48 protein-coding genes and 1 tRNA gene (2 of these 49 cut by a window edge) are annotated in these 57,671 nt (G+C 54.6%); 19 read left to right on the top strand and 30 right to left on the bottom strand.

All coding sequences use genetic code 11. The features are described from left to right. Together V1603_RS23085 and V1603_RS23080 are read right to left on the bottom strand one after the other, a co-directional pair. Positions 1-2,161, bottom strand: partial view of an autotransporter domain-containing protein gene (locus tag V1603_RS23085; protein WP_395313315.1) — the 5' portion only. Its footprint begins 857 nt before the window's first position; the window shows 2,161 of its 3,018 coding nt (coding positions 1-2,161); the start codon lies at positions 2,159-2,161; its stop codon lies beyond the left edge, outside the window. Positions 2,162-2,277: 116 nt separating this feature from the next. Next, complete coding sequence (locus tag V1603_RS23080; protein WP_028014394.1) at positions 2,278-2,592, bottom strand: lipoprotein; 315 nt, start codon at positions 2,590-2,592, stop codon at positions 2,278-2,280. A 175-nt stretch (positions 2,593-2,767) separates the two neighbouring features. Here V1603_RS23080 and V1603_RS23075 point away from each other — a divergent pair, with 175 nt between their 5' ends. Continuing rightward, positions 2,768-3,400, top strand: a complete 633-nt coding sequence (locus tag V1603_RS23075) for a response regulator transcription factor (protein ID WP_163329667.1) — start codon at positions 2,768-2,770, stop codon at positions 3,398-3,400. Further along, on the top strand, positions 3,397-5,181 hold the full coding sequence (locus tag V1603_RS23070) for an ATP-binding protein (protein WP_395313314.1): 1,785 nt from the start codon (positions 3,397-3,399) through the stop codon (positions 5,179-5,181). Before V1603_RS23075 ends, V1603_RS23070 begins: the two co-directional genes overlap by 4 nt. A gap of 153 nt (positions 5,182-5,334) precedes the next feature. Here V1603_RS23070 and V1603_RS23065 read toward each other — a convergent pair whose 3' ends face one another. The 4 genes from V1603_RS23065 to V1603_RS23050 form a co-directional block, all read right to left on the bottom strand. Further along, entirely contained in the window at positions 5,335-8,607 is a 3,273-nt protein-coding gene (locus V1603_RS23065) for a DEAD/DEAH box helicase (RefSeq protein WP_395313313.1), read from the bottom strand. Then, on the bottom strand, positions 8,600-9,388 hold the full coding sequence (locus V1603_RS23060; RefSeq protein ID WP_395313312.1) for a hypothetical protein: 789 nt from the start codon (positions 9,386-9,388) through the stop codon (positions 8,600-8,602). The genes V1603_RS23065 and V1603_RS23060 overlap by 8 nt, the downstream gene beginning before the upstream one ends. A 179-nt stretch (positions 9,389-9,567) precedes the next feature. Further along, complete coding sequence (locus V1603_RS23055) at positions 9,568-11,964, bottom strand: AAA family ATPase (protein ID WP_239508632.1); 2,397 nt, start codon at positions 11,962-11,964, stop codon at positions 9,568-9,570. 237 nt (positions 11,965-12,201) lie between these two features. Then, positions 12,202-12,522 (bottom strand): hypothetical protein, encoded by a 321-nt coding sequence (locus tag V1603_RS23050; RefSeq protein ID WP_163329663.1) that lies wholly within the window; start codon positions 12,520-12,522, stop codon positions 12,202-12,204. Positions 12,523-13,170: 648 nt separating this feature from the next. Between V1603_RS23050 and V1603_RS23045 the strand changes: the two genes are divergently transcribed. Then, positions 13,171-13,563, top strand: coding sequence for a hypothetical protein (locus V1603_RS23045; protein ID WP_163329662.1), 393 nt, complete (start codon positions 13,171-13,173; stop codon positions 13,561-13,563). 308 nt (positions 13,564-13,871) lie between these two features. Here the strand turns inward: V1603_RS23045 and V1603_RS23040 are convergent. Both V1603_RS23040 and V1603_RS23035 read right to left on the bottom strand, forming a co-directional pair. Beyond that, positions 13,872-13,947 (bottom strand) — tRNA-Phe (locus tag V1603_RS23040). A 95-nt stretch (positions 13,948-14,042) separates the two neighbouring features. After that, positions 14,043-14,756: a DUF554 domain-containing protein gene (locus V1603_RS23035; protein WP_116341998.1), complete on the bottom strand. Its 714-nt coding sequence runs from the start codon at positions 14,754-14,756 to the stop codon at positions 14,043-14,045. Positions 14,757-14,937: 181 nt separating this feature from the next. Between V1603_RS23035 and V1603_RS23030 the strand changes: the two genes are divergently transcribed. Continuing rightward, on the top strand, positions 14,938-17,073 hold the full coding sequence (locus V1603_RS23030) for an ornithine decarboxylase (protein WP_192982661.1): 2,136 nt from the start codon (positions 14,938-14,940) through the stop codon (positions 17,071-17,073). A gap of 102 nt (positions 17,074-17,175) precedes the next feature. On the opposite strand, the gene V1603_RS23025 is transcribed toward V1603_RS23030, so the two are convergent. Together V1603_RS23025 and V1603_RS23020 are read right to left on the bottom strand one after the other, a co-directional pair. Continuing rightward, positions 17,176-17,868 carry a response regulator gene (locus V1603_RS23025; RefSeq protein ID WP_163329660.1) on the bottom strand — a complete coding sequence of 231 codons (693 nt, stop codon included), beginning with the start codon at positions 17,866-17,868 and terminating at the stop codon, positions 17,176-17,178. Continuing rightward, a complete protein-coding gene (locus tag V1603_RS23020) occupies positions 17,858-19,483 on the bottom strand; it encodes a sensor histidine kinase (RefSeq protein WP_166712333.1) in 1,626 nt (541 codons plus the stop codon). The genes V1603_RS23025 and V1603_RS23020 overlap by 11 nt, the downstream gene beginning before the upstream one ends. Positions 19,484-19,828: 345 nt before the next feature. On the opposite strand from V1603_RS23020, the gene V1603_RS23015 reads away from it, so the two are divergent. Genes V1603_RS23015 through citG form a run of 8 tightly spaced genes read left to right on the top strand, consistent with a single transcriptional unit; the run spans position 19,829 to position 27,140 of the window. Next, entirely contained in the window at positions 19,829-21,190 is a 1,362-nt protein-coding gene (locus tag V1603_RS23015; RefSeq protein WP_395313311.1) for a 2-hydroxycarboxylate transporter family protein, read from the top strand. 17 nt (positions 21,191-21,207) lie between these two features. Beyond that, complete coding sequence (locus V1603_RS23010) at positions 21,208-22,071, top strand: fumarylacetoacetate hydrolase family protein (protein WP_116341988.1); 864 nt, start codon at positions 21,208-21,210, stop codon at positions 22,069-22,071. A 13-nt stretch (positions 22,072-22,084) separates the two neighbouring features. Beyond that, on the top strand, positions 22,085-23,107 hold the full coding sequence (gene citC, locus V1603_RS23005; protein ID WP_395313310.1) for a [citrate (pro-3S)-lyase] ligase: 1,023 nt from the start codon (positions 22,085-22,087) through the stop codon (positions 23,105-23,107). Between the two features lie 16 nt (positions 23,108-23,123). Continuing rightward, positions 23,124-23,417 (top strand): citrate lyase acyl carrier protein, encoded by a 294-nt coding sequence (citD, locus tag V1603_RS23000; protein ID WP_116341984.1) that lies wholly within the window; start codon positions 23,124-23,126, stop codon positions 23,415-23,417. Next, the gene (citE, locus tag V1603_RS22995) at positions 23,414-24,289 is read left to right on the top strand and encodes a citrate (pro-3S)-lyase subunit beta (RefSeq protein WP_316379955.1); all 876 of its coding nucleotides are present in this window, start codon (positions 23,414-23,416) and stop codon (positions 24,287-24,289) included. The genes citD and citE overlap by 4 nt, the downstream gene beginning before the upstream one ends. 10 nt (positions 24,290-24,299) lie before the next feature. Further along, positions 24,300-25,817, top strand: coding sequence for a citrate lyase subunit alpha (gene citF / locus V1603_RS22990; protein WP_233002880.1), 1,518 nt, complete (start codon positions 24,300-24,302; stop codon positions 25,815-25,817). A gap of 2 nt (positions 25,818-25,819) precedes the next feature. Next, positions 25,820-26,359 carry a citrate lyase holo-[acyl-carrier protein] synthase gene (gene citX / locus V1603_RS22985; protein WP_116341978.1) on the top strand — a complete coding sequence of 180 codons (540 nt, stop codon included), beginning with the start codon at positions 25,820-25,822 and terminating at the stop codon, positions 26,357-26,359. Further along, on the top strand, positions 26,337-27,140 hold the full coding sequence (citG, locus tag V1603_RS22980) for a triphosphoribosyl-dephospho-CoA synthase CitG (protein WP_395313309.1): 804 nt from the start codon (positions 26,337-26,339) through the stop codon (positions 27,138-27,140). Before citX ends, citG begins: the two co-directional genes overlap by 23 nt. 80 nt (positions 27,141-27,220) lie before the next feature. Here the strand turns inward: citG and V1603_RS22975 are convergent, their stop codons facing one another. The 4 genes from V1603_RS22975 to mutY form a co-directional block, all read right to left on the bottom strand. Next, positions 27,221-28,477, bottom strand: coding sequence for a nucleoside permease (locus tag V1603_RS22975; protein ID WP_116341974.1), 1,257 nt, complete (start codon positions 28,475-28,477; stop codon positions 27,221-27,223). Between the two features lie 266 nt (positions 28,478-28,743). After that, positions 28,744-29,820 carry a membrane-bound lytic murein transglycosylase MltC gene (gene mltC, locus V1603_RS22970; protein ID WP_045260773.1) on the bottom strand — a complete coding sequence of 359 codons (1,077 nt, stop codon included), beginning with the start codon at positions 29,818-29,820 and terminating at the stop codon, positions 28,744-28,746. A 55-nt stretch (positions 29,821-29,875) separates the two neighbouring features. Next, complete coding sequence (locus V1603_RS22965; protein ID WP_023309138.1) at positions 29,876-30,148, bottom strand: oxidative damage protection protein; 273 nt, start codon at positions 30,146-30,148, stop codon at positions 29,876-29,878. A 25-nt stretch (positions 30,149-30,173) separates the two neighbouring features. Further along, positions 30,174-31,226, bottom strand: coding sequence for an A/G-specific adenine glycosylase (gene mutY, locus V1603_RS22960; RefSeq protein WP_395313308.1), 1,053 nt, complete (start codon positions 31,224-31,226; stop codon positions 30,174-30,176). A gap of 144 nt (positions 31,227-31,370) precedes the next feature. Between mutY and trmB the strand changes: the two genes are divergently transcribed. The 3 genes from trmB to V1603_RS22945 are packed head-to-tail and all read left to right on the top strand — an operon-like array spanning position 31,371 to position 33,189. Continuing rightward, positions 31,371-32,090, top strand: a complete 720-nt coding sequence (trmB, locus tag V1603_RS22955; RefSeq protein ID WP_233002828.1) for a tRNA (guanosine(46)-N7)-methyltransferase TrmB — start codon at positions 31,371-31,373, stop codon at positions 32,088-32,090. Next, positions 32,090-32,416, top strand: coding sequence for a YggL family protein (locus tag V1603_RS22950; protein ID WP_003862421.1), 327 nt, complete (start codon positions 32,090-32,092; stop codon positions 32,414-32,416). The genes trmB and V1603_RS22950 overlap by 1 nt, the downstream gene beginning before the upstream one ends. Positions 32,417-32,472: 56 nt before the next feature. After that, positions 32,473-33,189: a DUF2884 domain-containing protein gene (locus tag V1603_RS22945; protein ID WP_166712316.1), complete on the top strand. Its 717-nt coding sequence runs from the start codon at positions 32,473-32,475 to the stop codon at positions 33,187-33,189. Positions 33,190-33,271: 82 nt separating this feature from the next. Here the strand turns inward: V1603_RS22945 and V1603_RS22940 are convergent, their stop codons facing one another. The 6 genes from V1603_RS22940 to V1603_RS22915 all read right to left on the bottom strand — a co-directional run bounded on the left by V1603_RS22940 (position 33,272) and on the right by V1603_RS22915 (position 36,988). After that, on the bottom strand, positions 33,272-33,610 hold the full coding sequence (locus tag V1603_RS22940) for an endonuclease domain-containing protein (protein ID WP_166712314.1): 339 nt from the start codon (positions 33,608-33,610) through the stop codon (positions 33,272-33,274). 63 nt (positions 33,611-33,673) lie between these two features. Beyond that, positions 33,674-34,816 (bottom strand): radical SAM family heme chaperone HemW, encoded by a 1,143-nt coding sequence (gene hemW, locus V1603_RS22935; protein ID WP_395313307.1) that lies wholly within the window; start codon positions 34,814-34,816, stop codon positions 33,674-33,676. Further along, a complete protein-coding gene (locus V1603_RS22930; protein WP_010435473.1) occupies positions 34,809-35,402 on the bottom strand; it encodes an XTP/dITP diphosphatase in 594 nt (197 codons plus the stop codon). Before V1603_RS22930 ends, hemW begins: the two co-directional genes overlap by 8 nt. A 3-nt stretch (positions 35,403-35,405) precedes the next feature. Further along, complete coding sequence (yggU, locus tag V1603_RS22925; protein ID WP_014885193.1) at positions 35,406-35,702, bottom strand: DUF167 family protein YggU; 297 nt, start codon at positions 35,700-35,702, stop codon at positions 35,406-35,408. Then, on the bottom strand, positions 35,699-36,265 hold the full coding sequence (locus tag V1603_RS22920; protein ID WP_116341962.1) for a YggT family protein: 567 nt from the start codon (positions 36,263-36,265) through the stop codon (positions 35,699-35,701). Before V1603_RS22920 ends, yggU begins: the two co-directional genes overlap by 4 nt. 21 nt (positions 36,266-36,286) lie before the next feature. After that, positions 36,287-36,988, bottom strand: coding sequence for a YggS family pyridoxal phosphate-dependent enzyme (locus tag V1603_RS22915; RefSeq protein WP_116341960.1), 702 nt, complete (start codon positions 36,986-36,988; stop codon positions 36,287-36,289). A 17-nt stretch (positions 36,989-37,005) separates the two neighbouring features. On the opposite strand from V1603_RS22915, the gene V1603_RS22910 reads away from it, so the two are divergent. Continuing rightward, positions 37,006-37,986: a type IV pilus twitching motility protein PilT gene (locus V1603_RS22910; RefSeq protein ID WP_116341958.1), complete on the top strand. Its 981-nt coding sequence runs from the start codon at positions 37,006-37,008 to the stop codon at positions 37,984-37,986. Between the two features lie 10 nt (positions 37,987-37,996). On the opposite strand, the gene ruvX is transcribed toward V1603_RS22910, so the two are convergent. The 8 genes from ruvX to metK form a co-directional block, all read right to left on the bottom strand. Then, positions 37,997-38,413, bottom strand: coding sequence for a Holliday junction resolvase RuvX (gene ruvX, locus V1603_RS22905; protein ID WP_021242076.1), 417 nt, complete (start codon positions 38,411-38,413; stop codon positions 37,997-37,999). Further along, a complete protein-coding gene (locus V1603_RS22900) occupies positions 38,413-38,973 on the bottom strand; it encodes a YqgE/AlgH family protein (RefSeq protein ID WP_020883695.1) in 561 nt (186 codons plus the stop codon). The genes ruvX and V1603_RS22900 overlap by 1 nt, the downstream gene beginning before the upstream one ends. Before the next feature lie 74 nt (positions 38,974-39,047). Continuing rightward, entirely contained in the window at positions 39,048-39,995 is a 948-nt protein-coding gene (gene gshB, locus V1603_RS22895) for a glutathione synthase (RefSeq protein ID WP_023331278.1), read from the bottom strand. A gap of 19 nt (positions 39,996-40,014) precedes the next feature. Further along, positions 40,015-40,746: a 16S rRNA (uracil(1498)-N(3))-methyltransferase gene (gene rsmE / locus V1603_RS22890; RefSeq protein ID WP_014833222.1), complete on the bottom strand. Its 732-nt coding sequence runs from the start codon at positions 40,744-40,746 to the stop codon at positions 40,015-40,017. A 51-nt stretch (positions 40,747-40,797) separates the two neighbouring features. Next, positions 40,798-41,505: a deoxyribonuclease I gene (gene endA, locus V1603_RS22885; protein ID WP_166712308.1), complete on the bottom strand. Its 708-nt coding sequence runs from the start codon at positions 41,503-41,505 to the stop codon at positions 40,798-40,800. Positions 41,506-41,599: 94 nt separating this feature from the next. Continuing rightward, positions 41,600-42,097 (bottom strand): SprT family zinc-dependent metalloprotease, encoded by a 498-nt coding sequence (locus V1603_RS22880; RefSeq protein ID WP_003860035.1) that lies wholly within the window; start codon positions 42,095-42,097, stop codon positions 41,600-41,602. Positions 42,098-42,156: 59 nt separating this feature from the next. Beyond that, on the bottom strand, positions 42,157-43,554 hold the full coding sequence (gene galP / locus V1603_RS22875) for a galactose/proton symporter (RefSeq protein ID WP_045134809.1): 1,398 nt from the start codon (positions 43,552-43,554) through the stop codon (positions 42,157-42,159). Positions 43,555-43,914: 360 nt separating this feature from the next. Beyond that, positions 43,915-45,069, bottom strand: coding sequence for a methionine adenosyltransferase (metK, locus tag V1603_RS22870; RefSeq protein WP_061097111.1), 1,155 nt, complete (start codon positions 45,067-45,069; stop codon positions 43,915-43,917). Positions 45,070-45,207: 138 nt separating this feature from the next. Here metK and V1603_RS22865 point away from each other — a divergent pair, with 138 nt between their 5' ends. The 3 genes from V1603_RS22865 (at position 45,208) to speA (ending at position 47,849) form a co-directional block, all read left to right on the top strand. Then, positions 45,208-45,426, top strand: coding sequence for a hypothetical protein (locus V1603_RS22865; protein WP_162874982.1), 219 nt, complete (start codon positions 45,208-45,210; stop codon positions 45,424-45,426). A gap of 306 nt (positions 45,427-45,732) precedes the next feature. Continuing rightward, the gene (gene yqgB / locus V1603_RS22860) at positions 45,733-45,864 is read left to right on the top strand and encodes an acid stress response protein YqgB (RefSeq protein WP_127312443.1); all 132 of its coding nucleotides are present in this window, start codon (positions 45,733-45,735) and stop codon (positions 45,862-45,864) included. Between the two features lie 8 nt (positions 45,865-45,872). Next, on the top strand, positions 45,873-47,849 hold the full coding sequence (gene speA, locus V1603_RS22855) for a biosynthetic arginine decarboxylase (RefSeq protein ID WP_116341952.1): 1,977 nt from the start codon (positions 45,873-45,875) through the stop codon (positions 47,847-47,849). Between the two features lie 98 nt (positions 47,850-47,947). Here speA and V1603_RS22850 read toward each other — a convergent pair whose 3' ends face one another. Together V1603_RS22850 and V1603_RS22845 are read right to left on the bottom strand one after the other, a co-directional pair. Next, positions 47,948-56,482 carry a hemagglutinin repeat-containing protein gene (locus tag V1603_RS22850; RefSeq protein ID WP_395313306.1) on the bottom strand — a complete coding sequence of 2,845 codons (8,535 nt, stop codon included), beginning with the start codon at positions 56,480-56,482 and terminating at the stop codon, positions 47,948-47,950. 14 nt (positions 56,483-56,496) lie between these two features. Further along, a protein-coding gene (locus tag V1603_RS22845) for a ShlB/FhaC/HecB family hemolysin secretion/activation protein (protein WP_395313305.1) crosses the window boundary here: on the bottom strand, positions 56,497-57,671 show its 3' portion. Its footprint extends 559 nt past the window's final position; 1,175 of the gene's 1,734 nt are visible here — the last part of the coding sequence; its start codon lies off the right edge, out of view — the gene reads right to left on this strand; it ends in the stop codon at positions 56,497-56,499.

The raw sequence follows: 57,671 nt of genomic DNA, 5'->3' as shown, positions 1-57,671 counted from the left end.
GTATCGGCAGACTGTCGTTATCAAACGCGCGCTGCATACGCTGGTTTAACACGTTAAACACCTGCGTGCTCCCGGCGATCAGGTTGGACTGTACTGAAGGATAAACTTCACCGGACAGCTGGTTGAACGCCTCGCGCGCTTCCGACGCGCTCAGTACCAGCAGCGAGTTGTACAGCGCCAGCGACGGGCCGCTTTGCGTCAGCGTGGAGAGCGCACCGGCGGTATTCCACTGGTTGCTGCTATTGGCGACGGTCTGGAAAATCCCCGGCTTGCCGCTGCCCGGATTCTCACCGCCAGGGTTTTCTCCCCCCGGGTTCTCACCGCCAGGATTCTCACCGCCTGGGTTTCCTCCTCCTGGATTTTCACCTCCAGGGTTTTCGCCTCCAGGATTCTCGCCGCCGGTCTCTTTCTGCGCGATGGTCAGATCGACGGCGTTAGTGCTCTGGTTGAGCGCCACGTCCAGGAAGGCGGATTTGGAAATCGCCCCCGCGAACTGACCGTCAATTCCCCCGTCGGAGGTTAAAATGCGGTAGCTTTGGCCCGTTTTGTAGCTGGTTTGCGGATCCAGCGCGGTGACCTGGACCTGAGCCCGATCGCTGATGGTCGTTTTGCCCGCTACCAGCAACTGGTCGCTGCGGCCATCACCGGCGATATCGACGTCATAGAAAGACTCACCCACAAAATTCAGATAACGCTTCAGCGTCAGCGTGCCGATATCGCCATCCCCTGGTGAAATATGCCCGCCGGAAAGGATCTCGGTCTGGCCCAGCGTGCCGTTCCCCCCCAGCGTACCGCCGGCCTTGATTGACGCGGCGCTGCTGTAGCCCAGCCCGTTGCTGACGTCGGTTCCCGCCGTCGCGTTGAGGATCAGCGTCCCGCCGTTCTCGGCGCTAAGGGTCTGAATATCAAAAATATCGTCTTCTGGCTGGGTGTTGATGTTGCTGGCAATAATGACTTTGCCACCGCGTGCGGTCACGTTCGCCTGAAGGGCTGAAAGATCGCCGTTCAGCGTTGTCTGCCCGGAGGTATTGATTACCTCACCTTCGCCGCTCATCTTGTTGCTGAAGACGTAATTTCCGTCGGTATGGTTGAAGTAGACATAGCTGCCGAACAGCCCGCCGCGCAGGCTGATTGCCGTATTCGCATCGAGAGTACCTGCGCCGCCCGCTGTGCCAAGCGTTGGCTCAGTTAAACCGGTGCCGGTGTCCATGTTGCCGCGGCTGCCGATGATGAGTGCACCCCGATTCGAACCGGAACCCGAAGTCCCCACGATCAGCGCATTGCTGCCAGCGGAAAATGAACCGCCGTCAATCACAGACAGCACGCCATTGCCGTAATCGCCCACGCTCACGCTGCTGCCGCTGGTAAAGCGCGAGTCTTTGCCCGCAATAACCAGCTCGGCGGTTTTACCTGCCCCGGAGACGCCCGCCACCTGCACGCCGCCAACGTTAACCGCACCGCCGTTCAGCACGTCCAGGTCGCCATAAAGCGTTAACGTACGGCCAACATTCCACTGTGAGCCGCTCCCCGTGACGGTGGCTTTCGGGCTCAGCGTGTCGGTTTCGCCCGGCCCGGTACCGTTGCCGATGCGCGCATCGTAGGCGGTACTGAGCGCCGCGCCGTCCTCAATCGCCAGCGTGGAACGTGCGCCCAGATCGGTGCCTACGCTAAGAAAATTACTTGTCACGCGAGAGCCGGCACCCGTGGCGATAAGGTGGCTGTCGTAGCCGCGGGTAGTGCCGACAACGATCTCTTTTGCGCTGGCCAACGCACCCTCTTCGACTCGCAGGGTGCCGAGGCCAAGATTCAGGTCGCCGCGCAGGACATACTGATCGTTCACCGCGTTAAGCTCGGCGTTTGGCCCACGGACCGTGACCACGCTTTCATAAATTTGGCCGTCGAACAGCCGGCCGATGTTGATGTTATAGGCGGTGATTTTGCCATTATCGATCAGCAGGTTTCCGGGTTGATTACGTCCAACGTAAACATCGCCGGTGTAACCCAGCGTTTCGGTAATACGCGAGTCGCCGTCAAAAAAAGCATCGGCTGCGCGCGCGAAATCGGCAGGTGAAAGCAATAGCAGCGGCGCGGAAAATAGAGCGAGGTAAAGTCTGGAAAGCGGCGTCTTAACCGCTAAAGAATGCGATGTAGAGTTATTCACGGGCTATCTCCGTACTCATTAGCGTGATGTCTGGAAAATCGTTTTTATATGAAAACTCAGATATGTCAGAGAATGTAAAAGGCGTTATTTATGTACGCCTTTTGATTTGCCGTTAATTATTTATGTGTGACAACAGGTGTACAGGTTGGCGCGCTCAGCGTCGGTGCTGATCCTAAAATCCCCGGCATCATCATCGATGAGCAATCGAAAATACGCCCTTTCTCCGTCGTCGCGCGATAAGACAGTTTCTGTCCTCCCAGTGCATCCGGCTGGGCGCCATTAACATTGGTCACGGTTATTTCATCCGATGAGCCCAGCCCCAGCATTTTAGCGGTCTCCGCCTGCAGGAGTGGAATAGCCTGATCGGTTTTAAGCGTGGAACAACCGGCTAGCATCAACGTAACGCTTAAAAAGATTAGTGGTTTTTTCATAAATTATCCTTTATATCCAATCAGTTAATTTCACTGATTGTATTTATGTTTTGAATTACCCAAATCAGCGAATAATATATTTCCCTTTCCTAATCGATAAAACCCTCCTAAAGTAGGGTGGGTAGATAATAAATCAACCGTACACTCAGATATGCGAAGGTAAAAGGAGGATCCTTTGGGGCACAATTATGCGTTGGTCGTTGATGACCATCCATTGGTAGCAAGCGGCATCGCCAATTTTCTGATTACACATTGCCAATTTAAGCAGGCGTACGTGGTGACGAATGAGGAGGATTGCTACCGTCAAATTAGGGATAATGGCCCGCCACGTTTGCTGGTAATCGATTTTTGGCTCTCGTCCGGAACAGCGTTGAAATTACTCAAAGAAGTTAAACAACTTTACCCACAGGTACGGCTTCTGGTGGTCAGCGGGGATGACAATAATGACATCTGGCAGAAAGTTCACGCCGCCGGGGGGCACGGTTTCGTATTGAAAAGTGAACCGCCTGAAATGTTCTCACGGGCCGTTTTTGCACTTACAGATAATTTGACCTGGTTTCCTGAGCGAAATGAATATTCCGTTGAATCGAATAATGAGAAGTTAAGTAAATTTAACTTAACGCCGCGACAAATAGACGTGTTAAATATGATTATGCGCGGCCTGCCGAATAAGCGAATCGCCGCGCAGCTTTCAATTTCTGAGCCCACGGTAAAAGAACACATCAGCAATATTTTGAAAAAAATAGGTGTTAACAGTCGGGTCGAAGCCATCACGCTTCTGCATGGTAAGCGGGAATCATCAGAATGAGGTTTTTCCAGAGCTTACAGAACGATGGCATCTCTCCTCCCGCGCAGATCCGTTTACTAAACAACACCTTTATGCGGCTGGTGTTCAGCTTCAGCGCGGTGCCATTTGTCGGTATTCCTTTCGCCATCTGGATTAATTTGCTGGGCGATGAACTTGCCCCAACCATTACCTGGATAATTATTTACCTGCTATGTGCCGTGGCAATCCGAATATTGCACCGACGCTACCGGCGCGAAGTGAAAGAGCATGATGAAGCGGACGTCCTGCGCCGCTGGCTTCCGCGCATAAATAAGATTGCTTTTATTCACGGGCTGGGGATTTCATCTCTCTATTTAATTACGCCGCAGACGCAGAACTTTGACTTTTTCCTGCTCCTTAATATCAGTATTGCCGCCATCGTCGCCGCCAATGCGACGCATCTGACGCCGGTCATCAGCACCTTTACGTGCTTTTTCTTCGCCTCCTGGGGGGTACTGAACCTCGGCATTATCTGGCGGCTGGACGATCTGATGTTCATTGTGCTGATGCTGAACCTGCTTTACGGTTTCGCCATTTACCGCCATGCTTTAACGTCGCACGCGTTCTTCATTCAGCAAGCGCTGCTTGAGGAAAAAAGCTCACGCCTGGCAGAACAGTTTCGTCAGGCTAAAGAGGAAGCGGAGCAGGCGCTGCTGGATAAGAATCAGTTCCTGACGACCGCCAGCCACGATCTGCGTCAGCCGGTACATGCCATGGGCTTTCTGATCGAAGCGATTATCCACCGAAACCGCGACGACAGCCTGACGCCCCAACTGCTTGACCTGCAGCAGAGCGTTCGCTCGGTGCATTTGATGTTCAATTCTCTGCTCGACCTCAGCAAGATTGAATCCGGGAACGTGCTCACTGCACCTTCCAGAGTGGACATCGGCGCTTTGCTCGACTCGGTGATCACGCTGTTTCGCGAAGAGGCCAACAGCCGCGCACTCAGGCTGTCCACCCGTCGGCCCAAACGCCGCATCTACGTGATGGGCGATCCGCTGCTGGTGCGACAATCGCTGATTAACCTGATTCAAAACGCCCTTCGCTACACGCAGCAGGGTGGCGTGCTGGTCGCCATTCGACCGCGCGGTGACGAGTGTCTGGTGGAGGTGTGGGACACGGGGGTCGGTATCGCCGATGACGAGAAAGGTAAAATCTTCTCTCCCTACTACCGCCCCGAGCTGGCCTGGAAGATCGACAGCGCCGGACACGGGCTGGGTCTGGCCGTGGTTGCCCGCTGTGCCAAACTGATGAAGGTGAAGTACGGGATGCAATCTATTGAAGGTAAAGGCTCACGCTTCTGGATGCGCTTCACTCAATATGCTGGAGAAGAGATCGCGCCGGACATCCCGCCCGCCGATGACAGCACCGCCGCGCTGGTACGCTATGCGCCGCTGCGCGGTTCCTGCCTGGTCGTTGATGACGACCCGCTGGTGACGTCTGCCTGGGAGAGTCTGATGCGCATCTGGGGGATCAACGTGCGCTGTGCGGCCTCCGCTGAAGAAGCGTTCGCCATCATCGACGACGGCTTCACGCCGTTCGCCGTGCTGTGCGATCAGCGTCTGCGATCCGGCGAAAGCGGCTTCGACATCCTGAAAGCGCTTTTTGAACGTCTGCCGGACATGAGCGGCGCGATGGTTAGCGGCGAATTTAACTCGCCGGTTCTGCTGGCGGCGGAGCAGGAAGGGTACCTGGTACTGCGTAAGCCTCTGGAGCCGGCTAAATTGTATGCGCTGCTGACGCAGTGGTCCGGGTGTCGTTAAGGGTGTGTAGAGGCGATGATTTTGGCGGGCTAAGAATGCAAAAACGGACCTCCGTGGAGGTCCGTTGATATGAATTTGGTGCCGGACTCGGAATCGAACCAAGGACACGGGGATTTTCAAAACTCGTGTCGTTCTGGTCATGAGTCATATTGTTTAAGTTATACGTCTAGTGGCGTTTAGTATACGAGTTTCCAGATCTGCTTTATTTTCATTGACATTGGCTTTACTAAGATATGGAACAATTTTTGAAAATGCTTTATGTGTCTCCCGTCTGGACCATCGCTCTGAACTGTTTAGAGCAGAATAAACAGTCATCTCGGCGCTTGCAAAACCTTGTCTGATGGAACGATTTGAGTAAAGTAGCACTGGATTAATTTCGGCCGTTGCTGCCTCTTTATTTTTAATGGTCCGGAGCAGAATCTGAAGCGGTGCACTCAACAAATGTGCTATATCAGGGACTAAGCGAATAACAAACTTTCTTGCACTTGTACTATGCTTCAGGTCACGTTTTTTCAAAGATAACTCAGTTTGGATATCCTTAAGAGTAGCTCCATTCATCCATTTAACTAATGCCGCTTGGATCCGCGGGAGCGCATAATTGGCCCGTTGCTTATCATCTTTCAGTTCTTTAAAATCAGTTCCGAAAAGATACTCAATATTTTCAATCTTCCATAGCCGGAGCATGTAGGTAGGATTTCTCTGTAACCAATTAAACATCCAATCCAGCAATTCAATAACACTATTAAATGAATTAAATCCTATTTTAATGAGAGCATTGGTGAGATCTAGTAGAATATCTTCTGGGATACCTAATATTGAAGTCAAGTCACGCAGAGGCTGCGATTCAATAGCATTTTTGTCATTGTTTTTCATAATCTCAAGAGCTGCTGTTGTTCGGCTCCTGATCCACTCTTCCTCGCCTGCCTGCTGTTTACGAAAGGCTGCAAAGCTGCGAGCAAGTCCATGACGAACTTCTTGTTGTTCGCTATCGTCCTGTTTCGTATCAGCTAAACGAGCGACAACATATCTCTCTAGATCTCCAATTTCATCAGTCTGAGAATGTATACGATCCATTAACGCAGTAAGTGGATCGTCAATGATAAGACATTGATCGGACTGACCAAAGATGTTACGTAGACTAGTCCAGCGATTGCCTATTTTATTTTCTGCATCATTAACTCCTACGACCTTTCCCGGAATAATAAGAACAATACCCGTTGCGCTTTCTCCTGCACGACCTGCGCGGCCTGCAGCATTTAAAAGCTCTTCAGGTTTAAGAATATCCCTGCGACCAGAATTAGTGTTGAATTGGCTATCCTCTGCAATTATGACGAAATCTGCGGGTAAATTCATCCCTTGTCCAAGTGTTGGAGTTGCAGCTAGTATTGATAGTGCTCCGTCTCTTTTATATAAGGATTCAGCAAGGTGTCGTTCTTCAGGCAATAGTTGTCCATGATGACATGTTGCTCGAACGGATAACTTCTCATTTTTTATAGTTATGTAGAGTTGCTCTGGCCCTCCCATTTCATCGACAGCTATATTGTAAAGTCGCTTCTCTGACTCCGTCAAAATAACGTCGCAGACATCAAGTTTTTTTGCTGCTTTTTCAGCAATTGATACTGCATTTGGAATTGATTGGGAAAATATTAATGTTCTAAGTCCTGCTTTAACAGCGGATGCCGCTATAGAGGATGCTACAACTCCGGAGTTTGGTGTCAGTCCCCATCTCGGATTCGTTGCTAGCAATAATGCCTCTCTTGAAAATGGCACCAAAGCATAATCTCGTCGAACCTTTGATGCCCAAGTTTGTTTTACACTGAAGAAAGCCGCTGGGAGCGCACTTAATTTTCGGCTCACTTCTGCAGGTATGCCACCTGTTGGCTTCTTGATTCTTTCTTTCCTGAGTGTGCTCTCAAGAGTTCTCAAACGTTCAATATCATAAACAATGCATCCCCGCAATTGACGTGTAGGTTTCCATGCATTATCCAATGAAAGTGCTTTCCGTTGGGTCAAATTAGCGAGCCATTTGCTTATTTCTTCGGAATTTTTCATCATTGCTGACAAAAGTACAATATCAGCTTCCGGAGCAACTCGAACAAAACCAATAATACAAAGCATTGCATCAATAGCGCGGCGATCCCCATAAGTTTTGGGATGCATCAAATGGCATTCATCAAAGATTAATAAACCTACATTGCTAAATTGATCAGGTTCCATATGGGTCAAGAGTAAACAAGCTTCTGGTGTCATGACCATGATATCAGGTAAATGTTCTTTTCCTTCTAAAAAAAGAAATTCATCAGCACGTTCACCTTGCACACTTGAGCGCGGAAATGCCTTACGTAAATCTCTAGTAGTTTGATCCACGAGGGCATGAGTTGGGGCTAAAAAGACAGCTTTATGGCCGGACAGTAAGGTTGAATGAATTTTAAGTTGAGCTGTTGTTGATTTTCCTGCTCCAGTTGGGAAGGCGATCGCTGAAGATATTCCATTATTAAGATACCCTTGGTTCACTGCATCTTTGTGATTACGCCAAAGGTAAGGACGCGTTTCTGCCACAGACTTCATGGCATTACGCCACGATTCCTCGGCCACTCCAGTTGGGGGGGCAAGACTTATGACAGCTCCATCAAGCAGCGCAGCACCTGTGGCTACAAGTAGGCTAGCTAGTTGATATGGCCCCGGAAAAACAACAAGTGATTCATGATGAAAATCGGCGAAATTTACTTCAGTTCCTGGCGAAGCTAAAGTTTTTACTTCAGAGAAAACGGATATAGGATCAGCAAAGCCAGAAATAGAGCGCCCTTGTAAAGCAAATGCAAGCGCGCGCACACCACGTAAAATGCGATAATATAAAGCCGCATTTGCACGCTCAAAGCCACTACCAAGTACCATTTTTTTTGGTGATGGGAGTTTACGTTTTACTATATTTCCAACTTGGCCCTTGGCTAGCATAATTAAATGCTCAATTAATTCAATCTGAAGTGGTTCGTTTATTGGTAGCTGAATTGATTGTGCAACTTCTGAAGCATCGGCGGTTGAGTCTGCGATTAGGAAAAGCAACATTGCTGATATTTCGGAGCTTATGCCTTCTGGGCCAATAAATGCCTTAATTTTCTCTTTTTCATGTAGGTTATTTATCTGATGAATTAGTTGATATGCAGTGGCAGCAACGAAACTGGCTGCGATTCTATCTTCCCGCTCTGGTTCAATTGAAACCAAGGTTTCGTTAGTTCTAGCAAGCCGCCGAGCGAAGTCTAGGATCTTGAGGATTTCCTTAGGTTTTTCAGCGCTATCTCTTAGTAGGACCCTTGCTGAGACGATTTCAGCGAATGATCGAGATAGTTTCTCAGGAAGTTTATCGCGTTCTAATCCCGGGAGTTCTGGAGTAGATTGAATGAGTGAAGACGTGATTGGATCATACATTGCTTTCTGCCTCCGCCGCATCAATAGCGACTATAGCTTTATCCGAAATTGAAGCAATCCAACTCCTCACGTCTGCTAAGTACAAAGTGTCGGCACGCCGCCTAACAATATCGCCTTGGACCTTTTCATCATAGTGCTCAAACAAACGTTTTCGCCCTGCTGCGGTTGAGTGTGTTTTGCCGACTGTAATTGCAACCCTATAAGCACGTTTGTCTTGCCAGAGTATACTGGCTACTATGCTATCAGGATCCTGAAAATTCGACCGCTCAAGTAGTGATGTGACAGAAGCTATGAGTTCATTATCTCTTGCTCCAGTTTCAAAATCCTCAAATTCCGGCCAAACTGCGGACTGAATTTTTTGACGAGGATTTTCAGTCGCTTTATCTTCACATATTACTACTTGAGCAAGCTTGTTATCATTAAGCTCAATGAGTAGACCATCTAAACCTTTGTCTGCTTTTATCATTTGAGGTGCGCGGATCTTTGCATCTTTATATGATAAATGTGCGGCAATCCATGAGATGACTTGAAACACCCATCCGTCACGATGATATGTATCATTTCCTGGCTTAACAGAAAGTAAATCTCTGGCCCCCTTAAAACCTCCTTTCGGAAAACCAATAGGTAGAGTATCAATTTCGCCCAAAATACGTTCTACAATCCGTGACTGTCCAATTGCTACCCGAGCTATCAAGTTAGCCAGTTCATCTTCATTGTCAATTGTCCAGGTTGCTCCAAACCAAGAGTCTTTTTCTACAACGTCTGAAAGTAAAATTGGCATAATTTTTTATCGTCTAAGTGTTTACTATAATTGCGAGCGTACCCGTTTTAGTTCCACACATTTTTGAAACCTTGATGTTCATACATCAGTCTGTGCTCCTCCACTTTACTTGAGAGGCACATTCCCAGATCTGAATAGCGCTTCGCGAGCAGCAACAAAACCGCTTAACGCCTCTTTTCCTATTGTGCTCTTGGTGGTTCGCCTATGCTCTTCAACAGCGCATTGTATTGATGCGGATCGGCTTCATAAATCTTGTCCAATACGTAGTTAGCCACCTTGGAAATTTCTGGAATCTCCACAGGTCTGAATCCACGATCAGGGATCGATTCGAGATGTGAAAACTCGTTGTTAAGTCTATTCACGAGAGCTATAGCAGTCGCATCCTCATCGCCAAAGAATTTCTTGATCCGTTCAAAGGCATCGTTCTTGTCATCTTGGTGCGGGAACTTAAAGAATAAAAATGCCTCAAGGAACTTACGGAGGTTGTTACCAAATCCATAAAATGGTTCATGAGATTCATTCGCTCCAGCTTGATTACGGCACTTGTAGATCTGATGAAACAGGTAGTTGAATTCTGTAATGTAGTCTCGCAGATACGAAGGCATCAGGGAAATCTGGCTTGCCCCTCCGTTTCTCTCCACGATGAAATGTTGGCATCCACCGTGACTCTTCTCATTAGGAAATGATATTTTCTTTAGATACTTCAAGAAATCTAGGTTGTGAGTGGATATAAAAAGCTGCCTGTAGCGATAGCTATTTGTTCCATCCGCATTCTTGATGGGTTTCGCAATCAGGCTTTCAATCAAGCTGAACATGAAGAAGATGTGATTCCCGTCTAGGCTGGATATTGGGTCATCTATATAAATGATCAGATCCTTGCCTTTGCTGTCTGGCTCTTCCAGCTTGGCTATGAAGTAGCAGAAAGCAATCAGACTGCATTCGCCTTCGCTCAAGTTGTAGGCAGATTTGCCATCTCTGGTCACTTCAAACTTAACCGAAGTATTCTCAACATTGTCTTTGGCTTCAAGCTTGATGCCGTCATGACCAAAGAAGTGACTGAGCAAGTCATTCACTCGCTCCGCGCCCTTGCGTTCATCCTTTTGCTGACCCTGTAGACGGGTCACTTCGGTTTCTTGTTTGAGAATTTCGGCTTCAGCCTCGGTAAATGCAGTGTTGGCAGTGTCAGCATCTGTTTTGAGGCTGGCAATACGGGCTAATTCAGCGTCGTAGGTGATGTCTACGATAAAAGACGACACATCGGTAAGCCGTAGAGATTCTCGTGCAGCGTTTTTATCGCTCTCTAGCGAAATTGTGCGGCCATTGTTTTTGGCGATCAGATCATTGATGTCGCCCACGCATTGCTGAATTGCAGTCGAATCATGAATGTAGACAGGTTTGGCAACCTGTTGAAAAATGGCGCTCTTTCTTTTATTCAACGCAGCCTTCAGAGCTTTGAGATCCTGCATGTAGCCTTTCAGATGATCAGTAAGTATTATCTTGCTGGTTTCAAATAATATTTTTTCTTCTGCGTAGAATTTATCGCCAGTCAAAGTCAAGAGGCTAGGAATGGCTTGGATTTCGGTGGTGATGGAGGTCAGGCATGAATCGATACACGACTCCAGATCCGAGGATTCCTTACTGAAGTGTGAGTCTAATACCTGCCAGAGGTCATGAGGAAGGTTCTGACGGCAGAATGCGCAAGTGTCCCGCTTATCTTTATGTAACGGTATGCCTTCCTTCACCCACATCTGAAGAGCCGTCTCATTCAACAACTCCTGAATTGGCAGGGTTGGCTTAATCAATCTTGAAAGGAGTTCTTCTGCTATCTTGCTTATTGATTCGATGTTGAGGTTTATCGATACGGTAGCGGTAATATCAGGTAAGGCCTCTTGCTTCAATAGATTGACCTTGGCAGCTTGTTCTTCGGTTGTCAGAGCTATGAAGCTAGGTTTTTTGACTGAGCCAATGTCTTTTTTGATGCTTTCTATGTTGTAGACAGCAGGGCCGTAGATACGGTTCTGTTTAATCTTATTGTTGGCATGAGAACGAAGTTTGCCCTCTAGATCATCAGACGCAGTTTTATAATTGCTTTTCGTTCGATCTCGCTCTTTCTTTTTAGCTTCAAGTTCATGCCGTAGGCCCGCCTTCGATTCAACACTGCCTAGCTTAGTTTGGATGGCGGTAATGGCATCTTCGATTTCTTTATTCTTTTCACCAACAATAGCAAACGTTTTGATCTCTCCGTCGGTTTGATTGACCAAGAAGCTTAGGTTATCGCTCAAAAAATCCCGGTTGTAGACCCGAACATCGTAGCCATGACCGGCAAGGCCTACCTGTGTCACATCGCCTTTGTCACCACGAATAGTGAAATTTGGGTCCACGTAGTTATGTGGAATGCGCCCCGTTTCCAAAGCGCGGAAAATCCGCGAGAGTGTAGTTTTACCAGAGTAGTTCCGTCCGTAGAGGATGTTCAGCCTCTTGAAATTCTGGACGTTGTTACCTGCATCCTTAAGGCTCTTTTTCCAACTGAGGCCCGCAAAACTACCGAAACTATCGATGTCAACCTGACTGAACATGAACACTCCCTTAGCGCTGGCTATTGGCTGCCGATTTGCAAGTGAAATAGATCGTTAGCTAGTTTACTCTGTGCTTAAGGACGGAGTGAATAGGTTATTGATATAAGAAAGGAATTCTTATATGAAGCGGAATTCAACACCCATCTAAAGATCCCTTTCTAACGTTCATCGACAGAGTTAGGGTATAAAGCTGCTAAATGGCGGCTGCAAAGATAACCCTGATGCAGCCAATAGAACTCAGCTGTACTGGCCCCAATCCCTATCAATTACCCATGCTGGACGCCATGAAACAAAGGAACTAGGTTCAAAATGATCGCCTGTATCAATCATGTACTCGATACGTTCTTCCCTTAAAGGGAGGGAGTGATTAGTTTTATCGCTCTCAAAATCCCATACCCAATATCGTGGGATCCCGTCTTTGATTCTAGTTCCGGCAGCGTGATCCATTGGTGCACATACTCTTTCAATGTAACGCCCATCGTCTTCAGAGTAGAAGCGTATTCTTAGTATCTTTTTGGTATGTATAGCGTCTATGAACACATCATGATGGTTGTGCATAACCCTTTCCTTACGTAGTCAATTAAAAATAAAACTCCTTAAAATACGATACCTATCTTAGGGTTATCACAATGGTAGAACTGTGTTTAAACGCTCGAAAATGACACGATTCCTTGTTTCCATCTCGATAAATTTGTTGGTGCAGTATGGCAATCTGGTCGCAGGTCAGTCCTTACATTTAGTGGCTGACAGAAAGAACATTTCAGGTTACTGATTATACTCAAGATTGAGCTGATGGAACCAGTCTCACTCTAGACCGACGTTCTCAGGGCGTGATGGTGGATTCGTTGGAATGCCTTGATGGAACTAACTCAAGTGAAGGTGTAAAAGGAGCCTGTTGGTATACTATTCTGGGCAATTCGTGGCTAGAAAACTGGGCGGTGCTGAGAAACAGGCTCATCGCCTGAAGAAGGCACCAGAAATCGAGCTATTGCCTCATAGCAGTGGCCTTATCTTCAGACTAAACAAGGGCAGGTGATACTGGAAATTGAAGACAGACACGGCAAGAAATTCCGCGCCTGTTGATCACTACTGAAGAGTGATGATAAGGGTAGTGTGTTCTTTATTCCTCATTAATTCGATAAGGCCTGTTGCACCTTGCTTGTCTGGGCCATGGTGCAATTTTCTTGAAAATTTAAAGGGTAAATAATGAGAGATTTTAAATCTGGCAACATAGTTGGTGATGTGAATATCATTGACAACTCAAATAATAATCAGTTCAAACTATTGATCCACTGCGATAATGAAGAATTGCTACAGGAGGAAGTACATCGATGGGCTTTGGTTAAAAAAGAAAGAAATCAAAGATTTATTGGAGTATTATGGGTTTTTGCTTTTTGTGCTGTGCTGTTACTCATTGCGGCAGGTTGGTATTTCATCACGGGCAAAATGGAGTTAATAAACTCACTGATTGGTGGAGCAGGTGTTGTTGTTGGGCTGATGAATCTAGCAAACGCTGATAAACCTACTGAATTTGAAGTGAGGCAGTTGAATACACTGAAGGAAATAAATACTTTGCTTCGGGAGAGAGGGGTACGGTAATGATTCCAGATGAGGCTGTTTGCATATCAGAAGAAAAAACGGTCATTCTCTGGAGCGGACAAAGACAGGATGCTGCCCTGCGGTGGCGGCTCCCTCAGTCAAGTAAACATGATGGAAATAGTGTCTATAGGAAATTGTAAATCTGTCAGGCAAGGGCACAACGAGCAGAGGGTTCAGTAATCGCTTAAGGGAAATGCTCAGGCTGGGTGGAAGAAGCAGGGCAGTGACATCAGTGTTTAACACGCCCGGAAATCACCCAGAATGCCAAAAAAGCAAAAACCCGCCTTTTGGGCGGGTTCTTTAAATAGTGGTGCCCGGACTCGGAATCGAACCAAGGACACGGGGATTTTCAATCCCCTGCTCTACCGACTGAGCTATCCGGGCAACGGGGCGCATTAAACCCGATCTGCCCGTTGCCGTCAACGAAAAATATTGTTTTCGTTACAGACTGCGCAATCTCTCGCCATTTCGCCGCACTCTTAAGCGAAAAAGTGCGTCCAGAGCGCAGAGAGCGGCATGGCGAGCAGCAATGCGGGCAGCATATTCACCACGGCAAACATCTTGATCCCGCAGATGCGCAACCCGGTAGCCAGCAGCAGCAGGCCGCCGACGGCGGTGAAGTCCGCCATCATCGCCGGCGTGGTCAGCGGGAGAATCAAGGTGGCGCAGGTGGCAAGCGCCAGCTGGATCAGCAGCATCGGGACGCAAATCGCCGCCACGGCAATGCCGAGCGTGGTGGCAAAAATAGTGGCGGTGAAGAAATCGAGAAACGCTTTCGCAATCAATATGCTCGGGTCGCCCGTCATCCCTTCCTGCATCGAACCGAAAATCCCGGTGCCGCTGGCACAAAACAGAATAATGATGGCGACGTAGTTCTGAATAAACGACTCGTGCGTGCCGTGCTTCGCCTTGCCCGGTCGGGCTATCAGGTTTTTGGCTTTGCCTACCGCATTATTGATGCCTTTTTCCAGATAGCAAAACTCGCCAATCAGCGCGCCGAGCAGGGTGGCCAGCACCATGACGGGCAGGTTGGCACATTTGATCACTAAAAGGATGCCGATGCCTAAGGATGCCAGGCCGAATATCGAGGGCATGGATGAGCGGATACGCTCCGGCAGCCGCTGACTCAACACTGCACCCAGTACGCCGCCCAGCAATACGGCTCCGGCGTTAATAAATGGCCCGATAACCACGGTTAACTCCTGTTATTTACTCATTGATATTGCATTATTATGACACGTCAGGGCTGCGCGGGCCTTAGCTTTGGGTGGTTTCGTGCATACTGATTCCTTCTTGCACCTCAAAATAAAAGGTGACATTATTGCGCGAATTTTCTCCTCCCTGTCTCACCGCCCGGTGAGGGTAACTGCGCCTATGAAAACCATGAAAATTGCCGTCAGCCGCGAGCTGGTCTCCGCCGTCTCTACGCACCGTGAAAAGGTGACGCTGGACAGCACCGATTTTACCGATGTGGCGGCCGTCGTCATTACTTCAGCTGAGAGTCGCAGCGGCATTCTTGCACTGCTGAAACGCACGGGCTTTCATTTACCGGTGTTTATTTTTTCGCAGGAGCCAACGGACGTACCTGACGGCGCCACCGCGATCATCTCGGGTAAAGCTCAGGAGTTCCTGGAACTGGAGAGTGCTGCCTGCCGTTACGAAGAGGATCTGCTGCCGCCCTTTTTTGACACCCTGAGCCAGTATGTTGAGATGGGCAACAGCACCTTCGCCTGTCCGGGCCACCAGCACGGGGCATTTTTCAAAAAACACCCGGCAGGGCGACAGTTCTATGATTTCTTCGGTGAGAACGTGTTTCGTGCCGACATGTGCAACGCCGATGTGAAGTTGGGCGATCTGCTGATCCACGAAGGCTCCGCCAAGCACGCGCAAAAGTTCGCGGCGAAAGTGTTCAACGCGGACAAAACCTACTTTGTGCTAAACGGCACGTCGGCGGCCAACAAGGTGGTGACCAACGCGCTGCTGACCCGCGGCGACCTGGTGCTGTTCGACCGCAATAACCATAAGTCTAACCACCACGGCGCGCTGATTCAGGCGGGCGCGACGCCGGTTTATCTGGAAGCGGCACGCAATCCGTTTGGCTTTATCGGCGGGATTGACGAGCACTGCTTTGATGACGCGTATCTTCGGGACCTGATCCGCGAGGCTGCGCCGGAGAAGGCCGACGAGGCGCGTCCATTCCGCCTGGCGATCATTCAGCTTGGCACCTACGATGGGACGATCTACAACGCTCGTCAGGTGATCGACAAGATCGGCCATCTGTGTGACTACATTCTCTTTGATTCCGCCTGGGTGGGTTACGAGCAGTTTATTCCGATGATGGCGGAAACGTCCCCGCTCTTGCTGGAGCTGAACGAGAACGATCCGGGCATTTTCGTGACCCAGTCGGTGCACAAACAGCAGGCCGGGTTCTCGCAAACGTCACAGATCCATAAAAAGGATAACCACATTCGCGGCCAGGCGCGCTTCTGCCCGCACAAGCGGCTGAACAATGCCTTTATGCTGCATGCCTCCACCAGCCCGTTTTATCCGCTGTTCGCTGCGCTCGACGTGAACGCCAAAATCCACGAAGGGGAGAGTGGACGCAGGCTGTGGGCGGAGTGCGTCGAGCTGGGCATTGAGGCGCGCAAGGCGATCATTGCCAACTGTCATATGATCAAACCGTTTATCCCGCCGGTGGTGGCGGGGCGGCCGTGGCAGGATCATCCGACTCACGCTATCGCCAGCGAGCTTCGCTTCTTCAGCTTCGAGCCGGGGGCCAAATGGCACGGGTTTGAGGGCTATGCCCGCGAGCAGTACTTTGTCGACCCTTGCAAACTGCTGCTGACCACGCCGGGCATTGATGCTGAAACCGGGGAGTACACTGATTTCGGGATCCCGGCGACGATTCTGGCGCACTACCTGCGCGAAAACGGCATCGTGCCGGAGAAGTGCGACCTCAACTCGATCCTGTTCCTGCTGACGCCTGCCGAAAGCAGCGAGAAGCTGGCGCAGCTGGTGGCGATGCTGGGCCAGTTTGAACAGCATATTGAAGACGACACGCCGCTGGCGGACGTGCTGCCGACGATCTTCCAGAAATACCCGGTTCGCTACCGGGATTACACCCTTCGCCAGCTGTGCCAGGAGATGCACGATCTCTACGTCAGCTTTGACGTGAAAGATCTGCAGAAGGCGATGTTCCGCAAGGAGAGCCTGCCTGAGGTGGTAATGAACCCGCAGGATGCAAACCGGGCCTATATTCGCGGCGAGGTGGAGCTGGTTCGCATTCGGGATGCCGCAGGGCGCATTGCTGCTGAAGGGGCGCTGCCCTATCCGCCAGGCGTACTGTGCGTGGTGCCGGGTGAGGTCTGGGGCGGAGCGGTACAGCGTTACTTCCTGGCGCTGGAGGAGGGCATCAACCTGCTGCCGGGCTTCTCGCCGGAATTGCAGGGCGTGTACAGCGAGAAGGATGCCGACGGGATCAAGCGGCTGTATGGGTATGTATTGAAGTAGGCCCCCTCACCCTAACCCTCTCCCCAAAGTGGAGAGGGGGTGGCACGGAGCCGTCTTTTCACCCTCTCCCCTCTGGGGAGAGGGCCGGGTTGAGGGGTATCATCAAACCGCACTACGCTTGTACATCCTCCTCGGGTGCCCAATCTTGCCGTACAGCATCTCCACCGTCAGAAAACCCGCCTCCACGCAGTGTTCCAGATAGCGTCGGGTGGTGGTTTTACTTAACCCCGTTTCGCTCACCACTTCATCTACCGAAAAGCAGTGGGTAGCCTTGTCGTTAAACAGCGCCTGCACCCGCGCCAGCGTATTTTCCTCAATGCCTTTGCTGCCGTTGTCCAGACGGTAGTTTTTCGCCTGTAGCTGATACAGAGAATCGACGTTTTGCTGGTCGACAATCTTCCAGACCCGCTGCTGTTCGGCAAACTGCACAAACCGCTCCAGCGACTGGCTGAGCCGCTTCCAGGAGACCGGCTTGAGGATATAGTCGAACGCGCCGTTGCGAATCGCCTGGCTGCAGGTGTCCATATCGCTGGCGGCGGTGATGAAAATCACCGAGCAGTTGGCGCGGGCCAGCATCGGGTTGCTGATAAGGGTGATGCCTTTGCCGTCCGGCAGATAGTTATCAAGCAGCATCAACTGCGGCTGTTTACTCTCAAGCTGAACCTGCGCATCGGCCAGCGACGAGGCAATCCCGACCAGCCTCAGGCGCGGATGTTTGCTTATCAGCTCCGCGTGCAGCTGTGCCAGTTCGTTCTCGTCTTCAACAATCAGTACGTCGATAAGTTCATGTTGCATAGTCGGTATCTTCCAGTTGCCGGGCGGTTCCCATGGCCGGGATAAACAGTGAGAAAATGGCACCGTGCGGCGTGTTATCGGCAACTTCTATTGTGCCACCAGCCTGCGTCACGTAGCTTTCGATCAGATACAGGCCAATCCCGTGATCGCCGCGCGTTTTGGTGGTGATGCCGCGTTCAAAGATTCGGTCACGGATCGCCGGTGTAATGCCAACGCCCTGGTCGGCGACTTCAATAATCAGCTCTTGTTCGCTGAGTTTTATCAGTACCTCCACCGGTGCATGGGGAAGCGGCGACCGCTGCGTCGCTTCGATGGCGTTATCCAGCAGGTTGCCAATAATCGAAATCAGCTCTTGTTCCCCCAGCGGCAGGAACGGTTTGTCCAGCCGACAGGCCGGGTCGAAACTCAGCTCGACGCCTTTCTCCCGCGCGCGGGCGGCTTTGCCCAGCAGCAGGCCGCACAGGGTGGGGGAGCTGAAGCGCGAAGAGATAAAGTCCAGCAGCTCCTGAGCATGCTCCGACTGCGCCTGAATGTAGCCAATCGCCTCTTCATAGCGGCCCATATGCAGCAGGCCGGACAGGGTGGTCATCCGGTTTAACTGCTCATGACGCATGATGCGCAGGTTATCGACGTAGCGTTTCACCTGGCTGAGCTGGGCGCTTAGCGAGTCGATCTCGTTGCGATCGCGGAAGGTGATCACCCAGCCCTGCAGCGAACCTTCAAGCATGATGTGTACCCGGCTGGCAATGACCGTGAGATCGTTAAAGCGGCAAATCTCGTCATGGGTATCTTTCGCCAGCATCGTCTGCGTGTCGAAGAACGGGACCGGATCGATCACCTGGCTTATCAGCTGCCCGCGCAGCTCGCGCGCCGGCTGGCTCAGGCCCAGCAGCTTGCGCGCCGCCTGGTTGATCACCTCTATCCGCCGTTCGTTATCAATAGCGATCACGCCTTCGTAGATGGATTCCATCAGCGCCTTCTGCTGGCGCACCAGCAGACCGATCTCGCGCGGCTCCAGGGAGAAGATCTGCTTCTTAATGCTGCGGGTAAAGAACCAGGAGAATATAAAGAGAGCGATCAGCAGCAGCACGGCGGCAATGAGGATATTGACCACTTTACTGACGGTAATGGTATCCAGGTAGCTGGTGAGATAGCCCACCGAGACAATGCCAACCACCTGCCCGGCGTCGTTGAAGATGGGGGCTTTACTGCGCAACGAAATGCCCAGCCCGCCTTTACGGATGGTTGTTGTGCTCTTCCCCTGCAGCACGGCTTCATTGTCGCCGCCAACCAGCGTCGTGCCCACCCGGTCGGCAAAAACGGAATGAAAAAGATGCCGTCCCGTATTATCACCAATGACAATAAAGCTGGCGTCGCTGTGGGCAGCAATTTTCTGCATAAAATCATGGATAGCGTTGATATCTTTTTGTTCAACTTCATTGCGCAATGACGGAATAAGCGCAATCTCTTCCGCCTGTATTTTTGCGCGCGCGCTCATTTCCTGATAAAGCTGCTTTCCTACATCGGCATAATAATATCCGCCCAGCAGCGCAAAAAGCACTGAGAAAAAGGCAACCAGCGAAATAAACAGCTTAATCTGGAAAGAGACTTTCATAACTATCACGCAAGGTGGCGGCAAAGATCGCCAATATATCATCTTTTTTCATGCGGATGCCCGCTTTACGGGAAACTTGTGATCCCTTGCACAGCAGGGGCTGTAAATGATTTATCCTGAAGGCTTATGTACTTCATGCCGCTAAGTTAAATGTTATTTGCTTGTTCAATTCAGAAAAGAAACCATAAAAACCACGCTAATAAATAAGGCATAAATCACATTAAATAAAAGAAACCATTAAAACCATAGCTGCCATTAAAACTTCGCTTTTAATATGCCATCCCTCACATAAAGTAAGCCTTTGTGACTCTAAGCTGAACGGACAAAATAACTAAGGGGCTTATTATGAGCACAACTGACGATTCCTTCTCTGTTACCCACGACCCGATTGAAATTCAGCGGCCTTCGCTCAAGGAGCGCTGGTGGCATATTATGGATACCTGGAAAATTGGGATTATTCCTCTGCCGCTGTTCGTTCTGGCGGGCGCGCTGATTGCGATCGACTGCCTGGGCGGAAAACTGCCGAGCGATATCGTGGTGATGGTGGCAACGCTGGCCTTCTTCGGCTTTGCCTGCGGCGAGTTTGGCAAACGCCTGCCGATTGTCGGCAAGCTCGGTGCGGCGGCGATTTGCGCCACCTTCATCCCTTCCGCGCTGGTCTATTACGGCCTGCTGCCAGACGTGGTGGTCGAGTCCACCATCAGGTTCTACAAATCCACCAACATTCTCTATCTCTACATCTGCTGCATTATCGTCGGCAGCATCATGAGCATGAACCGCACGGTGCTGATTCAGGGCTTCCTGCGCATCTTCTTCCCGATGCTGTGTGGCGAGATCGTCGGCATGCTGGTGGGGATGGGCGTGGGTCTGGCGCTGGGCCTTGAGCCGTTCCAGATCTTCTTCTTTATCATTCTGCCGATCATGGCGGGCGGCGTCGGGGAAGGGGCAATTCCGCTCTCCATCGGCTACGCCACCCTGCTGCACATGGACCAGGGCGTGGCGCTCGGCCGCGTGCTGCCGATGGTCATGCTCGGCGGTCTGACGGCAATCATTATCTCCGGCTGCCTGAACCAGCTCGGTAAGCGCTACCCGCACCTGACCGGCGAAGGCCAGCTGATGCCTAACCGCGCGAATGCCGATGCCACCGTCTCTCAGCCTGCGTTTTCCGGCAAAGCGGACGTCACCACCATCGCCTCCGGCGCGCTGCTGGCGGTGCTGCTGTACATGCTGGGCATGCTCGGCCACAAGCTGATTGGCCTGCCAGCCCCGGTCGGCATGCTGTTTATGGCGGTACTGGTGAAGCTCTGCAACGGCGCCTCTCCGCGCCTGCTGGAAGGCTCTCAGGTGGTGTACAAATTCTTCCAGACCTCGGTGACCTACCCAATCCTCTTCGCCGTCGGCGTGGCCATCACCCCGTGGCATGAGCTGGTGGCGGCGTTCACCGTCAGCAACCTGCTGGTGATCGTCAGCACCGTCTCCGCGCTGGTTGCGACCGGCTTCTTCGTCGGCAAAAAGATTGGTATGCACCCGATTGATGTCGCCATCGTCTCCTGCTGCCAGAGCGGCCAGGGCGGTACCGGCGACGTGGCGATCCTGACCGCAGGCAACCGCATGAGCCTGATGCCCTTCGCCCAGATTGCTACCCGTATCGGCGGGGCGATTAACGTCTCTATCTCACTGCTGATTCTGGGCAACTTCCTCGTTTAAGTTTTCAGGAAAGAACAATGAAACTCGCAAGCTTTTTATACCAGGGAAAACGCAGCTACGGCATCGTCCAGGCCGACGGCGTGATTGATTTGGGCCGCCGTCTGGGCGACCGCTACAGCGACCTCAAGGCGCTGCTGCAGGGCAACGGGCTGGCGCAGGCCACCCGTTACCTGAACGATGTGGTGGACGTGCCGCTGAGCGCCATCACCTTCTTACCGGTGATTGTGCAGCCGGAAAAGATCCTCTGCGTGGGCATGAACTACGCCGACAAGCGCAAGGAGTTTGACCAGCATAACCCGGCCCCGACGCTGTTTGTCCGCTTCCCGGATTCACAGACCGGCCACAACGAGCCGGTGCTGAAGCCGCGCCATTCCAGCGAATTCGACTACGAAGGCGAGCTGGCGGTGATCATCGGCAAAGGCGGGGAGAACATCAGCCGCGACGACGCCCTGCGCCACGTGGCGGGCTACAGCTGTTACATGGACGGCTCCGCCCGCGACTGGCAGCACACCTGGTTTACCGCCGGTAAAAACTGGCGTCAGACCGGCGCGTTTGGCCCGTGGATGGCGACGGCGGATGAGATCCCGGATCCGCATCAGCTGGCGATCCGCACCTGGCTGAACGGCCGCATGGTGCAGGAGGACAACACCAGCAGCATGATCCACAAGGTGGCAGAGCTGATCGAGTACATCAGCACCTTTACCCGCTTAAGCCCGGGCGATGTGATCATCACCGGCTCCCCTGGCGGCGTGGGTAAAAAGCGTAACCCGCCGCTGTTTATGAAAGAGGGCGATCGCATTGAGGTGGAGATCGAGCATATCGGTCATCTGAGCAACGTGATTGTGGAAGCGCCAGCCGTCGGGCTTGCGGCAGCACATTAACTAAGGCGGCAGCATGCACTCGCGATCCATCGATTTTCGCCACACCGTTGTGGCGAAACACCCGGAACGCTTAAGCCAGATCCGCTACCTGCTGGCAGACAGCGGCCTTGGCCTGGACAACGACATCACGCTGTTCGTCGAAGCCTGGTCTGGCGCGCAGCTGGTGGGTTGCGCAGGGCTTGCCGCCAACGTCATCAAATGCGTGGCGGTCAACGAGCAGCTTCGCGGCGAGAACCTCAGCGCGCGGCTGCTGGCAGAGGTGGAAAATGCGGCGCTGGAGCGCGGCCATTTCCACCTCTTCCTCTGCACCCGTCCGTGCAACCGGGAGCGCTTTGCCCGCAGTGGCTTCTGGGCGATTGCCCAAAGCGGGAACAACGCGGTGCTGATGGAGAACACCCCGCAGGGGATCGAACGCTACTGCCGTTCCCTGCGCGCGAAGCGCAGGTGCGGGGAGAACATTGGCGCGATAGTAATGAACGCCAATCCGTTCACCCTCGGCCACCGCCATCTGGTGGAGCAGGCGGCGGGGCAGTGCGATGCCCTGCATCTGTTCGTGGTGCGTGAAGACGCCTCGTTCTTCCCGTTCAGCGCGCGCCTCGAGATGGTGCGGGCGGGCGTGGCGCATCTGCCGAATGTGGTAGTGCATGAAGGCTCGCAGTACATTATCTCCCGAGCCACCTTCCCGGCCTACTTCCTGAAGGAGACTGGCAAAGTGCAGCAGGCGTGGAGCGAGATCGACGTGCTGATCTTCCGGGACTTCATCGCCCCGGCGCTCGGCATCACGCATCGCTTCATCGGCTCGGAGCCGTTCTGCGATATCACCCGCCAGTACAACCAGACGCTGCACGACCTGCTGGCCTCGCATATCGACGTGGTGGAAATGCCGCGCATCAAGGCCACCGGCAACGCCATTTCGGCGTCTGAAGTTCGCCGCTTACTGAAGACACAGCAGTTTTCACGGATCCGGGAGATTGTCCCGGACTCCACCTTCGCGCATCTCGAAACGCATTACCGTGCGAGTGCGGAAGTCGCTTAACTACCAGGAATTTATCATGAAAATTGTAAGGGAGGCGCTGGCCGGAACGCAGGAGTCCAGCGACCTGATGGTGAAAATCGCTCCCGCTCACGGCGAGCTGGAGATAGTCATCCACAGTGAAGTGATTAAGCAGTTCGGCGAGCAAATTCGCCAGGTGGTCAACGACACGTTGCGCGCCATGAACGTGCACCAGGGATTAATCATTATTGAAGACAAAGGGGCGCTGGACTGCGTGATCCGCGCCCGCCTGCAGAGCGCGCTGATGCGCGCTGCCGACGAGCAGGTCATCAACTGGGGGGCGCTGAAATGAGCAAACTCCGCCGCAGCATGCTGTTCCTGCCGGGCGCCAACGCCGCCATGCTCTCCACCGCCTTTATCTACCGCCCCGACTCCATCATGTTTGACCTTGAGGACGCCGTGGCCCTGCGCGAGAAGGACACCGCGCGCATGCTGGTGTTCCACGCCCTGCAGCACCCGATGTATCAGGATATCGAAACCGTGGTGCGCATTAACCCGCTCAGCACGCCGTTTGGCCTGCTGGATCTGGAGGCCGCCGTGCGCGCGGGGGTGGACGTGATCCGCCTGCCGAAAACCGACACCCCGGACGATATCTACGAGCTGGAAGGCCATCTTGAGCGCATTGAGCGGGAGTGCGGCCGCGAGGTTGGCTCCACCCGCGTGATGGCGGCGATTGAATCGGCCGTTGGCGTCATCAACGCCGTGGCGATTGCCCGTAGCTCTCCGCGCTTAATCGGCATTGCGCTGGCCGCCTTTGACTACGTGATGGACATGCAGACCGAGCGAGGCGACGGCACCGAGCTGTTCTACGCCCGCTGCGCTGTGCTGCACGCCGCCCGCGCCGCGGGCATCGACGCCTTCGACGTGGTGTGGTCAGACGTTAACGACGAGGCCGGGTTCCTGCGCGAGGTGGATCTGATCCGCAAGATGGGCTTTAACGGCAAATCGCTGATTAATCCGCGCCAGATTGATCTGTTGCACAACGCCTATGCCCCGACGCAGGAAGAGGTGGATCACGCCAAAAGGGTGATTGAGGCGGCAGAAGAGGGCGAGCGTAACGGCCTGGGCGTGGTGTCGCTCAACGGCAAAATGGTGGATGCACCGATTATTAACCACGCGCAGGTGGTGCTGGAGCGCGCGGCGGCCTCCGGCGTGCGTCGGTAAGGATGAGAAAATGAATCAGACAGAACTTCTCCACGTGAATTTCCCCCATTTGCGGGACTTAAAACCCTTTGATACTGCCCACAGCGCTACGCCCTGGCTGGCGGACAGCGACGCGAAGCACGGCCGCAAGCTTTGCGCCTCCATTGAAGAGGCGGTTAAGCGCAGCGGCCTGCAGGACGGGATGACCATCTCCTTCCACCATGCTTTTCGCGAAGGCGACCGGGTGATCAACACCGTCGTGGCGCTGCTGGCGCGAATGGGCTTTAAAAACCTGACGCTGGCCTCAAGCTCCCTGATGACCTGCAACGACGCGCTGATCGAACATATCGAAAGCGGCGTCATCACCCGAATTTACACCTCAGGCATGCGCGGCAGGCTGGCGGACGCCATCTCCCACGGGCTGATGGACGAGCCGGTGCAGATTCACTCCCACGGCGGGCGCGTGAAGCTGCTCCAGGACGGCGAGCTGAATATCGACGTGGCATTTCTCGGCGTCCCGTGCAGCGATGAGTTTGGCAACGCCAACGGGACGCACGGCAAATCGTGCTGCGGGTCCCTGGGCTACGCGATGGTGGACGCGCACTTTGCCCGCAGGGTGGTACTGCTCACCGAAGAACTGGTGCCGTTCCCGAATATGCCTGCCAGCCTGGTGCAGGACCAGGTGGACTACATCGTGCAGGTAGAAAGCGTGGGCGACCCGGCGAAAATCAGCGTCGGCGCGGCGCGCGTCACCAGCAACCCGCGCGAGCTGATGATCGCCCGCTATGCGGCGGACGTGATTGAACACTCCGGCTACTTCAAACCAGGCTTCTCGATGCAGACCGGCTCCGGCGCGGCGGCGACCGCCTGCACCCGCTTTATGGAAGAGAAGATGGAGCGCAGCGGCGTGAAGGCGCGCTTTGCACTCGGCGGCATCACCGGCAGCCTGGTGGATCTGCACGAGAAGGGGCTCATTGAAAAGCTGCTCGACACACAGTGCTTTGACGGCCAGGCGGCGGCCTCGCTGGCGCGTAACCCGAACCACGTGGAGATCTCCACCAACGTCTACGCCAACCCCGGCAGCAAGGCGGCAAGCTGCGACCAGCTCGACGTAGTGATCCTCAGCGCCCTCGAAATTGACGTCGATTTCAACGTTAACGTCATCACCGGCTCCGACGGCGTGATGCGCGGCGCGTCCGGCGGGCACTGCGACGTGGCCGCCGCGGCGAACCTGACCATCGTCGTCGCGCCGCTGCTGCGCAGCCGCATTCCGACGGTCGTGAAGCGGGTCACCACGCGCCTCACGCCGGGTGAGAGCATCGACGTGCTGGTCACCGATCACGGTATTGCGGTCAACCCGGCGCGCCCGGAGATCCGCGAGCGGCTGCTGGACGCCGGGCTGAAGGTTGTGGACATCAGCGCGCTCTACGAGCGGGCGATTTCCCTGACCGGCGTACCGAAACCGATTGAGTTTACCGACAAAATCGTCGGGGTGATCCGCTACCGCGACGGCAGCGTGATCGACACTGTTCGACAGGTAAAGGAGTGAATATGACCATTGCGACACCCGTGCGGACGGGTGTCAGCCTGGACGAACTGCTGGCGGCAAAAGAGCGCCGCGCAGCCCGTCAGGCTGACTGGCTCACGCACTATCAACAGCCGGTGATTTCCCTCACGCTGGTCACGCCAGGGGAAATCAAAGACAGCCTGCGCTATCGCAATACCATGGGCGTGGCGCTGCAGATGTGCGACCAGCTGCTGTGGGAGAACCGCTGGCAGGTGCTGGACCGCCAGGTGCTGTGGCTCCCGACCGGGCCTGAGGCCATCTGGTGCGTGGCCCATCCGGCGACGGAAATCAAAGCGCACTGTGCGGAGCTGGAGCAGATGCACCCGCTCGGCAGGCTGTGGGATCTGGACGTGATCTGTCCTCAGCACGGCCACGTCGGGCGTCAGTCGCTGGGGGCAAATCTCAGGCGCTGCCTCATCTGCGACGAGCCCGCCCACGCCTGCTCTCGTTCGCGCAATCACCCCGTTGAGCAGGTGGTTTCCCGCGTGGAGAAGATGATAGATGACTGGTTTGCTCGCGACTAAACCGCGCCCGGCTGACGTGCCCGCGCTTGCCGAAGCGGCGCTGTGGCAGGAGCTGGAGCTGACGCCCAAGCCGGGGCTGGTGGACAAGCTCAATAACGGCTCCCATCGCGATATGGACCACGCGCTGTTCGTCCGCAGCATTGCGGCGATTGCGCCGTGGTTTTCGCGCTTTGCCGAGCTGGGCAACTCGCATGCGGATAAATCTGCTGGCGAGCAGCTACGGATCCTCCGCCCGATGGGGATGGCCTGCGAGCAGGCGATGTATGCTGCGACGAACGGAGTGAACACCCACAAGGGCGGGATTTTTGCCCTGGGTTTACTGTGCTTCGCCGCCGGACGTGTGAAAAATATCTCGGCAGACAGCCTCTGCTGTGAGGTAAGTAACATCTGCCGCGGGCTGGTGTCGCGGGAGCTGGCCGCGCGCAGCGGACGGGCGACGGCGGGCGAGCGGCAGTTTCAGCAGTACGGCTTAACCGGCGCGCGCGGTGAGGCCGAAAGCGGCTTTGCAACGGCGCGTAGGGCGCTGGCGCAGTGGAACGGACAGTCGCTTCACGGCCTGCTGTTACGCCTGATGGCGATAAATCAGGACAGCAACCTCGTTTCGCGCGGCGGCATTGAGGGGCTGCGCTACGTTCAGGGTTATGCGCGGGAACTGCTGGCAAACAGCTGGGATCGCGAGGCGTTGCTTAAGATGGATAAGGCATTGATTGAACGCAATCTGAGCCCGGGCGGCAGCGCGGATTTGCTGTCGGTGGGGTGGGTGTTGTCTGCAATAAAATAGCCGGGTGGCAGCTTCGCCTTACCCGGCCTACGGTCTGGTTTTGCAGGCCCGGTAAGCGAAGCCGCCACCGGGCACAACAATCAATGCGCGATCGGCTGCGCACCGTGCGGCTCGCGCACGTGTTTGTACTTGAACAGCGCGATAAAAGCGAAGAACAGTACCAGCGAGTACGCGGCGAAGATCAGCCACACAGGCTGCCAGTCGGTGATGCCGTTGGTGGTGTACATCTCCACCACTTTACCGCTCACTACGCCGCCCAGAATACAGCCGAAGCCGTTGGTCATCATCAGGAACATGCCCTGCGCGCTGGCGCGGATTTCAGGTTTCACCTCTTTTTCCACAAACACCGAACCGGAGATGTTGAAGAAGTCGAAGGCGCATCCGTAAACAATCATCGACAGCACCAGCAGCACGGTGCCGAACGCGCTTGGGTCACCGTAGGCGAACAGGCCGAAGCGCAGCATCCATGCGGCGATACTGATCAGCATGACGTTTTTGATGCCGTAGCGGCTCAGGAAGAACGGGATGGTCAGAATAAACAGCGTCTCGGAGATCTGCGAGATGGACATCATTACAGACGCGTGCTCGACGATAAAGCTCCCGGCAAACAGAGGATCGTTATCGAAGCTGTGCAGGAAGGTGTTGCCGAACATGTTGGTGATTTGCAGCTCTGCGCCCAGCAGCATGGAGAAGATAAAGAAGATCGCCATGCGTTTGTTTTTGAACAGCGCGAACGCGTCCAGGCCAAGCATGGTGCTCCAGCTCTGGTTTTTTTGCTGGTTAGAAACCGGAATGGTTGGCAGCGTCAGGGTGAAGATCGCCAGCAGCACGGAGAGCGCTGCACCGATGTAGAGCTGCATATGGCTCAGTTCAAAGCCCGCGAAGCTCACGCCCCACATCGCCATGATAAAGCCGATGGTGCCCCAGATGCGGATAGGCGGGAAATCGGTGACGATATCCAGGCCGGCAGATTTCAGGCGGTAGTAGGAGATGGTGTTGATCAGCCCAAGCGTTGGCATATAGGCCAGCGAGTTAAGCAGGATCACCATAAACATCGCCCCCGGCGTGGTCACTTCGGCCGCCATAAACAGCGTCCCCGCACCCACCAGATGGCAAAGCATGTACAGCCACTTCGCGCTTAACCATTTATCCGCCACGATACCGAGCAGCGTTGGCATAAAGACAGCCGCAATACCCAGCGAGCTGTATACGGCACCGATTGACGCACCGTCGAACTTGAGCGTCACAAACATATAGGAGCCGAGTGTAGTCAGCCAGCTACCCCACAGGCAGAACTGCAGAAACGACAATATTTTAAGCTGCAGCTTAAGGTTCATGTTACTTTCCTCACAAGTGAGCGGGAGATATGTTGTTTTTGGAACATTCAGGGTTGTTATTTGATGCAATTCTATCAGTTGGCAACGATATGTTTTGTTACCTCCCGCAAAAAAATGCAATCCACATTAATTTGCAGTTTGGATTGTGATGCAAATAACGTTTTCGTATGGGTGGGATGGGTGCGGCCTGATGCCCTCACCCTGACCCTCTCCCACAGGGAGAGGGGAAACAGAACACCTTCTCCCTGTGGGAGAAGGTGTGCCGATCAGCGGCGACGATAGTTCTTCTGCGCCGTATTCACCTTATACAGATAGCGGCGGGATTCCGCAGACGGGTGGCGAGTGGTGAGGGTTGAGTAGACATCCCCCGGTGCCATGCTGTTGATGATGTTTGCGGCCTGCACTTTGTCGTTCGAGAAGACGCGCAGCACGCTGCCCGCGCCGCCGTTGTAGGCTGTAATCACCGCATAGCGACGCGACGTCGGGTTATCGATGCCGCCAAGGTAAACGTTGTTCAGCATCGCCAGGTAGGCGGTCCCGGTATCAATGTTGCTCTGCGGGTCGAACAGGTAGCTGCGGCTCGGCGTGCCGGATTTCCCCTGCGAGCGGAAGACGTCCTTACCGGCGCTGTGCTGCACAACCTGCATCAGCCCCAGCGCGTCCGAACGGCTCACCGCGTACGGGTTAAACGAGGATTCGGTCTGCATAATCGCCAGGATCAGCGACTCATCCACGCCGTACTTACGCGATGCCTGACGCACCATGCCAAGGTACTTGTGCGCACGCTTGTCGAGGTGGTTCGGGACAAGGTTGATGGTGACGCTGTAGATGATCTTCAGGCCGTTAGAGCGGCTCTTCAGGCGCGTCTGCAGCAGGTAGTCGGCAAATTTCGTGGCGCGGCCTTCCCAGCGGATCGGCTGTCCGGTCTGGTCAACTACCTGACCGTACAGGAACGGCTCTTTTGAGATGGTGATGTCGTCGGCATCGGAGTAGAGATCGATAGATCCCGGATCGTCACCCATCAGCAGGGTTTTGACGATCGCCTGACGCAGCCGTGCCGCAGGGTCAGTGCCTGCGATGGTTTCAATGGTGATCGTACCCTCATCAAAGTTGATGTGGCTACGGGTCAGATAGGCGTCGGTGTACTTAACGTAGTCCTTCGGTCCGGCAATAAGAACTTCGTTAAATCCCCATATATTCTCGATGTTATGGGCAAACTGCCCCATCAAAATGTCAAAACCGTTGGTGTCTTTGACCCAGGCTTCGTTGTAATCATCGCCTTTTTTGGACGAACACGAGACCAGCAACGGCGCAACAAGGGCTAGCGCTAAAAGTTTTTTCATCATTCCGGGAGTGCGTGTTGTGTTTGCTTTAACGGCGGGGTTCACCCGCACGCTGTTATTTTTCCGGCGGCGTATAGCCTTCGATGTGCACGTCTTTACCTTCGAACAGGAAGCTCACCATCTCCTGCTCCAGCAGCTTGCGGTGCTCCGGGTTCATCATGCTGAGCTTTTTCTCGTTGATCAGCATGGTCTGCTTTTTCTGCCACTGTCCCCAGGCTTCTTTGGAGATCTCGTTATAGATGCGCTTGCCCAGATCCCCCGGATAAAGCTGGAAATCCTGGCCTTCAGCGTCGCGCTGCAGGAAAGTACAAAAAATCGTTCTGGCCATACGTATTCCTCTTTTTTAGCCGTTGCTAAACCATTGCACCGGCACGTAATTGCTGTAACAGGCGCTCCACGGGAGCCGCCAGCCCGACTGATGGCGGTTGCGCTAAGTTATACCAGAGAGCGGTGCCTTCATCCATGCACGAGGTGAATGAGGACACGGGAAGCCACATCGGGACAATATCCAGATGGAAATGGCTGAAGGTATGGCGAAACGCGGTCAGCTGCGTCAGGTTATCGGCAGCAATCCCGCGCTTTTGAAGCCACTCACGCAGCAAGTCTTCATTTTCAAACTGTGGGAAGCAGTATAGACCACCCCACAGACCGCTCGGCGGACGCTGGGCAAGGAACACGTCGTCGCCGTGCTGCATCAGCAGCATATAGCCCGTGCGCTCCGGCAGCGTCTGTTTGGGTTTCTTACCCGGATACTGCGTCCATGAATGGTTGGCGTAGGCCACGCAGAGGTTGTTTACCGGGCAGAGTTCACACTTAGGTTTTGAACGCGTGCAGACCATTGCGCCGAGATCCATCATCGCCTGGTTGAAGCGCTCGACGCCGTTGGCCGGGGTGACCGCTTCACTTATTTCCCAAAGACGTTTCTCAACGTCCTTCTTCCCCGGCCAGCCGTCGACGGCGTAGCAGCGTGCCAGCACGCGCTTCACGTTGCCGTCGAGGATCGGGAAATGCTTGCCTAAAGACAGGGAGAGAATGGCGCCCGCGGTTGAACGCCCGACGCCGGGTAAGTCCGCCACCTCGTCGAAGGTTTCCGGGAATTTGCCGTTGTGGCGCGTCGCGACCTGCTGTGCGGCCTTGTGCAGGTTACGCGCCCGGGCGTAATAGCCAAGACCGGTCCACAGGTGCAGGACCTCGTCCAGCGGGGCGTTGGCCAGATCGGTCACCGTCGGGAAGCGCGCCATAAAACGCTCGAAGTAAGGGATCACCGTGGCGACCTGCGTTTGTTGCAACATCACCTCGGAGAGCCATACTTTGTACGGCGTTTTTTCAATTTGCCAGGGCAGGGTTTTACGCCCGTATTTGTCGTACCAGTCCAGCACCTGGGCTGAAAATTGAGAGGCTTGCATGGTCATCGATTCGCATAATCAGGGACGCAGATTGCAGCACAGCGTCAATCTGCTGTAAACCGGATCTTTCCCATGCTTGCATAGAAGCCTTAACTTTGGATAATGCCCGTTTCCCGAACATTCTCACAAGCAGACAACTCTTTTATGAAAAACGACGTCATTTCACCGGAATTTGATGAAAACGGTCGCCCGCTGCGCCGTATTCGCAGCTTTGTCCGCCGTCAGGGCCGCCTGACAAAAGGGCAGCAACATGCGCTGGATAACTACTGGCCGGTGATGGGCGTTGAGTTCAGCGAGCAGCCTCTGGACTTTGCCGAGCTGTTTGGTCGCGACGCGCCCGTCACGCTGGAGATCGGCTTTGGGATGGGCGCCTCGCTGGTGACCATGGCGAAGGCGCGTCCTGAGCAGAACTTCCTCGGTATTGAGGTGCACTCCCCGGGCGTGGGCGCCTGTCTCGCAACCGCCCATGAAGAGGGCGTTGAGAACCTGCGCGTCATGTGTCACGACGCGGTGGAAGTGCTGCATAAAATGATTCCTGACAATTCTTTAACCATGGTTCAGCTCTTTTTCCCTGACCCGTGGCACAAAGCACGTCATAATAAACGCCGTATCGTTCAGGCACCGTTTGCCGAGCTGGTAAAAAGCAAGCTCAAACTGGGCGGCGTCTTCCATATGGCGACCGACTGGGAACCTTATGCGGAACATATGCTGGAAGTGATGTCATCGCTGGATGGGTATAAAAACCAGTCTGCAAGCAGCGACTATGTACCGCGTCCGGACTCGCGTCCGGTAACGAAATTTGAACAGCGTGGCCATCGTCTTGGTCACGGTGTATGGGACTTAATGTTCGAGAGGGTGAAATAATGGCAAAGAATCGTAGCCGTCGTCTGCGTAAAAAGATGCATATCGAAGAATTCCAGGAAGTGGGCTTCTCCGTTGCGTGGCGTTTCCCGGAAGGCACCAGCGTTGAGCAGATCGATCAGGACGTGGATGCGTTCATCAACGAGGTGATCGAGCCAAACAAACTGGCCTTCGACGGTAGCGGCTATCTGGCCTGGGAAGGTCTGATCTGCACCCAGGAAGTGGGTAAATGCACCGAAGAACATCAGGCGCTGGTACGTAAATGGCTTGAGGACCACAAGCTGGAAGATGTTCGCGTCAGCGAACTTTTCGACGTTTGGTGGGACTAATAAAGCAGTAAGGGGCCAGCATTAGCTGGCCCATTTTGTCTGAGGGAGTGTTTAAGATGCGCAAAACGTTGCTGGCTGTTGCTTTGATGGCAACCGGATTCACCGCCCATGCGGATTATCAATGTAGCGTCACCCCGCGTGATGACGTGGTGTTAAGCCCGCAAACCGTGCAGGTCAAAGGCGAAAACGGCAACCTGGTGATTACGCCGGAAGGGAACGTCACCTTTAACGGCAAACAGTACACCCTGACTGCCGCACAGCGCGAGCAGGCGAAAGACTACCAGGCCGATTTGCGTACCGCGCTGCCGTGGATTAATGAAGGCGCGCTGACGCGCGTTGAGAAAAGCCGCGTCGCGCTGGATAAAATCATCACCAAAGAGGTGGGGGAGAGCAGCAACATGCGCACCCGCCTGACGAAGCTCGATAAGCAGCTTAAAGAGCAGATGAACCGCATTATCGAGACGCGCACCGACGGTCTGACGTTCCACTACAAGGCGATCGATCAGGTCCGTGCTGACGGGCAGCAGCTGGTGAATCAGGCCATGGGCGGCATCCTGCAGGACAGCATCAATGAGATGGGGGCGAAAGCCGTGCTGAAAGGCGGCGGTAACCCGCTGCAGGGCGTGCTGGGCAGCCTGGGCGGCTTGCAGACCTCGATTCAGAACGAGTGGAAGAACCAGGAAAATGATTTCCAGCAGTTCGGCAAAGACGTGTGTAAACGTGTGGTGTCGCTGGAAGACAGCCGGAAGGCGCTGGTGGGGACGCTGAAGTAAGATCTCTGCGCGCTGGGCCCCTCACCCCAGCCCTCTCCCCATGGGAGAGGGTGTAATCGTTCCCTCTCCCTGTGGGAGAGGGTTAGGGTGAGGGCATCAGGCATTGCAGTCGTTGCAGAATAGCCATCAACACCACCTCCTCATTAGCCCTGAATTCATTATTCCAGAACCGTACGACTTCCCATCCGTTCGTATTCAAAAACGCGGTACGACGTGAATCATAGTCCTCTTCACCCTGATGTTGCCCCCCATCCAGCTCAACGATCAGTTTCGCCTTAAAGCAGGCAAAATCGACGATATAGGTTCCGATCGGCATCTGACGGCGAAACTTATACCCAAAGAAACGACGACCTCTGAGCAAATACCAGAGGCGTAATTCTTCGGGCGTCATTTGTTTGCGGAGTTGTTTTGATTTTTCCATCCCCACACTCTGCCAGCCTTTCCCTCAGCCGGCAGAACGGGATGCAAAATCCTGAATCAGCCTTCAGGAATCTTCGGTGAGGAACAGCTCAAGAAGGGAGTTTAAGAACAGTTTGCCGTGTTCGGTGATCTGCCAGTATTCCTCGCTCTCGGTGAGATACCCCTGCGCCAGCGCCTCGTCGATCTGCGGGCGGATCACCGACTCCGGTAGCCCGGTGTACAGCGCAAACTCCGCGCGCGGGGCGGCTTCCAGCAGGCGGAAGCGGTTCATAAAGAACTCAAACGGCTTATCCGCCGCTTCGACGTCGTGCTGACGCTCCAGGTAGCGGCCTTCCATATACCCGCGCGGGTGGCGGGTTTTAGCCGTGCGCCGAATACGTCCGTCCGGGAAGGTCACCTTGCCGTGCGCGCCGCAGCCAATCCCCAGATAGTCGCCAAAGCGCCAGTAGTTCAGGTTGTGCTGGCACTGGTAGCCCGGCTTCGCGTACGCGGACGTTTCGTACTGCTGATAGCCCGCAGCGGTCAGAAGCCTGTGACCCTGCTCGAAGATATCCCACAGCGCGTCGTCGTCCGGCAGCACCGGCGGGCGCGAGCCAAACAGGGTGTTAGGCTCGATGGTGAGCTGGTACCACGACAGGTGCGGCGGGTTCAGTTCAATTGCCTGGCGCAGGTCGTCCAGCGCCTCTTCCAGCGACTGATCCGGCAGGCCATGCATCAAATCGAGGTTAAAACTTCGAAGATTAAGCCCGGTCGCCAGGTTTGCCGCGCGCTTGGCCTCTTCCGGGCCGTGAATGCGCCCCAGACGTTTTAGCTTTGGTTCGCTAAAGCTTTGCACGCCGATGGAGATGCGGTTCACGCCCGCACGCTGATAGTCGACAAAACGGTCGGCTTCAACGGTGCCGGGGTTGGCTTCCATCGTAATTTCCGCATCCGCCGCCAGGTTCAGGCGCGCACGCACGCCGTCCAGCAGCGTCTGCATCGCCGGGCCTGACAGCAGGCTCGGCGTACCGCCACCAATGAAAATGGTCTTAACTTCACGTCCCTGTGCGTAAGGTACATCGGCGTCCAGGTCGGCCAGCAGATGCGCAACGTAATCATCGTGCGGCACTTCGCCCTTCAGCGCGTGCGAGTTGAAATCGCAGTACGGGCATTTCTGCACGCACCACGGGATGTGAATATAAAGACTCAGAGGCGGCAAATTAGCCATTACGCAGTGCTTCCAGTAACAGTTTCAGCGCGCGTCCACGGTGGGATATCGCGCTTTTCTCTTCGCGGGTCAGTTCCGCGGCGGTTTTTCCCTCGGTCGGGACAAAGAAAATCGGGTCGTAGCCAAAGCCGCCGTTGCCAGCCGCTTCACGGGTAATCACGCCCGGCCAGCTGCCGTGGCAGACAATAGGCGTCGGGTCTTCCGCGTGGCGCATATAGACCAGTACGCAGTGGAACTGCGCGGTGCGCTGTTCGTCCGGTACGTCTTTCAGGGCGACAAGCAGCTTTTCCAGATTCTGCTGGTCGGTGGCGTCCACGCCGGAATAGCGTGCGGAGTAAATTCCCGGCGCGCCGCCGAGGAAATCCACGGCCAGACCGGAGTCGTCGGCAATCGCGGGCAGGCCGGTGACCTGTGCGGCATGGCGCGCTTTCAGGATCGCGTTTTCGATAAACGTCAGCCCCGTCTCTTCGGCGGACTCCACGCCCAGCTCGGTCTGAGCCACTACGTCCAGCCCAAAATCATTTAATAGCGAGGCCAGCTCGCGCACTTTACCGGCATTACCGGTCGCGAGAACAACTTTCTGCATGGTTTAGTCCTGTTCTGTCAGAGCCGCGACTTCCGTCGGGATAGATTGCGGATTAAGGATTTTTACCTGTTTATGTCGCCCAAGTTCACCTTTTTCAATGATGACCTGGCTTTTGGCGACGCGAAACTGTTTTGCCAGATATTTGGTCAGATGCGCGTTCGCCTGGCCGTCAACCGGCGGGGCGGTGATGGCGACCTTTAACTCGTCGCCATGCAGCCCGACAATACTGTCACGGCTGGCTTTCGGCTGAATATACAGCCGCAAAACCAGCCCGTCAGCGCAGGTGCTTACTGCACTCATAGCGCCATCCACAGCCCCGGCAGCAGCATGTCGCCCGTAGACTGAAGCAGCTCGGCGATCCCCATGTTGATCACATAGAGCAGCAGAACCAGAATCATCGGGGAGAAGTCGATGCCGCCCATAGACGGAAGCAGGTTGCGGATCGGACGCAGCAGCGGCTCGGCCAGCTGAATCAAGGCGTACTCTACAGGGCTACGGCCTTGGCTCACCCAGCTCATGATCGCCATAACCAACAGCACCCAGAAGATCAGCAGACCGACGGTTTTGATCAGAATCAGGACGGCGGCAATCCAGATAATCGGCTGGAAGGTGATGACCATAAACAGCACGATGGCTTTGATCACGCTCAGAATAAACGCCACCAGCAGCGAAGCGCTATCGATGGGCCCCATTGCCGGGATAATACGGCGCAGCGGTCCGACGACAGGTTGCGTAATTTTCACGACAAACTGGGAGAACGGATTGTAAAAGTCACAGCGGGCCCACTGCATCCAGACGCGTAGCAAAAGCGCCATCGTATACAGCTCAATGACCGTTGAGAGCAGGAAAGTCAACGTCTTCATGGCGTTCCTCAGGTTTCCTTATTATTTGGTGTAGTCGCGCGCACCGAAAACGGCTGTGCCGATGCGCACCATAGTGCTGCCTGCCGCGATGGCGGCTTCCATATCATCCGACATGCCCAGTGAAAGCGTGTCTACCGTTTCATAGCGCGCTTTAAGCGCCTCAAATGCTACAGCCATTTGCTGTGCCACGGCAAACTGCCTTTCATAACTTGACTCAGGCGCCGGAATTGCCATCAGCCCGCGCAGGGTTAAGCGAGGCAGGGCGGCCACCTCTGCGGCCAGCGCATCCAGCTCGCTCAGGGCGATGCCGGACTTGCTGTTTTCATCACTGATGTTGATCTGAATCAGCACGTTAAGCGCAGGCATCTCTGCCGGGCGCTGGTCGCTCAGGCGTGTGGCAATACGCAGACGGTCAACGGTATGGCACCAGTCGAAGTGCTCAGCCACCAGACGGCTCTTGTTCGACTGCAGTGGGCCAATAAAGTGCCACTGCAGATCAGAAGTACCCTGCTCCTGGAAGTAGCGAATTTTATCCACGCCTTCCTGCACGTAGTTTTCGCCAAACGCCCGCTGGCCTGCCGCAATGGCTTCTGCGATGGCGCTCGCAGGCTTTGTTTTGCTGACTGCAAGTAGCGTAATTTCTTCTGAAGCACGGCCGCAACGCGTTGCTGCGGCTGAGATTTTGTCCCGAACCTGTGCCAGGTTATGCGCAATGTCGTTCATTTTCCGAGGAGTAGTCTATGGATGTGGAAGAAATTGTGGCCCTTAGTGTAAAGCATAACGTCTCCGATCTACACCTGTGCAGTGATTCGCCACCCCGTTGGCGCAGATTAGGCCGCCTTGAACCGGCGCCGTTTCCGCCGCCTGATGTAGGGGCGTTGTTGAAAGCCTGGCTCAACGACGAGCAGCAGGGAACCTGGTGGGCAAACGGGCAGGTCGATTTTGCCGTGACGGTGGCGGAAGACCAGCGTCTGCGCGGGAGCGCGTTTAAGCAGATGAAGGGGATATCCGTCACCCTGCGGCTGTTGCCGCGCACCTGTCCGCAGCTTTCCTCGCTGGGTGTACCGCGGGCCATTCCCGAACTCTTGTCCAGCGACAACGGGTTGGTTCTGGTAACGGGAGCGACCGGCAGCGGCAAATCCACCACGCTGGCCGCAATGGTCGATTTTCTCAACCGCCATACTGACGGCCACATCCTCACGCTCGAAGATCCGGTGGAGTTTATGTACCAGAGTGAACGTTGCCTGATTCAGCAGCGGGAGATAGGCCAGCACAGTCCATCATTTGTGGAGGCGCTGCGCAGTGCATTACGCGAGGACCCGGACGTTATTTTACTGGGTGAGCTGCGCGACAGCGAAACAATCCGCCTGGCGCTGACGGCGGCGGAGACCGGGCATCTGGTGCTGGCGACGCTCCACACTCGCGGGGCATCGCAGGCAATTGAACGGCTGGTCGATACGTTCCCGGCGCAGGAGAAAGATCCGGTGCGTAACCAGCTGGCCGGCAGCCTGCGGGCGGTGCTGGCGCAAAAGCTGCTTCCCGATCTGCAGGGCGGGCGCGTCGCGTTGTATGAACTGCTGGTGAACACCGCAGCGGCGGCGAATCTTATTCGTGAAGGAAAAACGTGGCAGTTGCCCGGCATTATTCAAACCGGCCAGCAGGCAGGAATGCAGAACTTTGACCAGAGCCTGGCGGAGAGACGGGCACAGGGGCGGCTGTAGCCCCCTTCGTTTAAAAGCCCTGTTCGAAATAGCTTTCGAGGATGATGACGGCTGAAGCGGAGTCCACGCTGCCCTTGTTGAGCGCCCGGAAGCCACCGTGCTCAAACAGGCCTGCACGTGCTTCGACGGTGCTGAGACGCTCGTCGTGAAGCTTAACGGAGACGCCAAAGCGGCCATGGATTTTATTAGCGAACTTACGCGCCCGGGCGGTCAGCGGCTGTTCCGTGCCGTCCATGTTCAGCGGCAGCCCAACGATAACGTCATCCGGCTGCCACTCTTTGAGCAGACGTTCGATAAGATTCCAGTCTGGCGTGCCGTCGTTGGCCTTCAGGGCCGTGAGCGGACGCGCGGTACCGGTGATGCGCTGACCCACGGCAACGCCAATGCTTTTGGTGCCAAAATCGAAGGCCAGAAGTGTTCCGCTCATCAGGCGTGCCCCGCTACGCCTGGCATGGTCAGAATATCAATGCCAATCAGCTTTGCCGCGTCACGCCAGCGATCGGCTATCGGGGTTTTAAACAGAATATTCATGTCCGCAGGTGCGGTAAGCCAGGCGTTATCGAGGATCTCTTGCTCAAGCTGGCCTTTTTCCCACGACGAATAGCCCAGCGCCACCAGCACCTCAGAAGGCTGCTCTGCCGTACCCAGCGTCTCAAGTACGTCGCGCGAGGTCGTGATCACGGTGTTGTCGGAGATGCGAATGCTGGACGAGAAAACCGGCGGGGTATGCAGAATAAAGCCGCGATCTTCTGCAAGAGGTCCACCCAGCATCACCGGTTTATCAAGCCGAATTTCCGGCAGGCGCTCTTCAGCCGAGATTTTCAGCTTGTCCAGAATCCCTTCAACCTGCAGGTTTTCCAGCGGCTTATTGATGATAATGCCCATTGCGCCGTCTTCATTGTATTCACAAATATAAACCACGGCGCGGCGAAAAATCGGATCCTGGAGAGCAGGCATGGCAATAAGAAAGTGATGCTGTAAATTCATTGTCAGAGGTACTGTTTCCTGGTTTAAAAAGCGACAGCGCCCAGTATGGGGATAAACCCGGGCGCTGTCACAGATTATTTCTGTAAACGTTTTTCGATCGCGTCCATCAGCATTCCGGTGATCGAGATCGGGAACTCCGCTTCGATTTCGCGAATGCAGGTTGGGCTGGTGACGTTCACTTCAGTCAGGCGATCGCCGATGATATCCAGGCCAACGAAGATCAGGCCTTTGGCTTTCAGCGTAGGGCCGACGCGGCGGGCAATTTCCCAGTCGCTTTCGGTCAGCGGACGGGGTTCACCACGACCACCGGCCGCCAGGTTACCGCGGGTTTCGCCACCCTGCGGAATACGCGCGAGGCAGTAAGGCACCGGCTCGCCGTCTACAACCAGCACGCGTTTGTCGCCATCTTTAATGGCAGGCAGATAGTTCTGCGCCATGCAGTAACGGGTACCCAGTTCGGTCAGCGTTTCGGCAATCACGCCGATGTTCGGATCGCCTTCCTTCACGCGGAAGATAGATGCGCCGCCCATGCCGTCCAGCGGCTTCATGATGATGTCGCCGTGCTTCTGCCAGAATTCTTTCAGCTGCGCTTTGCTGCGGGTTACCAGCGTTTCCGGCGTCAGGTCAGAGAACCAGGCGGTGTAGAGCTTCTCGTTGCAGTCGCGCAGGCTCTGCGGTTTGTTGACGATAAGCGTTCCTTTCTCTTCGGCACGCTCAAGGATGTAGGTGGAGTAGATATATTCGGTATCGAACGGCGGATCTTTACGCATCAGGATCACGTTGAGGTCGGCCAGGGCAATGTCCTGCTCGGTGCCAAACTCGTACCATTTGTCGTAGTTCTGCTCGACGTTAACGATGCGGGTGCGCGCGCGGGCTTCACCGTTGATCAGGTAAAGATCGTTCATCTCCATATAGTGGAGCTCATAGCCGCGACGCTGCGCTTCCAGCAGCATAGCGAAGCTGGAATCTTTTTTGATGTTAATGTTTGCGATGGGATCCATCACGATGCCGAGCTTTATCATGTTCTTCTCCGTTAATACTTCAACCCAGGTCGCCAAACCGCACCTGTAGCGCGGTGATGGCCGTGAGTGCCGTTGTCTCAGTGCGCAGAACGCGAGGTCCCAACAGAATATCAGTAAACTGGTAGCGCGCCGTCATCGCAATTTCGTCCGCCGACAGGCCACCTTCGGGGCCAATCAGCAGCCGAACGCGCTCGACGGGCAGCGGCAGCGTATTGATGCTGGCGCTGGCGCGCGGATGAAGATTGAGCTTCAGCCCGCTCTCTTCTTCTGCACACCAGTCCTCCAGATCCATTGCCGGGCGGATCTCCGGGATTCGGTTGCGGCCGCTCTGTTCGCAGGCCGCAATGGCAATTTTCTGCCACTGCTGGATCTTTTTATTCAGACGTTCAGCATCCAGTTTAACGCCACAGCGCTCGGAAAAAAGTGGCGTAATGAGGCTTACGCCCAGCTCAATGGATTTTTGAATGGTGAACTCCATCTTTTCCCCGCGCGACATCACCTGCCCAAGGTGGATGTGCAGCGGCGATTCACGGTCGTCCACTTCACCGCGCAAGACATTTACATGCACGCTTTTTTTATCCGCCCGCGTGATTTCCGCGTCGAAAACCTGATTAGAGCCATCGAACAGCTGTATTGCCTGGCCTGCCCCCATGCGCAGCACGCGGCCAACGTGGTTAGCGGCGTCGTCAGACAGGGCGATTTCGCGGCCTGCGGTAATCAGTTCAGGGTGGTAAATGCGGGGAATGCGCATAGTCAAAAATTCCATATGTCATGCGATATAAGCGAATTGCCGTAGTGTAGGTTAGCTCTTTTGCGCCTGGCAAGCCCGCTGGACGTACGGGTTATGATTCCCCTGGACTCTGGCAATGCGTTCGTCGCGCTGGCATTCCCATTCCGTCACCGGATACTGCTTGTCCCAGGCGTTGAACAGCTGCGTCTGCTGGCGGGAAAGGTTGAGGTCATAACGATCACGCATATAGAAGTAGGTGCGGGCGATGCTGCCGCGCGCGCGGGCAGGGGGCTCGGCGACTTTCTCTTTAAAATCCACCTTCATGCCGCACTGGCCGTACTGGCCTTCGCCACCGTTCCACTGGCTGTACATAAAGTTACCGCGGTCGCCGTTCACTTCACCAACCGCAGGTTGCAGGTTATGCATATCGCTTTCCATCTGGCGATATACCGGATCTTTGGCGCAGTTTTTACGTCCGCCGTCCTGCCAGCACTGGCGCTGGTGGCCAAACTGCCAGGCCGGAACGACATGCTCCCATTCGATGCGGCTGGCGCGGTTTTCGTTTTTACGCACCTTATAGCCGCATGACTCAAGGTCAACGACCCCTTTTTTGCCCTGCCAGTTAATTTTGCAGCCGCAGTAGAAATCGCCCGGCACATCGGCGTTCACCTTCACGCCTGCTGCCTTGGCCTGGGAAAAACTGTTGATACCGTCGGCCATTGCCTGGCCGGAAAGCGCCGTCGTCAGAAAAGCGACCGCGAGAGAGAAATTACGGGACATCTTACACTCCGTGTCAAAACGAGCCCGCAACGTAACGAATGTTGTTCCCGTATGCAATCAGTCAGATCAGGAAAGTTCCTGAAAGTTCAGGCGATTACTCCGCGACCAGCGGTTCGCCGCATTTGACGCAGCGGTAGGTCGCTTCACCGCGCACCACGCGATTATGGCGGCGGACGGTAAGCTGGTGCTGCTGGCACTGGCAGCGGTAGGGGAAGGTATTGCGGCGCACTGATTCCAGCTCGAACTGATGGGTGCGGCGCGCCGGAACCCCAAGCACCGCCTCCATCATCCACTTCCACTCTTTCCCGTGCGGCGCGACGCGTCCGAAGTGTTTCCACACCAGCAGATGCGCCAGCTCGTGCGGTACCACTTCCTCAATAAACGCCTGCTGGTTTTCCATCATCAGCACCGGGTTAAGGCGGATCTCGTATGATTCCAGCCAGGCGGTGCCTGCCGCGGTACCGCGCTGCTGATAGACCAGCTTCGGTTCAGGATAGTTGCGGCCGAGCTTCAGATTCGCCTGAGCGAGTTTTTCCCGCAGGCTGCGCATAACGGCTTGCTGAATGGCGATGGGGAGACGGGGAGCTTTCATAGGAGCAGAGCATAAAGCGGGAAGCGGGGAGGCGCAAGAGGCGCCTCCCGCAATGAGGATCAGTCGTGTGCGCCGATTTCGCGCAGCGGACGACCTTTCATCAGGTTACGTTCAATGTGTTCCAGTGAAACGTGCTTAGTTTCTGGAACCAGCCAGATAGTCAGAACAATAAAGAAGATATTCAAACCGGCGTAGACCCAGAAGGTGTTCGCATTGCCCAGGGTGTTGAGCATGGTCAGGAACGTCGCGCCGACGATCATATTGGCAATCCAGTTGGTCGCGGTAGAGCAGGTGATACCAAAGTCACGCCCTTTCAGCGGCTGGATCTCCGAGCACAGCACCCAAATCAGCGGGCCGGCGCTCATCGCAAACCCGACGATAAACATCAGCAGCATCCCTACCGCGAAGTACTGGGCGGTTGGAGAGTGAATGCCCACATGCATCATGGTGCCCAGCACGCCCATGCCGATCGCCATGACCAGGAAGCCCAGCGTCAGAGTAGGCTTACGCCCCCAGCGATCCACCAGGCCGATGGCGATAAAGGTCGCCAGCACGTTGGTCAGGCCGACAATAACGGTGCCCCACATCTGCTCGGTGGTGTTGGTGTAGCCCGCCAGCTCAAAGATTTTTGGCGCGTAGTACATGATGACGTTCATCCCGGTGAACTGCTGCATCACCTGCAGCAGCACGCCGAGGAACACCGCACGGCGGAAGTTGCTGTTCTCTTTAAACAGCGCCCAGCCGGACTGTTTTACCTTCAGGCTTTCGCGGATCTCTTCCAGCTCGTTTTTCGCTTCAGCGCTGGTATCGCGCAGGCGAAGCAGCACGCGTTCGGCATCGACGAAGCGGCGTTTGGCGGCAAACCAGCGCGGGCTGTCCGGCAGGAAGAAGACGCCAATCAGCAGCAGAATGGCCGGAATGATGATCACGCCGAGCATCCAGCGCCATGCGCCGCTGTAGCTGAACGCGGTATCGGACAGGTAAGCACCAAGAATACCGATGGTGATCATCAGCTGGTACATGGAAATCATGCTGCCGCGGATTTTCTCCGGCGCAATTTCAGAGAGGTAGAGCGGGGCGGTGTATGACGCTACGCCCACGGCCAGGCCCAGCAGCACACGGGAAAGGATAAGCACTTCAACGTTAGGGGCGGCTGCAGAGAAGAGGGAACCGGCGACGAAGAGGATCGCACCGATCATGAGGCTCTTTTTACGTCCGAGCTTGAAGGAGAGCCAGCCGCTGCCGACGGCCCCAACGGCCGCACCGAACATCATGGAGCTGACCACCCATTCCTGGGTATGCGCGTTAATCTGGAATTCGTCTGCGATGAAGGGAAGAGCGCCGGCAATGACGCCGATATCCAGGCCAAAGAGTAATCCTGCCAGGGCGGCGAGGAAGCAGACGAAGAATGTCATCGCCTTGTTGGACGTACGCCCCTGTTTTTTATTGTCAGGCATTATGCCCTCCAGTTGGGTTATCAGTTTTATTGATGTTTAGGGTAGGTGAGCGACCCATAAAAAGATGTGAGATTAATCACATTGGTGTAATCGGTTACACTAACCTGTAACCGTAAATAAAATTAAAGCTTTGAAAATATAGAGGTAAATGAGGTGATATGCATCGCGAAAGAATACATTTCAGACTTAACTGAAAGGAAATGTAACAGCAGAAGAAAGGCGATCATGCAAAGAGAATATTCTGAAAGCAGAATATATTCGGTGCGGTGTAATCGGTTCCAGTCGCGCGGCTTTTGGCCGGCACCCGATATAAAAAAGGCCAGCACAAAGGCTGGCCTGTCTAAAGCGCGCGTCAGTCGATTATTTCAGACCGGCAGCTTCACGCAGCAGAGCGGCTTTGTCGGTTTTTTCCCATGGGAAATGTTCACGACCAAAGTGACCGTACGCCGCGGTTTCCTGGTAGATTGGATGCAGCAGATCCAGCATCTGAATCAGGCCGTATGGACGCAGGTCGAAGAACTCGCGCACCAGCAGGGTCAGCTGTTCTGAAGGCACTTTCTCGGTACCGAAAGTTTCAACCATGATGGAGGTTGGCTCAGCCACGCCGATGGCGTAGGAAACCTGGATCTCACAGCGGTCGGCCAGGCCGGCAGCAACGATGTTTTTCGCCACATAACGTGCTGCGTACGCCGCAGAACGGTCAACTTTAGACGGGTCTTTACCGGAGAACGCACCACCGCCGTGACGGGCCATGCCGCCGTAGGTATCAACGATGATTTTACGACCGGTCAGGCCGCAGTCGCCCATTGGGCCGCCGATAACGAAGCGTCCGGTTGGGTTGATGAAGAATTTGGTCGCGGAGCTCAGCCATTCGGTCGGCAGAACCGGCTTGATGATCTCTTCCATCACTGCTTCCTGCAGGGATTTCTGATCGATATCTTCGGCATGCTGAGTAGACAGTACCACCGCATCGATGCCGACAATTTTGCCGTCGTCGTACTGGAAGGTTACCTGGCTTTTCGCATCCGGTCGCAGCCACGGCAGGGTGCCGTTTTTACGCACTTCAGCCTGACGCTGCACCAGACGGTGTGCGTAGGTCACAGGTGCCGGCATCAGCACGTCGGTTTCGTTGGTTGCATAACCGAACATCAGGCCCTGGTCGCCCGCGCCCTGTTCCAGCGGATCGGCACGGTCAACGCCCTGGTTGATGTCTGGAGACTGTTTGCCAATGGCGCTCAGTACCGCGCAGGAGTTGGCATCAAAGCCCATATCAGAATGCACATAGCCGATCTCACGCACCGTGTTACGGGTGATCTCTTCGATATCAACCCATGCGCTGGTGGTGATCTCACCGCCAACCAGAACCATGCCGGTTTTGACATAGGTTTCGCACGCTACGCGCGCTTTAGGATCCTGCGCCAGGATCGCATCCAGCACCGCATCGGAGATTTGGTCAGCAATTTTATCAGGATGTCCTTCTGATACGGACTCGGACGTAAACAGGTGTTTTGCCATGTTTTATTTCACCTAAGAGGAATTTGGTTAGCTCAAGCTGCTGTGTGGAATAGCCAAAGGAGATAATTCTACCAAGGCCTGCAGGTTTTTGACACTGGCAGTATGAGTGTTAATCAGTATAGATGGATTAACATCTGGATGGCTATTTTAGGTCACTTCTTCGCCCGATTTCCAGTTTTTTTTGATTCATCTCTCACTGCGTTGAAATGTCTGCTGGAAATTTTTCCTGACGGCGCTGGCAACCCGCGCATTTTTGTTTTGCTTTTTAGCCCCCTTCTCGGTATAAAACGCGGCGCGCGGCTCATACAAAAAAAGCGCTCGATGACCTCATCGTGTCGCCACTTCCAGCCGGGTTAAGCAGTGAACTTTTAGCTTTGGCTTGGGGTCCGTTTCAGCAGAGGCGGCCGTGGAGGTGATACGAGATAATGAACCATCGTTTTCCGCTAATTCAGCGCTGCCGTTCTGGCGCGCAATTGATTCCCGCAACCCGCATTTCTAGTCTGCAAACCTGCCGATGTTATACCCATCTCGGCGCTTCTCAGGATTCCAGGGCCGGTCACGCTTTGTGAAAACTGAACAAGGGCGCTCTTGTTAATACAAGAGTTTTCTCGTGGTTTCGCCGAACCTTGTCATACAGAGTTCGGATACGTGTTTTACAATGATATGAATAAGAAACCGGTCGCACGGTCTGGTTTTCAGCATACTCTGCTGGGAAACGGAGCCGTTTATGGGTTGTTATCGCCGTACAACGCTGCGATAGTAGTCAACTGTTTTACACTTAATACAAAGAGTTGAGGTTCGCTATGTCTGACGACATGTCTTCTTTTTCGCCTTCGTCAGCGGGCGAACAGGGTGTACTACGTTCTATGCAGGAGGTTGCGATGAGCTCCCAGGAAGCCAGCAAGATGCTGCGCACTTACAATATTGCCTGGTGGGGCAATAACTACTACGACGTCAATGAACTGGGCCACATCAGCGTCTGCCCTGATCCGGACGTCCCTGAAGCGCGCGTGGACCTCGCCAAACTGGTGAAAGCCCGCGAAGCACAGGGCCAGCGTTTGCCTGCACTGTTCTGCTTCCCGCAGATCCTGCAACATCGCCTGCGTTCCATTAACGCCGCGTTCAAGCGCGCGCGTGAATCCTACGGCTATAAAGGCGACTACTTCCTGGTGTATCCGATCAAGGTAAACCAGCACCGTCGCGTGATTGAATCCCTGATCCACTCCGGCGAACCGCTGGGGCTGGAAGCCGGCTCCAAAGCGGAACTGATGGCTGTGCTGGCGCATGCGGGCATGACCCGTTCGGTGATCGTCTGTAACGGCTATAAAGACCGTGAATACATTCGTCTGGCGCTGATTGGCGAGAAGATGGGCCATAAGGTCTATCTGGTTATCGAAAAGATGACCGAAATTGCCATCGTGCTGGAAGAGGCCGAACGTCTGAACGTCATCCCGCGCCTTGGCGTGCGTGCGCGTCTGGCGTCGCAGGGTTCCGGTAAATGGCAGTCCTCCGGCGGTGAAAAATCCAAGTTCGGCCTGGCGGCGAACCAGGTGCTGCAGCTGGTGGAAATTCTGCGCGAGCGCGGTCGTCTGGACAGCATTCAACTGCTGCACTTCCACCTCGGCTCGCAGATGGCCAATATTCGCGACATCGCCACCGGCGTGCGCGAATCGGCCCGTTTCTACGTTGAGCTGCACAAGCTTGGCGTAAATATTCAGTGCTTCGACGTGGGCGGCGGCCTGGGCGTGGATTACGAAGGGACCCGCTCGCAGTCTGACTGCTCGGTGAACTACGGCCTGAACGAATATGCCAACAACATCATCTGGGCGATTGGCGATGCCTGTGAAGAGCACGGCCTGCCGCACCCGACGGTGATCACCGAATCTGGCCGCGCGGTCACCGCCCACCATACGGTGCTGGTCTCTAACATCATTGGCGTTGAGCGCAGCGAAATCACCGAAGCGACGCCTCCGCAGGATGATGCCCCTCGTTCCCTGCAAAGCATGTGGGAAACCTGGCAGGAGATGCATGAGCCGGGCACGCGCCGTTCCCTGCGCGAATGGCTGCATGACAGCCAGATGGATCTGCATGATATTCACGTGGGTTATTCTTCAGGCACCTTCAGCCTGCAGGAGCGCGCGTGGGCGGAGCAACTCTACCTGAACATGTGCCATGAGGTGCAGAAACAGCTCGATCCGAGCAACCGCGCGCACCGTCCGATTATCGACGAGCTGCAGGAGCGTATGGCGGATAAGATTTACGTCAACTTCTCCCTGTTCCAGTCGATGCCGGATGCCTGGGGTATCGACCAGCTGTTCCCGGTTCTGCCGCTGGAAGGGCTGAACCACGCGCCGGAACGTCGTGCCGTGCTGCTGGACATCACCTGTGACTCCGACGGCGCTATCGACCACTACGTTGACGGCGACGGTATCGCAACGACGATGCCAATGCCGGAGTACGACCCGGAGAACCCGCCGATGCTGGGCTTCTTTATGGTCGGGGCGTATCAGGAGATCCTCGGCAACATGCACAACCTGTTCGGCGATACCGAAGCGGTTGACGTGTTTGTATTCCCTGACGGCAGCGTGGAAGTTGAGCTGTCCGACGAAGGGGATACCGTGGCGGACATGCTTGAATACGTTCAGCTGGATCCGAAAACCCTGCTTACCCAGTTCCGCGATCAGGTGAAAAACACTGGTCTGGACGACGCGCTCCAGCAGCAGTTCCTGGAAGAGTTTGAAGCGGGGTTGTATGGGTATACTTATCTTGAAGACGAGTAATTTTTCAGCCAGCTGAATATGAAAAGGGTCTGACCGTGGTCAGACCCTTTTTTATGGTTACATGAAATCCCCGCCGGTGAACGACGGGGAGAGGGTGGTTAACTCAGCTGTTCGTCATGGAACGTAATGATCACCTTCGCATAGATATCAATTGGCGTTTCCGTCATCAGCGGCAGCCACTGCTTCGGCTGTGCTGTTGCGCTCATATCACCGTTCCACTGCTTGTGCTCAGGCGTTTTTGGCATATCCATGCCGGTCTGACCGGTGGATGAACCCGGCGAGAGCTTGACGTCGGTACCTTTCGGGTTACTCGACGGCGCCACGCCGTTGGTCATATCGCCGTTCCACTGCTTGTGCTCAGGCGTTTTCGGCATGTCCATGCCGGTCTGGCCAGTGGACGAACCCGGCGAGAGCTTGACGTCGGTACCTTTCGGATTACTCGACGGCGCCACGCCGTTGGTCATATCGCCGTTCCACTGCTTGTGCTCAGGCGTTTTCGGCATGTCCATGCCGGTCTGACCGGTAGACGAACCTGGCGAGAGCTTGACGTCGGTACCTTTTGGGTTGCTCGACGGCGTGACGCCGTTGGTCATATCCCCGTTCCACTTTCTGTGCTCAGGCGTTTTCGGCATATCTTTGCCGGTTTTACCGGTTGCAGAACCCGGAGAAAGTGTTGGGTAATTCGTATTTGGAACGTCCCATTTTTTCTTCGGCGTCGTGCTGTCAGCCGGTTTCGGTGCAGGCTTCAGATCGCCCGCTTTCGACGGCGTAACGGCAGGCACCGCTTCGCTGTGCGCGGTCTCAGAAGGGGTGGTATCCGTCTTCTTGGTACTGTCAGCCGGTTTCGGCGCAGGCTTAAGGTCATCCGCTTTAGACGGCGTAACGGCAGGCACCGCTTCGCTGTGCGCGGTTTCAGACGGGGTGGTATCCGTCTTCGTCGTACTGTCAGCCGGTTTCGGCGCAGGCTTAAGGTCATCCGCTTTAGACGGCGTAACGGCAGGCACCGCTTCGCTGTGCGCGGTTTCAGACGGGGTGGTATCCGTCTTCGTCGTGCTGTCAGCCGGTTTCGGCGCAGGCTTCAGCTCGTCCGCTTTCGACGGCGTAACAGCAGGCACCTCTTCGCTGTGCGCAGGTTTCGCTGGCGTATCCTCTTTCTTCTTCGTGCCATCGCCCGAATGCTTCGACGAGCCGCCGCCATTGCGGTGGTCGCTCGGCGTATCGACGTCGTAACTGCCTTTTTTCTTCTTACCGATGCCAGGATCCGCAAGGGTAAAGGAGATATTGTTACCCGCTTCTTTTTCGTCACGGGTGACAACAGACATCTCATCCTTGTTGGTGTTGATCTCGCCAGTCGTACCTTTGCTGGTGGTGCCCCCCACGGAAATGGTGGATTTTTGTGTTTCGTTACGGTGGATCTCATCGACCGTATCCACGTAAATGTTAGCCGATGGAATGCCGCCTTTTTTACCCGGTAGACCACCGATACCTACGCCACCACCGCCGTACAGGCCGTCCTGCTCAACGGTATCTTGCAGATCTTTGGCGTTGATATTGCCCGCAACGTTGACGCTACCGGTGCCATTATCAGAGACAATATTTGCGCCCGTCATGTTGAGGTCGCCACCGGTTTTCACCTGCACGTCGCCCGTGGTGTGAATGCCGGACTGCTTCGCGGTGGTTGCCGAGTCATAAGCCTCTGAGCCGCCGCCGCCGTTAACGGCACCGGTAGGCATCACGCCTTTAGTCGACACGGCAACACCTATGGATGCCCCCCAGTTGGCACGCTCGTTATCCGTGTGAACCGTATCCTGAAGGGAGTTAACGGTCATATCCCCTGCAACATCCACGTCCGCGGTATTGGCATCAATGTTGGCACCACTCATGGTCATGTCGCCGCCGGACTTAATTTTGACGTCGCCTGCCGTAATTGTGCTGTTGGTGTAGCTGGTGCTGTTGCCTGTTCCGGTCTCTTTGTTGCCGCTGTAGTCGACAGACGCGCCGCCGCTCACGCCGGAGACATCCACGCCCACGCCAACCGTGATGCCCGCCGAGTGCTCCTCGGTGGTGTTGCTGTAGCTGGATGTGGATTTCGCCGCATTCATGTTCACATCCCCGCCTGCGTTAATTTCAACGTTCTGGCCGCTAATGTCTGTTCCGTTCAACGTGGTGTCTTTTTTGGTGTTGATCGAAACGTTATTGGCGCTGATGTGGTTAATGTTTTCCGCCGTGGAGGTGGAGGTCGAGTGCGATTTAGATGAACTGCCGCCAATAGTAACGGAACCGCCAGCCAGATCGTTGAGCAGCAGGTTAGAGGCCTCGCCCATCACTTCCGCAGCCGTTGTTCCGGCGTTGGCAGACTGACCATCGGCGCTTTTTTCAATCAGGTTACCGGCTTTATCAAAGGTATCCACAAGGGTGCTGTGGGCTTCACCCGTGATACCAAACGACGTCTCTTTATGGGATGAGGTGTTTTTCATCTCATCTTCATATTTCGTGGTCGCGACGTCCTCGGCGTTGATGGTCAGGGAGTTGCCCGCGCTGAGATCCGCCCCACCGATGTCAGCGGTCTTACCTGCTTCAATCGTCCCGGACTGGCCAAAGTTGATTGAGGCATTGGTGTTCTTTTTGCTGTCGGTGACGGACGAGTCACTGGAGGTGCTCATGCCGAACGTGAAGCCAGCCGTATCATTGACCGGCGCACGGCCAGGTTTCTTGCCGATAGCGGAGGTGTCGGATTCTGATCCTGCGCTGACATAGTCGCCAGAGGTCGTTTCGGTGCTGCCGCCGTTCATGGTGCCGTAGTCGGTGTTAACCGACTGGCCGCCGCCGCTGGCGCCCGCGCTGATGACAAACTCGCGTGTCGAGCTGTGCTGTTCTTCGTGAGCAACGTCCTGGGATGTTTTGATCGTCACGTCATTTTCAGCGGTAATGCTACCGGTCTGGGCGTTGTAGGTACCCCCTTCCATCACCACGTCGTTTTTGGCCTCGATACTCATGTTGCCGCCAGCGGAAACATTCGCGCCAATGGCTTTGCCCGTGGTGGTTGAGGTATCAGACATCGTGAAGTTGAGCGCGCTTCTGACGTCGTTATCAATGATACGCGTGGCGTCAATTTCATGCAGATCATTGAAGGTGACGTCGCCGTCGGTGGCCTTCATGCTTACATCCTGACCCGCCGTAATATCCGAGGCGTTGGAGGTGATAGATTGAGCCTCCATGTTAATGCTACCGCCCGCAGTGACGCCGTCCTCAAAGGCGTGGATCACCTGCTTGCCACTCTCATCGCGTCCTACGCTGGCCGTCATGGTGATGTCACCCTGAGTTGCGGACATGTTCACGTCGCCCTCAGCGTTAATCGCCGCGCCGTTGTTATTGATATTGCCGCTGGTGCTGGACATATTGATGTCGCCGCCCGCAGAGATACCCGCGCTCATGCCGTTGCTAACGTTGTTGATATCGCCATCAGAGACCAGCGTCATGTCGCCTTTGGATGAGATCGTACCGTTGGCGTTATTAATGCTGTTCGAGTCGACGTTCATATCGCCGCCGGCATGAACGGTCGCGGTGCCGCCGTTAACATCTCCGCTCTCCATCTGACGAAGCGTTTCAGGGCACAGGTACACGACCGGGACCATCACGTCCACGCCGTTCACCGTCTGATTGACGAACCAGACGATATCGGCGTCCAGCCCGTTGCGCTGCTCCTCGGTAAGGGATTGACCGACAACCAGCCCCAGCTCGCTGTCCTGTGCTGCCACACCTGCATTGTCCATCAGGGCCTGCACCAGCGCGTCACCTTCCAGACCATCACGGATCGAAAAGAAACTGCCCACGGAGCTGCTGATCTCACGGCGGATCAATTCTGAGGTGAAGTAGTTATCACCAATAACGTTAACCGGCTTCTGTGGGTCATAGCCCACCTGATCGAAGAAATAATCCGATCCGGTATAAGCGCTCTGATCGATCATCGACGGACGCGTTTCAAAGATCGGAACGATATTGTTGGTTGGCCCCGGATAAGCCGTGCCATTTTTTTCCGCTTCGGAGGTTTTCTTAAAGTCGGTCGAAACTTCAAACATGCCCGGAATGGAGACCATATCCTTGATGGTTGGCAACGGGCTAATGCCCATCGCCAGCTCGTCAATTTTTTTGGTATTCACCTGGACATCGTAACCTGCAATGACCGTATCCACGGTGTATTCACCCACGTCGATATCGCTCACGTCGCTGTGGCTGTTAATCACCCCGGCGCCCGCAATTCCGTTATCCAGCGTGCCGCCGTTATGCGTAAAGTTACCGCCCGCAGTGATCTCGCCTTTTTCAGAAGGGACGAAGTAGGTTTTATTGTTTTTTAATGCATCATTATTGGAGGCTGTTACGCTCGCCCAGATACTGCGCATTGTAGCGTAGTCGGTGGTTTGCCAGGTTTCACCGAAGATGTCGGACATCATTTTGTTGAAAAGCGTGGACTCGTTTCCGGTCATCACGACGGCGTTGTACCAGAGCGCTTTTTCAGGATCATCGCTGCCTGTTTTACTGGCCGCTGCGCCATTGCCAAACTCGAAGTCGAGGAACTGGTAAAGGGTATCAAAGTTCCACGTTGACGTATGATAGGCGCCTAAATGCCACTGATAGGTGAGCCCGCCCTGCATCTCTAACGGCAGTTGCAGATAATCATAAATGGACATTTCACCGTATTCCGGTGAGTTGTAGATATCACCGGTAACCGTAATATCTTTCGCCGCCTGAATCAGACCACCTTTGTTTGTAATCTGTTTTCTGTCGTAGATATTGCGCTGATTGATATTAATGTTGCCGCCCGCGCTGATCTCGGCCTGATGATCAAGTTTCAATCCCGAAGTCACAATCGGCATTGAGAAGTTAATCATGGTGTTAGATTTCGTTGCGAGATGCTCAACGGTGCTATATACCGCACTGGCGTTCTGATAACCCGTCATGGAGATTTCGTCGCCGGTATAGCTACTTTCGTTTCTGATGGATTCCGCGTCTAAATTCACGTCCTTCTCAGCACGAATGATCCCGGCCTGGTTATGGATCTCCTTCGCGATAATCGACATATCACCCATGCTGAGCACGTTACCCGACACGCCGTTGAAGAAAGTACCGTTACGGGCTTCCAGACTCATATCGCCCATCGTCCACAGCAGGCTACCGGCATTGTTGGTGATATTGCCCGCGGTGACGTTGAGATCACCTCCGGTCACGATAGACATGGCATTGGTGAAATTACCGTCTGCATTCACGGTCAAATCGCCAATCGCTTCCATCTGGGTGCTATTGGTAAAATCGCCGTGCGTGGTGATCGCCATCGCGCGTCCGGCGTAGATATTTTGGTTATTGGCGTCAAGGGTCAGGCTGTTGTCGACGCTAAGCGTGAGATCGCGTCCGGCCTCAAGAATACCGGCCGTGTTGTTCAGGCTGGCGAGAGTCAGCTGCAGATCCCGGTCTGCGGTGATGGAGGCGTTGGCATCGTTTTGCAGGTTTTTGGTCGCAATAGCAATATTAGTGCCCGCAATTACTGCATCAGTGGTGTTTTTGATGTTGCCTTTCTGAACATTCAGCGAGGTCGTTTTCGCCCCTGCGAGCACGGCTTCATCGCTGTTGTTAAGGATGTTTTTCACGTTCAGCGTCAGGTTGTTATCCGTCGAGACAATGGCCGCGCCACTCTCGTTGGTCACATTTTCTGACGTCACGGTCACATCGCCGCCCGCCACCAGAGTCGAATTCGAACCATTTTCACTGCCGCTATTGAGCAGTGAATTTGCCGCGACGGTTAACGCACCATCAACGGCCTGAATCACCCCACCGGAGAGGTTAGTCAGTACGCCAACGGCGTTGAGCACCGTGTTCATGTTGGCCGTGATCACCGCCTGGCTGGAGTTGGTCAGGGAATCCACATCCTCGATCGTCAGGTTACGCAGGGCCATGAGCACATGGTCGCTCCCGTCGTTCATCAGGCTTCGGATATTGCGGATAATCAGGTCGGTGCCCGCCTGCACGACGCCGTTATTGTGCAGCGTGTCGCCGTTCTGCACCGTAATGCTGCCGTCGCTGAGGATCACTGAGTTATTGTTGAGAGTATTAACACCGTCCAGGGTCATGTTGCCCGAGGCGAGGAGCGCCGCGTCAGTGCTGTTGTTCAGCGTACCCACATCGTTCATGCTGAGAGTATGCTCAGACTGGATCACCGCACTGTTACTGTTGTTAAGCGTATCCACATTGCCGATTGTTACGCTGCCGCTACCGACCATCGCGGCGCTGTTGATGTTGGATACGTTTGTGATATTCAGCATCGCCAGCGCACCGTCTGCAACCAGCTGAGACGCATCGTTGGTGAGGGTACCAATGTTGGAAAGGGTGAGATTGCCGCTGCTGTAGAGGGTGGCATCGCGGGTGTTATTCAGCGTGCCGATGTGATCCAGCAGGATGGACGTTGCCTGAATGCCGGAGGCAGTGTTGGTCAGCGTTGTCGTGCCGGACAGATCCATCGCCCCACTCGCGAGCAGAACGGCGTCGCCTGTGTTGGTGAGAGTGGACATATTGGTCAGAGTAACGTTTTTCCCCTGGATCCGGCTATTGTCGTTGGTCAGTGCGGTCGTATGCGCGCCGTCCAGCGCCAGGTTTTCGCCCGCCAGGATCTCGCCGCCGTGGGTGTTATTCAATTGCTTACTGACGTTCAGCGCAACATCGCCCGCTGCGCTCAGGGTTCCGCCGTTGTTATTCAGCTTCGCTGCTTTCACCTGCGCTTTTTGTCTGGCGTTCAGCGTACCGCTGTTTTCAAACGTCGCATCGGCGTTGGACGCAGTCAGGGTAATGTTTTTCCCCTCGATTTTGCCCTGGTTCTTGATGGATTTACCGCTGGCAGTGAGGGTGACATCTTTTTCGTTGCTGATGATGTTACCGCTGTTGTCGACGTCGCCGCCCACGTTCAGGCTGACTGCTGCCGCATCACCCATGAGGGTGCCGCTGTTGGTCAAATTGCCGGTCGTTGTGACCTGCAGTGCATCAATTGTCGCACCGACGTTTCCACGGTTGTTCAGCGCGCTGGCGTTCATCACCAGCCGTTTTTCCGCGAAGATACGGCCGTTGTTCTCCAGGTTCCCGACACGGAGCGTCTGGTTGTTGGATGCGTAAAGCACGCCGTCATTCTTCAGTGAGCCGGACGCAATTGTCAGGTCCCCCGTCGCGCTGACGGAGCCGCTATTCACAAAGGCCTCTTTCAGGGTGAACTGCAGGGTGCCTTTTTTCGCCAGGAAGCTGCCGCCGCTGTTATTCATGCTGCCTGCGGTAATCTGTATGTCACCGCTGTGGCTGATCACCTGGGTATCCGAAATCAGCGAGGTAAACGGCACTTCAACGCCGTTGACCTTCACAACGAAATCGCCGTTTTTCAGCGTCACTACGCCGTTTGCAATGACCTTACCGTTGGCGTCCAGCGCCTGCAGTTTACCGTTCAGGGTATACTGGCCCGCGACGTTAATCTGAATCGCTGGAACGGTGGTGGTGGCGTTGTTGTTGGTTACCAGCGAGGCGGCGTTTTGCACCAGCGAGCTGGCATCAATGCGGATTTTGCCGGTTGAGGCGATCACGTCGTTATTCAGCGTGATGCCCGCCAGGGCATTCATGATAATGTCGTTTTTTGCCTGAACGCCGGAAGTGGACTTGTTCAGGGTAATATTCTTGCCGGAAAGCGACATATTTTTCTCGCTCGACAGGCTTGCGAGCGTAATGTCGCCATCCGCGCTGATCTCAAGATCGCTGCTGGCGATAATGCCGCCGGCATGACGGACGCCCGCCCCGGATTCGGTGCTGATCAACTGGATCTTACCGCCGTACATGGAGCCAAGCGCGCTACCGTCGATAGCAACGGCCGGACCACGCCCGTCGCCTTTGTTACGCACGGTGTGGCTACGGGTCGCAAGGTCGTAGTCGTTCTGGCCCGCCAGCACTTTGATGTCTGCTTTACCGGCAATTTCGCCTTCCAGCTGCGCGCTGCGGCTAACGATGTCAAAGTAGCCCAGCCCGTCGGTATTAATACCCTGGCCGGTGACTGATACCGCCCCTTTTTCGACCGCCAGCTTATAGGAACCGTCGTTATTTGCCTGCACTTTACCGGTGCTGAGGGTCAGGCTATTCGCATTGATGGTGGTTGCGCCGTTCACGCTAATGCCGTTTTCGTTAGCAATGATGATGTCGGCCTTTTTACCGAAAACTTCCATCGTGCCGTTAATGTAGGACGCTTTCGCACCCGTCACTTCGCTGATAATGGCGCTGGCTTCGTGCTGCAGTTGGGCGTTTTTTACCGCATAGCCGCCAATTTTTGTCACGCCGTCCTGCATGCTGTTGTTAAAGATCATCCCCTGTTTTTCAACGTTAAATTCGTTGAATTTATTCATGGAGATGCCCTTCGCATTAGGATCGGCAATATTCACCACGGGCGTGCCGTTGGCCGCCTGGCCCATGGTAGGGCCTTTCGACTGGCGATTATCAGGCGTGGTTGCCGCATCGACGGTGGCCGAGAAAATGCCTGCCAAAGACAGATATAATGGACAAAGCCGCTTATGCAAATTGCGCGTGGTTATTTTTCCGCTGCGTGTGTTTTTGTTTTTCATTATTCTTCCCTTTGTTAGAAATTAATTTCCGTTTTGTAATAAGCCACTGTGTTATCGATGGTTTCTTCTTCCATTGAGTCTGGTTTTTTAATGGGCCACCCTGCCATAACGTAGGAAGAGAAATGGCTGCCAGTAGCTTTAATGCCCACTGATGCGCCCATCATGAATTGGCTGTCGCAGACATTGACGCCTTTCGGGCAATTATCTTTTGTAAGGCCAAAGTCGTAGCCAATATAAGGCGTCAGCTGGTAAATACCGGCCAGTCCAATATCGAAAGGAAACTGCAGGCTGTTGGCAATCCACGCGCCGCTGTCGCTCATCACGTTATCGTCTTTGAAACCACGAACGGTGTATTCATCACCGATGGTGACTTTGGCATCACTCACCAGCACATCCGGCGTGTACTGAAAACCGCTGTTCAGCTCATAGGTCATGCCGAGTCTGCCAAACTTAGTGAGCGGGCGCGTCCAGGAGGCAATGCCGTTGTATTTCAGATAATCAACGTCGAAACCTTCAAGGTCTTTATCGCCGTCCCGGGCTGAACCAAACCACGGCACCGCCGCAGTGACGCTCAGATCGCCATAGAACCAGCCGCCGCCCATAGCGCCAACATAGGTCAGGCCCGACGCCAGAGAGGTGTAGGTTTTTGAGCTAACGTCAATGCGCGCGTTTTCGATGCCGTTGTAGTTATCCCGGCGTTCGACTTTCATCCAGGCGCTGGTTTTGCCCGTTGCGCCACGCGTCAGCATGCGGCTGATACGCAGGGATGCACGCTCCGACGTGCCATCGGAATCGTAAATGCCGAAGCCGCCGTCGATGCCTTTTTCGTATTCGGATTTGTAATAGCTGGTATCAAAACCCCAATAGCCCAGCGGCACACTGTAACTAAATGACCAAGAGTCCTGTTTATCATTATTATTTTTCAGGTCGTTCCAGGAGTAATACGCATTGAAGATGTCGTTTAACCCGGCAATATTTTTTGCCGTCAGGCTGCCGTAATATTGCTGCCAGCCTTCTGATTTGCTCCCGGAGTTATTTAACCCCGCCGCCGCGTCAATCGGAAATGAGGGCTGATGAATCAGGTTAAGATCGGAATAACCATTAATGATTGAGGGTTCAACGCTAATATTATCCCCACCCGAGACCCGCATCAGGTTCTCAACCATCTGGTCGACATCCTGCATATTGA

Origin of the sequence: Enterobacter sp. ECC-219 (assembly GCF_043966805.1) — a bacterium.
Classification (GTDB): Bacteria; Pseudomonadota; Gammaproteobacteria; order Enterobacterales; family Enterobacteriaceae; genus Enterobacter; species Enterobacter cloacae_N.
This window is presented reverse-complemented; position numbering and strand designations above follow the sequence as displayed.

Excerpts from the sequence above, each read along its gene's own strand:
- V1603_RS23050 (WP_163329663.1), bottom strand. The coding sequence starts at position 12,522 with ATGCACAACCATCATGATGTGTTCATAGACGCTATACATACCAAAAAG.
- V1603_RS22915 (WP_116341960.1), bottom strand. The coding sequence starts at position 36,988 with ATGAACGACATTGCGCATAACCTGGCACAGGTTCGGGACAAAATCTCA.
- V1603_RS23020 (WP_166712333.1), bottom strand. The coding sequence starts at position 19,483 with ATGAAAGTCTCTTTCCAGATTAAGCTGTTTATTTCGCTGGTTGCCTTT.
- yqgB (WP_127312443.1), top strand. The coding sequence starts at position 45,733 with ATGAATAAGAAACCGGTCGCACGGTCTGGTTTTCAGCATACTCTGCTG.
- V1603_RS23060 (WP_395313312.1), bottom strand. The coding sequence starts at position 9,388 with ATGCCAATTTTACTTTCAGACGTTGTAGAAAAAGACTCTTGGTTTGGA.
- V1603_RS22900 (WP_020883695.1), bottom strand. The coding sequence starts at position 38,973 with ATGAATTTACAGCATCACTTTCTTATTGCCATGCCTGCTCTCCAGGAT.
- V1603_RS22910 (WP_116341958.1), top strand. The coding sequence starts at position 37,006 with ATGGATGTGGAAGAAATTGTGGCCCTTAGTGTAAAGCATAACGTCTCC.
- V1603_RS22920 (WP_116341962.1), bottom strand. The coding sequence starts at position 36,265 with ATGAAGACGTTGACTTTCCTGCTCTCAACGGTCATTGAGCTGTATACG.
- citF (WP_233002880.1), top strand. The coding sequence starts at position 24,300 with ATGAATCAGACAGAACTTCTCCACGTGAATTTCCCCCATTTGCGGGAC.
- citX (WP_116341978.1), top strand. The coding sequence starts at position 25,820 with ATGACCATTGCGACACCCGTGCGGACGGGTGTCAGCCTGGACGAACTG.
- V1603_RS23055 (WP_239508632.1), bottom strand. The coding sequence starts at position 11,964 with ATGTTCAGTCAGGTTGACATCGATAGTTTCGGTAGTTTTGCGGGCCTC.
- V1603_RS22850 (WP_395313306.1), bottom strand. The coding sequence starts at position 56,482 with ATGAAAAACAAAAACACACGCAGCGGAAAAATAACCACGCGCAATTTG.
- V1603_RS22865 (WP_162874982.1), top strand. The coding sequence starts at position 45,208 with ATGGCTATTTTAGGTCACTTCTTCGCCCGATTTCCAGTTTTTTTTGAT.
- V1603_RS23070 (WP_395313314.1), top strand. The coding sequence starts at position 3,397 with ATGAGGTTTTTCCAGAGCTTACAGAACGATGGCATCTCTCCTCCCGCG.
- metK (WP_061097111.1), bottom strand. The coding sequence starts at position 45,069 with ATGGCAAAACACCTGTTTACGTCCGAGTCCGTATCAGAAGGACATCCT.
- V1603_RS23010 (WP_116341988.1), top strand. The coding sequence starts at position 21,208 with ATGAAACTCGCAAGCTTTTTATACCAGGGAAAACGCAGCTACGGCATC.
- gshB (WP_023331278.1), bottom strand. The coding sequence starts at position 39,995 with ATGATAAAGCTCGGCATCGTGATGGATCCCATCGCAAACATTAACATC.
- trmB (WP_233002828.1), top strand. The coding sequence starts at position 31,371 with ATGAAAAACGACGTCATTTCACCGGAATTTGATGAAAACGGTCGCCCG.
- V1603_RS23030 (WP_192982661.1), top strand. The coding sequence starts at position 14,938 with ATGAAAACCATGAAAATTGCCGTCAGCCGCGAGCTGGTCTCCGCCGTC.
- citG (WP_395313309.1), top strand. The coding sequence starts at position 26,337 with ATGACTGGTTTGCTCGCGACTAAACCGCGCCCGGCTGACGTGCCCGCG.
- galP (WP_045134809.1), bottom strand. The coding sequence starts at position 43,554 with ATGCCTGACAATAAAAAACAGGGGCGTACGTCCAACAAGGCGATGACA.
- hemW (WP_395313307.1), bottom strand. The coding sequence starts at position 34,816 with ATGGCTAATTTGCCGCCTCTGAGTCTTTATATTCACATCCCGTGGTGC.
- V1603_RS22975 (WP_116341974.1), bottom strand. The coding sequence starts at position 28,477 with ATGAACCTTAAGCTGCAGCTTAAAATATTGTCGTTTCTGCAGTTCTGC.
- V1603_RS22940 (WP_166712314.1), bottom strand. The coding sequence starts at position 33,610 with ATGGAAAAATCAAAACAACTCCGCAAACAAATGACGCCCGAAGAATTA.
- mutY (WP_395313308.1), bottom strand. The coding sequence starts at position 31,226 with ATGCAAGCCTCTCAATTTTCAGCCCAGGTGCTGGACTGGTACGACAAA.
- V1603_RS23080 (WP_028014394.1), bottom strand. The coding sequence starts at position 2,592 with ATGAAAAAACCACTAATCTTTTTAAGCGTTACGTTGATGCTAGCCGGT.
- V1603_RS22965 (WP_023309138.1), bottom strand. The coding sequence starts at position 30,148 with ATGGCCAGAACGATTTTTTGTACTTTCCTGCAGCGCGACGCTGAAGGC.
- V1603_RS23065 (WP_395313313.1), bottom strand. The coding sequence starts at position 8,607 with ATGTATGATCCAATCACGTCTTCACTCATTCAATCTACTCCAGAACTC.
- V1603_RS23015 (WP_395313311.1), top strand. The coding sequence starts at position 19,829 with ATGAGCACAACTGACGATTCCTTCTCTGTTACCCACGACCCGATTGAA.
- citC (WP_395313310.1), top strand. The coding sequence starts at position 22,085 with ATGCACTCGCGATCCATCGATTTTCGCCACACCGTTGTGGCGAAACAC.
- endA (WP_166712308.1), bottom strand. The coding sequence starts at position 41,505 with ATGTCCCGTAATTTCTCTCTCGCGGTCGCTTTTCTGACGACGGCGCTT.
- yggU (WP_014885193.1), bottom strand. The coding sequence starts at position 35,702 with ATGAGTGCAGTAAGCACCTGCGCTGACGGGCTGGTTTTGCGGCTGTAT.
- V1603_RS22930 (WP_010435473.1), bottom strand. The coding sequence starts at position 35,402 with ATGCAGAAAGTTGTTCTCGCGACCGGTAATGCCGGTAAAGTGCGCGAG.
- V1603_RS22880 (WP_003860035.1), bottom strand. The coding sequence starts at position 42,097 with ATGAAAGCTCCCCGTCTCCCCATCGCCATTCAGCAAGCCGTTATGCGC.
- ruvX (WP_021242076.1), bottom strand. The coding sequence starts at position 38,413 with ATGAGCGGAACACTTCTGGCCTTCGATTTTGGCACCAAAAGCATTGGC.
- citD (WP_116341984.1), top strand. The coding sequence starts at position 23,124 with ATGAAAATTGTAAGGGAGGCGCTGGCCGGAACGCAGGAGTCCAGCGAC.
- mltC (WP_045260773.1), bottom strand. The coding sequence starts at position 29,820 with ATGAAAAAACTTTTAGCGCTAGCCCTTGTTGCGCCGTTGCTGGTCTCG.
- speA (WP_116341952.1), top strand. The coding sequence starts at position 45,873 with ATGTCTGACGACATGTCTTCTTTTTCGCCTTCGTCAGCGGGCGAACAG.
- V1603_RS23025 (WP_163329660.1), bottom strand. The coding sequence starts at position 17,868 with ATGCAACATGAACTTATCGACGTACTGATTGTTGAAGACGAGAACGAA.
- V1603_RS23045 (WP_163329662.1), top strand. The coding sequence starts at position 13,171 with ATGAGAGATTTTAAATCTGGCAACATAGTTGGTGATGTGAATATCATT.
- rsmE (WP_014833222.1), bottom strand. The coding sequence starts at position 40,746 with ATGCGCATTCCCCGCATTTACCACCCTGAACTGATTACCGCAGGCCGC.
- V1603_RS22950 (WP_003862421.1), top strand. The coding sequence starts at position 32,090 with ATGGCAAAGAATCGTAGCCGTCGTCTGCGTAAAAAGATGCATATCGAA.
- V1603_RS22945 (WP_166712316.1), top strand. The coding sequence starts at position 32,473 with ATGCGCAAAACGTTGCTGGCTGTTGCTTTGATGGCAACCGGATTCACC.
- citE (WP_316379955.1), top strand. The coding sequence starts at position 23,414 with ATGAGCAAACTCCGCCGCAGCATGCTGTTCCTGCCGGGCGCCAACGCC.